The sequence below is a fragment of the Alcaligenes sp. GCM10023179 genome (genome assembly GCF_042653705.1).
Taxonomy (GTDB): Bacteria; Pseudomonadota; Gammaproteobacteria; order Burkholderiales; family Burkholderiaceae_B; genus Alcaligenes; species Alcaligenes phenolicus.
The window spans coordinates 458,250-512,403 of sequence record NZ_JBHSIQ010000003.1; the positions used below are offsets into that span (position 1 = coordinate 458,250).

At 56.7% G+C, this 54,154-nt stretch carries 59 protein-coding genes (2 of these 59 only partly in view); 36 read left to right on the forward strand and 23 right to left on the reverse strand.

All coding sequences use genetic code 11. From position 1 onward, the window contains the following. From ACFPDR_RS15980 to ACFPDR_RS16000, 5 genes are all read left to right on the forward strand, one after another. Nucleotides 1–58, forward strand: the end of a protein-coding gene (locus tag ACFPDR_RS15980) for a LysR family transcriptional regulator (RefSeq protein ID WP_268378346.1). The gene continues 875 nt to the left of window position 1, outside the view; 58 of the gene's 933 nt are visible here — the last part of the coding sequence; its start codon lies off the left edge, out of view; the stop codon is at nt 56–58. Nucleotides 59–174: 116 nt separating this feature from the next. Next, nucleotides 175–2,280 (forward strand): FUSC family protein, encoded by a 2,106-nt coding sequence (locus ACFPDR_RS15985; RefSeq protein ID WP_376911468.1) that lies wholly within the window; start codon nt 175–177, stop codon nt 2,278–2,280. Beyond that, nucleotides 2,273–2,467 carry a DUF1656 domain-containing protein gene (locus tag ACFPDR_RS15990; RefSeq protein ID WP_035268004.1) on the forward strand — a complete coding sequence of 65 codons (195 nt, stop codon included), beginning with the start codon at nt 2,273–2,275 and terminating at the stop codon, nt 2,465–2,467. Before ACFPDR_RS15985 ends, ACFPDR_RS15990 begins: the two co-directional genes overlap by 8 nt. Continuing rightward, the gene (locus ACFPDR_RS15995) at nt 2,460–3,389 is read left to right on the forward strand and encodes a biotin/lipoyl-binding protein (protein WP_376911469.1); all 930 of its coding nucleotides are present in this window, start codon (nt 2,460–2,462) and stop codon (nt 3,387–3,389) included. The genes ACFPDR_RS15990 and ACFPDR_RS15995 overlap by 8 nt, the downstream gene beginning before the upstream one ends. Nucleotides 3,390–3,398: 9 nt before the next feature. Next, on the forward strand, nt 3,399–4,832 hold the full coding sequence (locus ACFPDR_RS16000) for an efflux transporter outer membrane subunit (RefSeq protein WP_376911470.1): 1,434 nt from the start codon (nt 3,399–3,401) through the stop codon (nt 4,830–4,832). Nucleotides 4,833–4,847: 15 nt separating this feature from the next. Here ACFPDR_RS16000 and ACFPDR_RS16005 read toward each other — a convergent pair whose 3' ends face one another. Both ACFPDR_RS16005 and ACFPDR_RS16010 read right to left on the reverse strand, forming a co-directional pair. After that, nucleotides 4,848–5,237 carry a tautomerase family protein gene (locus ACFPDR_RS16005; protein ID WP_376911471.1) on the reverse strand — a complete coding sequence of 130 codons (390 nt, stop codon included), beginning with the start codon at nt 5,235–5,237 and terminating at the stop codon, nt 4,848–4,850. Nucleotides 5,238–5,243: 6 nt separating this feature from the next. Next, the gene (locus ACFPDR_RS16010) at nt 5,244–5,621 is read right to left on the reverse strand and encodes a hypothetical protein (RefSeq protein ID WP_376911472.1); all 378 of its coding nucleotides are present in this window, start codon (nt 5,619–5,621) and stop codon (nt 5,244–5,246) included. A gap of 590 nt (nt 5,622–6,211) precedes the next feature. Between ACFPDR_RS16010 and ACFPDR_RS16015 the strand changes: the two genes are divergently transcribed. Both ACFPDR_RS16015 and ACFPDR_RS16020 read left to right on the forward strand, forming a co-directional pair. Beyond that, nucleotides 6,212–6,757 (forward strand): cytochrome b, encoded by a 546-nt coding sequence (locus tag ACFPDR_RS16015; protein ID WP_376911473.1) that lies wholly within the window; start codon nt 6,212–6,214, stop codon nt 6,755–6,757. A 3-nt stretch (nt 6,758–6,760) separates the two neighbouring features. Then, nucleotides 6,761–7,693 carry an NAD(P)H-dependent flavin oxidoreductase gene (locus ACFPDR_RS16020; RefSeq protein ID WP_060185919.1) on the forward strand — a complete coding sequence of 311 codons (933 nt, stop codon included), beginning with the start codon at nt 6,761–6,763 and terminating at the stop codon, nt 7,691–7,693. A gap of 57 nt (nt 7,694–7,750) precedes the next feature. Here the strand turns inward: ACFPDR_RS16020 and ACFPDR_RS16025 are convergent, their stop codons facing one another. Next, nucleotides 7,751–8,659: a LysR family transcriptional regulator gene (locus ACFPDR_RS16025; RefSeq protein ID WP_257113316.1), complete on the reverse strand. Its 909-nt coding sequence runs from the start codon at nt 8,657–8,659 to the stop codon at nt 7,751–7,753. 96 nt (nt 8,660–8,755) lie between these two features. Next, the gene (locus tag ACFPDR_RS16030; RefSeq protein WP_035267993.1) at nt 8,756–9,544 is read right to left on the reverse strand and encodes an AraC family transcriptional regulator; all 789 of its coding nucleotides are present in this window, start codon (nt 9,542–9,544) and stop codon (nt 8,756–8,758) included. Nucleotides 9,545–9,637: 93 nt separating this feature from the next. Between ACFPDR_RS16030 and ACFPDR_RS16035 the strand changes: the two genes are divergently transcribed. The 4 genes from ACFPDR_RS16035 (at nt 9,638) to ACFPDR_RS16050 (ending at nt 11,700) form a co-directional block, all read left to right on the forward strand. Beyond that, nucleotides 9,638–9,892 carry a hypothetical protein gene (locus ACFPDR_RS16035; RefSeq protein ID WP_257113317.1) on the forward strand — a complete coding sequence of 85 codons (255 nt, stop codon included), beginning with the start codon at nt 9,638–9,640 and terminating at the stop codon, nt 9,890–9,892. A gap of 156 nt (nt 9,893–10,048) precedes the next feature. Continuing rightward, a complete protein-coding gene (locus ACFPDR_RS16040; protein WP_031232143.1) occupies nt 10,049–10,435 on the forward strand; it encodes a hypothetical protein in 387 nt (128 codons plus the stop codon). 189 nt (nt 10,436–10,624) lie between these two features. Continuing rightward, a complete protein-coding gene (locus ACFPDR_RS16045; protein WP_376911474.1) occupies nt 10,625–11,161 on the forward strand; it encodes a dihydrofolate reductase family protein in 537 nt (178 codons plus the stop codon). After that, entirely contained in the window at nt 11,158–11,700 is a 543-nt protein-coding gene (locus ACFPDR_RS16050) for a TetR/AcrR family transcriptional regulator (protein WP_083053697.1), read from the forward strand. The genes ACFPDR_RS16045 and ACFPDR_RS16050 overlap by 4 nt, the downstream gene beginning before the upstream one ends. 165 nt (nt 11,701–11,865) lie before the next feature. Here the strand turns inward: ACFPDR_RS16050 and ACFPDR_RS16055 are convergent, their stop codons facing one another. Continuing rightward, entirely contained in the window at nt 11,866–12,471 is a 606-nt protein-coding gene (locus ACFPDR_RS16055) for a TetR/AcrR family transcriptional regulator (protein WP_376911475.1), read from the reverse strand. A gap of 87 nt (nt 12,472–12,558) precedes the next feature. On the opposite strand from ACFPDR_RS16055, the gene ACFPDR_RS16060 reads away from it, so the two are divergent. Then, nucleotides 12,559–13,788 (forward strand): glycosyltransferase, encoded by a 1,230-nt coding sequence (locus ACFPDR_RS16060; RefSeq protein ID WP_376911476.1) that lies wholly within the window; start codon nt 12,559–12,561, stop codon nt 13,786–13,788. Nucleotides 13,789–13,881: 93 nt separating this feature from the next. Here ACFPDR_RS16060 and ACFPDR_RS16065 read toward each other — a convergent pair whose 3' ends face one another. Together ACFPDR_RS16065 and ACFPDR_RS16070 are read right to left on the reverse strand one after the other, a co-directional pair. Then, nucleotides 13,882–14,292 carry a VOC family protein gene (locus tag ACFPDR_RS16065; RefSeq protein ID WP_060185914.1) on the reverse strand — a complete coding sequence of 137 codons (411 nt, stop codon included), beginning with the start codon at nt 14,290–14,292 and terminating at the stop codon, nt 13,882–13,884. 27 nt (nt 14,293–14,319) lie between these two features. Next, nucleotides 14,320–14,934 carry a glutathione S-transferase family protein gene (locus tag ACFPDR_RS16070; RefSeq protein WP_060185913.1) on the reverse strand — a complete coding sequence of 205 codons (615 nt, stop codon included), beginning with the start codon at nt 14,932–14,934 and terminating at the stop codon, nt 14,320–14,322. Nucleotides 14,935–15,055: 121 nt separating this feature from the next. On the opposite strand from ACFPDR_RS16070, the gene ACFPDR_RS16075 reads away from it, so the two are divergent. Beyond that, nucleotides 15,056–15,937, forward strand: a complete 882-nt coding sequence (locus ACFPDR_RS16075; protein ID WP_115635206.1) for a LysR family transcriptional regulator — start codon at nt 15,056–15,058, stop codon at nt 15,935–15,937. A gap of 16 nt (nt 15,938–15,953) precedes the next feature. On the opposite strand, the gene ACFPDR_RS16080 is transcribed toward ACFPDR_RS16075, so the two are convergent. From ACFPDR_RS16080 to ACFPDR_RS16125, 10 genes are all read right to left on the reverse strand, one after another. Continuing rightward, nucleotides 15,954–17,576, reverse strand: a complete 1,623-nt coding sequence (locus ACFPDR_RS16080; RefSeq protein WP_376911477.1) for a copper resistance CopC/CopD family protein — start codon at nt 17,574–17,576, stop codon at nt 15,954–15,956. 47 nt (nt 17,577–17,623) lie between these two features. Next, nucleotides 17,624–18,160 (reverse strand): YcnI family protein, encoded by a 537-nt coding sequence (locus ACFPDR_RS16085; RefSeq protein ID WP_083053694.1) that lies wholly within the window; start codon nt 18,158–18,160, stop codon nt 17,624–17,626. 51 nt (nt 18,161–18,211) lie between these two features. After that, a complete protein-coding gene (locus ACFPDR_RS16090; RefSeq protein WP_336972337.1) occupies nt 18,212–18,637 on the reverse strand; it encodes a DUF2946 family protein in 426 nt (141 codons plus the stop codon). 167 nt (nt 18,638–18,804) lie between these two features. Beyond that, nucleotides 18,805–19,212: an NUDIX hydrolase gene (locus ACFPDR_RS16095; protein WP_137430946.1), complete on the reverse strand. Its 408-nt coding sequence runs from the start codon at nt 19,210–19,212 to the stop codon at nt 18,805–18,807. Nucleotides 19,213–19,323: 111 nt separating this feature from the next. Beyond that, nucleotides 19,324–19,944 carry a glutathione S-transferase family protein gene (locus tag ACFPDR_RS16100; protein ID WP_226348860.1) on the reverse strand — a complete coding sequence of 207 codons (621 nt, stop codon included), beginning with the start codon at nt 19,942–19,944 and terminating at the stop codon, nt 19,324–19,326. Between the two features lie 21 nt (nt 19,945–19,965). Then, complete coding sequence (locus ACFPDR_RS16105; protein WP_009454612.1) at nt 19,966–20,568, reverse strand: ATP-dependent Clp protease proteolytic subunit; 603 nt, start codon at nt 20,566–20,568, stop codon at nt 19,966–19,968. A gap of 455 nt (nt 20,569–21,023) precedes the next feature. Continuing rightward, complete coding sequence (locus ACFPDR_RS16110) at nt 21,024–22,511, reverse strand: surface lipoprotein assembly modifier (protein WP_376911478.1); 1,488 nt, start codon at nt 22,509–22,511, stop codon at nt 21,024–21,026. Nucleotides 22,512–22,626: 115 nt separating this feature from the next. After that, nucleotides 22,627–23,502: a Slam-dependent surface lipoprotein gene (locus ACFPDR_RS16115; RefSeq protein WP_376911479.1), complete on the reverse strand. Its 876-nt coding sequence runs from the start codon at nt 23,500–23,502 to the stop codon at nt 22,627–22,629. A gap of 64 nt (nt 23,503–23,566) precedes the next feature. Further along, nucleotides 23,567–26,752 carry a TonB-dependent receptor domain-containing protein gene (locus ACFPDR_RS16120; RefSeq protein ID WP_376911480.1) on the reverse strand — a complete coding sequence of 1,062 codons (3,186 nt, stop codon included), beginning with the start codon at nt 26,750–26,752 and terminating at the stop codon, nt 23,567–23,569. A gap of 315 nt (nt 26,753–27,067) precedes the next feature. Next, nucleotides 27,068–28,045, reverse strand: coding sequence for a helix-turn-helix domain-containing protein (locus tag ACFPDR_RS16125; RefSeq protein WP_021446683.1), 978 nt, complete (start codon nt 28,043–28,045; stop codon nt 27,068–27,070). 175 nt (nt 28,046–28,220) lie between these two features. On the opposite strand from ACFPDR_RS16125, the gene ACFPDR_RS16130 reads away from it, so the two are divergent. The 11 genes from ACFPDR_RS16130 to ACFPDR_RS16180 all read left to right on the forward strand — a co-directional run bounded on the left by ACFPDR_RS16130 (nt 28,221) and on the right by ACFPDR_RS16180 (nt 40,183). Beyond that, entirely contained in the window at nt 28,221–29,255 is a 1,035-nt protein-coding gene (locus ACFPDR_RS16130) for a class I SAM-dependent methyltransferase (RefSeq protein WP_376911481.1), read from the forward strand. 5 nt (nt 29,256–29,260) lie between these two features. Further along, a complete protein-coding gene (locus tag ACFPDR_RS16135) occupies nt 29,261–30,496 on the forward strand; it encodes an MFS transporter (RefSeq protein ID WP_009454604.1) in 1,236 nt (411 codons plus the stop codon). A 160-nt stretch (nt 30,497–30,656) separates the two neighbouring features. Continuing rightward, nucleotides 30,657–31,829, forward strand: a complete 1,173-nt coding sequence (gene moeB, locus ACFPDR_RS16140; protein ID WP_115635215.1) for a molybdopterin-synthase adenylyltransferase MoeB — start codon at nt 30,657–30,659, stop codon at nt 31,827–31,829. Nucleotides 31,830–31,848: 19 nt separating this feature from the next. Further along, a complete protein-coding gene (locus tag ACFPDR_RS16145) occupies nt 31,849–32,256 on the forward strand; it encodes a Mov34/MPN/PAD-1 family protein (protein WP_003801262.1) in 408 nt (135 codons plus the stop codon). Between the two features lie 74 nt (nt 32,257–32,330). Then, nucleotides 32,331–32,603, forward strand: a complete 273-nt coding sequence (locus tag ACFPDR_RS16150; protein ID WP_009454599.1) for a MoaD/ThiS family protein — start codon at nt 32,331–32,333, stop codon at nt 32,601–32,603. A gap of 83 nt (nt 32,604–32,686) precedes the next feature. Next, on the forward strand, nt 32,687–34,504 hold the full coding sequence (locus tag ACFPDR_RS16155; protein ID WP_376911484.1) for a CoA transferase: 1,818 nt from the start codon (nt 32,687–32,689) through the stop codon (nt 34,502–34,504). Continuing rightward, nucleotides 34,501–36,162, forward strand: coding sequence for an AMP-binding protein (locus ACFPDR_RS16160; protein WP_376911485.1), 1,662 nt, complete (start codon nt 34,501–34,503; stop codon nt 36,160–36,162). Before ACFPDR_RS16155 ends, ACFPDR_RS16160 begins: the two co-directional genes overlap by 4 nt. Next, nucleotides 36,159–37,352, forward strand: coding sequence for an acyl-CoA dehydrogenase family protein (locus ACFPDR_RS16165; protein ID WP_035267961.1), 1,194 nt, complete (start codon nt 36,159–36,161; stop codon nt 37,350–37,352). Before ACFPDR_RS16160 ends, ACFPDR_RS16165 begins: the two co-directional genes overlap by 4 nt. Next, nucleotides 37,349–38,539 (forward strand): CynX/NimT family MFS transporter, encoded by a 1,191-nt coding sequence (locus ACFPDR_RS16170; RefSeq protein ID WP_376911487.1) that lies wholly within the window; start codon nt 37,349–37,351, stop codon nt 38,537–38,539. The genes ACFPDR_RS16165 and ACFPDR_RS16170 overlap by 4 nt, the downstream gene beginning before the upstream one ends. A 4-nt stretch (nt 38,540–38,543) precedes the next feature. Further along, nucleotides 38,544–39,584, forward strand: a complete 1,041-nt coding sequence (locus ACFPDR_RS16175) for a hypothetical protein (RefSeq protein ID WP_060185897.1) — start codon at nt 38,544–38,546, stop codon at nt 39,582–39,584. Nucleotides 39,585–39,721: 137 nt separating this feature from the next. Then, nucleotides 39,722–40,183, forward strand: coding sequence for a GNAT family N-acetyltransferase (locus tag ACFPDR_RS16180; RefSeq protein WP_321291223.1), 462 nt, complete (start codon nt 39,722–39,724; stop codon nt 40,181–40,183). Between the two features lie 105 nt (nt 40,184–40,288). Here the strand turns inward: ACFPDR_RS16180 and ACFPDR_RS16185 are convergent, their stop codons facing one another. Together ACFPDR_RS16185 and ACFPDR_RS16190 are read right to left on the reverse strand one after the other, a co-directional pair. Beyond that, entirely contained in the window at nt 40,289–40,663 is a 375-nt protein-coding gene (locus ACFPDR_RS16185; RefSeq protein WP_009454590.1) for a DsrE family protein, read from the reverse strand. A gap of 21 nt (nt 40,664–40,684) precedes the next feature. Further along, entirely contained in the window at nt 40,685–41,029 is a 345-nt protein-coding gene (locus tag ACFPDR_RS16190) for a carboxymuconolactone decarboxylase family protein (protein WP_376911488.1), read from the reverse strand. 119 nt (nt 41,030–41,148) lie between these two features. Here ACFPDR_RS16190 and ACFPDR_RS16195 point away from each other — a divergent pair, with 119 nt between their 5' ends. From ACFPDR_RS16195 to ACFPDR_RS16210, 4 genes are all read left to right on the forward strand, one after another. Beyond that, nucleotides 41,149–41,460 (forward strand): ArsR/SmtB family transcription factor, encoded by a 312-nt coding sequence (locus ACFPDR_RS16195; RefSeq protein WP_321291222.1) that lies wholly within the window; start codon nt 41,149–41,151, stop codon nt 41,458–41,460. Between the two features lie 87 nt (nt 41,461–41,547). Next, entirely contained in the window at nt 41,548–41,745 is a 198-nt protein-coding gene (locus ACFPDR_RS16200; RefSeq protein ID WP_009454584.1) for a YgaP family membrane protein, read from the forward strand. A 197-nt stretch (nt 41,746–41,942) separates the two neighbouring features. Further along, complete coding sequence (locus tag ACFPDR_RS16205) at nt 41,943–42,491, forward strand: zeta toxin family protein (RefSeq protein ID WP_009454582.1); 549 nt, start codon at nt 41,943–41,945, stop codon at nt 42,489–42,491. Beyond that, complete coding sequence (locus tag ACFPDR_RS16210; protein WP_009454580.1) at nt 42,484–42,672, forward strand: hypothetical protein; 189 nt, start codon at nt 42,484–42,486, stop codon at nt 42,670–42,672. Before ACFPDR_RS16205 ends, ACFPDR_RS16210 begins: the two co-directional genes overlap by 8 nt. 221 nt (nt 42,673–42,893) lie before the next feature. On the opposite strand, the gene ACFPDR_RS16215 is transcribed toward ACFPDR_RS16210, so the two are convergent. After that, on the reverse strand, nt 42,894–43,730 hold the full coding sequence (locus ACFPDR_RS16215) for an AraC family transcriptional regulator (protein ID WP_060185896.1): 837 nt from the start codon (nt 43,728–43,730) through the stop codon (nt 42,894–42,896). Between the two features lie 285 nt (nt 43,731–44,015). Between ACFPDR_RS16215 and ACFPDR_RS16220 the strand changes: the two genes are divergently transcribed. After that, nucleotides 44,016–45,686, forward strand: coding sequence for a 2-isopropylmalate synthase (locus ACFPDR_RS16220; RefSeq protein ID WP_376911546.1), 1,671 nt, complete (start codon nt 44,016–44,018; stop codon nt 45,684–45,686). 194 nt (nt 45,687–45,880) lie between these two features. On the opposite strand, the gene ACFPDR_RS16225 is transcribed toward ACFPDR_RS16220, so the two are convergent. From ACFPDR_RS16225 to ACFPDR_RS16235, 3 genes are all read right to left on the reverse strand, one after another. Then, complete coding sequence (locus ACFPDR_RS16225) at nt 45,881–46,351, reverse strand: MarR family winged helix-turn-helix transcriptional regulator (RefSeq protein ID WP_009454574.1); 471 nt, start codon at nt 46,349–46,351, stop codon at nt 45,881–45,883. A gap of 33 nt (nt 46,352–46,384) precedes the next feature. After that, a complete protein-coding gene (locus ACFPDR_RS16230) occupies nt 46,385–47,260 on the reverse strand; it encodes an alpha/beta fold hydrolase (protein WP_374698034.1) in 876 nt (291 codons plus the stop codon). 107 nt (nt 47,261–47,367) lie between these two features. Further along, complete coding sequence (locus tag ACFPDR_RS16235; protein WP_374698035.1) at nt 47,368–48,240, reverse strand: LysR substrate-binding domain-containing protein; 873 nt, start codon at nt 48,238–48,240, stop codon at nt 47,368–47,370. Between the two features lie 143 nt (nt 48,241–48,383). On the opposite strand from ACFPDR_RS16235, the gene ACFPDR_RS16240 reads away from it, so the two are divergent. From ACFPDR_RS16240 to ACFPDR_RS16270, 7 genes are all read left to right on the forward strand, one after another. Next, on the forward strand, nt 48,384–49,559 hold the full coding sequence (locus tag ACFPDR_RS16240) for a muconate/chloromuconate family cycloisomerase (RefSeq protein ID WP_374698036.1): 1,176 nt from the start codon (nt 48,384–48,386) through the stop codon (nt 49,557–49,559). A 68-nt stretch (nt 49,560–49,627) separates the two neighbouring features. Then, nucleotides 49,628–50,563 (forward strand): catechol 1,2-dioxygenase, encoded by a 936-nt coding sequence (gene catA / locus ACFPDR_RS16245; protein ID WP_009454566.1) that lies wholly within the window; start codon nt 49,628–49,630, stop codon nt 50,561–50,563. A 125-nt stretch (nt 50,564–50,688) separates the two neighbouring features. Then, nucleotides 50,689–51,384 (forward strand): 3-oxoacid CoA-transferase subunit A, encoded by a 696-nt coding sequence (locus ACFPDR_RS16250; protein ID WP_009454565.1) that lies wholly within the window; start codon nt 50,689–50,691, stop codon nt 51,382–51,384. A gap of 26 nt (nt 51,385–51,410) precedes the next feature. Continuing rightward, nucleotides 51,411–52,079, forward strand: a complete 669-nt coding sequence (locus ACFPDR_RS16255) for a 3-oxoacid CoA-transferase subunit B (protein WP_035268747.1) — start codon at nt 51,411–51,413, stop codon at nt 52,077–52,079. Then, nucleotides 52,076–52,879: a 3-oxoadipate enol-lactonase gene (gene pcaD / locus ACFPDR_RS16260; protein ID WP_376911489.1), complete on the forward strand. Its 804-nt coding sequence runs from the start codon at nt 52,076–52,078 to the stop codon at nt 52,877–52,879. Before ACFPDR_RS16255 ends, pcaD begins: the two co-directional genes overlap by 4 nt. Nucleotides 52,880–52,912: 33 nt before the next feature. Next, entirely contained in the window at nt 52,913–53,188 is a 276-nt protein-coding gene (gene catC / locus ACFPDR_RS16265) for a muconolactone Delta-isomerase (RefSeq protein ID WP_009454559.1), read from the forward strand. A gap of 267 nt (nt 53,189–53,455) precedes the next feature. Further along, nucleotides 53,456–54,154: the 5' portion of a benzoate/H(+) symporter BenE family transporter gene (locus ACFPDR_RS16270; protein WP_376911491.1), read on the forward strand. 465 nt of this gene lie beyond the right edge of the window; the window shows 699 of its 1,164 coding nt (coding positions 1–699); its start codon is at nt 53,456–53,458; its stop codon lies off the right edge, out of view.

Consider the following 54,154-nt stretch of genomic DNA (forward strand, 5'->3'; position numbering starts at 1 on the left):
CATCCATCGCTTGTGTACCGAGGACGATGCGCAGACGGCCAAACGCAGCAAGCTGTAATTTAAATTGGTTTTCAAGTGCGTTTCACGCACTTGAGTGATTGCAATAAATTCACTTTTCGGACGCATTGGGGACTTTTATAGTGATTTTCATTCATCACTGTAAAGAGTCCTCTTGTGTCGTCTGCCAGTCCCTCACCGCAGTCTGCCTCCGGGCTGAAAGCCTTTCTTGGTCGGATGGGTCTGGCCCTCAGTTCCGTGGATATCACCAGCCCTCGTGCAGGCTACATCCTGCGTTCCATTCTGGCCGCGTGGCTGGCCTTGTCAGTAGCCTATTTGCTGGATCTGCATGCGCCTTTTTCCGCCGCATCCAGCGTGCTACTGGTGATCAATCCGGTGCAAGGCGCGGTGATAGGCAAGGGAACCTGGCGGGTGCTGGGCACGCTGGTCGGAATGCTGGCCGCCTTTGTGTTGATGAGTGCCTTCGGGCAGCAACCTTGGCTGTTCTTGCTGGGCTTTGCGTTCTGGCTGGGCCTGTGTGTGATGGCCATGGGTTTGCTGCGCCACTACAAGTCTTACGGGGCGGCCTTGGCAGGTTATACGGTTGGCCTGGCGGTATACGGCGCCATGGGGCAAGCGCAACTGAGCTTTGATCATGTTGTTGGGCGGGGTTCCTCGGTGCTGGTGGGCGTGCTGTGCCTGGGCGTGGTGTCTGCCTTGTTCAGTACCCGCAGCGTACGCAGTCGCTTGCAGGCCCAGTTATTGCGCCTGGCCTCGGAAACAGCCCGTGTTCTGGCGGGCAGACAAGCGGCCCTTCATGCGTGCAGGACGGCAGAGAGTGACCAGGAGCGTGTACGGCATCAATTGATGATGGATGTGTACGGGGCGGATGATTTGTTGTCGGTTGGCAAGGCGGAGTCTGCCGATTTGGCCGCCCGGGCGACCGCTTTGCGGCATGCCATTGCCTGCCTGTTTTCCGCCATGTTGGGAGGTGCGGGCCCGCTTCCGCAAACCTTGACTCCCATGCCCGTACTGGCGGCTTTGCGGCAAGAATGGGAGCAGGCCTGGAAGCAGGCTGCCCAACTGGTTTCACAGGGCCCGGACGGTTTGGAGCGAGCCCGTGCAGTGTTGATGCCGCTGCGTGCCCGCTTGCAGGAAATCTTGAATACCGGCCCTCTGGAGCGCCTGGCAGAACCGGCCCCGTTTCTGATTGCCGGAGATCGTCTGATTGAGCAGTTGGATGATTATCTGGCGGCCCTGGATAGTCTGCGTGCTCTATATCGTTTGCCCACGAAAAGCACATATCCCGCCATTCCTTTTTATCGGGATATTTCGCTGGCACTGGAAAACGGGGTTCGCGCCATGCTGACGGTGCTCTTGGGGGGCACATTCTGGATTCTGACGGGCTGGACGGACGGCAATATGATGCTAGCCGGTCTGGCGGCAGCCTGCGCCTTGTTGTCCCCGGCACCTAACCCACCTGCGGCGGCGATGGCATTTATCAAGGGCATTGCGCTTTCGATTGTGGCGGCCTTTTTATGCACCTTTGTGGTCCTGCCTTTGATCGAAGGCTTGCCACTGCTGCTGATTGTGCTGGCGCTGTTCTGGTTACCCGCCATTTATGCCACCACGGTGCCCAAATACGCCATGGTCGGTGTGGCCTATCTGGTGTCGTTTACGACCTTGGCAGCGCCATCCAACCCCATGCACTACGACTTCGAACTGTTCGTGAATGGTTCTGTGGCCTGGTTGCTGTGCACTTTCTTTACCTTGCTGGGTTTTCAGCTGTTTTGGCCTCGCAAACTGAGTCGGGATCTAAGCCGTCTGCAAATGCGTATTCGCGCCAACAGTCTGGCGGTTCTGCGGGGCAAACGTTTCCAACCGCAGATCTGGCGCTGGCGACAGCAACATCGCCTTGCGCAATTGGGAGCCGGATTAAAGGCGCAGCCTGCGCAAATGCAGCAAGCCTTGTCGCAGGCTCTGGACAGCGTGCATCTGGGTTGGGAACTGCTGCGCTTGCAGTCGTATGTACGACAAACCCAGGTGCCTGCCCATGTGTCCCAGCCCCTGAAAACTACCTTGCGTCATATGGCTCGCCGGGCTGATCGACCCCGTTTGGCAGCGCGCCATGCCCGGCGTCTTGCTCAGGCCGTGCAGTGTCGGGACGCTGAGCCGCAACATGATGGCCTGCGTCTGGCTGCTGTGCTGCTGGATATTGCGATGCTGCTGGAGCGCCACCCGGTGTCTGTTTCCCTTCAATCAGGAAGTGCTGTTCATGCTTAGTGAAGTTGCCCTGGCGGGCATGTATGTCCCGCCTTTTTTTGTCTACGTCTGCCTGGCGGTGCCTATTTATCTAGGGTTGCGTTACGTGCTGGTGCACACAGGCGTGTTGCGCCATGTTTGGCACCCGGCCTTGTTTGAGTTTGCCTTGTCCTTGTCCCTTGTCTCGGCCTTGATTCTGTATGTCTAAATTTTCTGCTTTGATCAAGCCAGTCAGCCGGTTTGTGCTGACGGCCTTCTTGCTATTGATAACAGCCTATTTGCTGATGGCTTTGTGGAACGCCTATGTGCGGGCGCCCTGGACGCGGGATGGCCGGGTCAGCGCACAAATTGTGCGTATCGCGCCCGAAGTCTCGGGGACGGTGAGGGAGATGGCGGTTACTGATAATCAGCGGGTTCACAAGGGGGATGTCTTGTATCGCCTGGACCCGGCGCGTTTTCAGCTGGCGCTGGAGCAGGCGCAGTCCGAACTGGCGGCGGCAACAGCCATCCTGAACCAGAGGGCGGCAGAGGCCAAGCGCCGTCGCGGTATGGAAAGCCTGCTGCCTGCTGAAGAAATCCAGCAAGCCCAGCACGCAGTGCGTATTGCCCAGGCCGAGCAGCGCAGTCGGCAATTGGCTGTGGACGCAGCCAAGCTGGACCTGGAGCGTTCGGTACTGTACGCGCCTGTTGATGGCTATGTGACTCGCCTGCGTTTGAACGCGGGTGATTATGCGGTGGCGGGGCAGGCCAATATGGCTTTGCTGGATGCCCATAGTTTCTGGATGACGGGCTATTTTGAGGAAACCAAGCTGCAGGGTATTGAGCCGGGAGCTGAGGCTCGTATTCGTTTGATGGGCTATGAAGGCTTGATAGCCGGCCATGTCAGCAGCATCGGGCGCGGTATTACTGATGCCAATCAGCAAGCGGATGCGCAGGGCTTGCCCAGCGTGGAGCCCAACTTCAGCTGGATTCGTTTAGCGCAACGGATTCCGGTACGGGTGGAGTTTGATGATTTGCCGGCGGATGTGCTGCTGGCGGCCGGGATGACAGGCAGTGTGGCTGTCGGCCCCGCGCTGGATGCGGGCAGTGCACAAGGCCGCATCAGTTCCTTTTTGCAGCGCTGGCTTTAAGAGGCAGGTATGGATAATTTTTTGATGCCTGAACGTCACCGCGCACGCCGCTTTTTACCTTATGTGCTGCTGCTCCTGAGTTTGTCAGCTTGCACGACGGTAGGCCCGGATTATGTGGAGCCCAAACAGCCGCTTCCTGCGACGTGGCTACATGAACAAACAGGCTTTGCCAGGCAGGATCAGGACAGCTTGCGTCGCTGGTGGCAGCAATTCCAGGACCCGACGCTGGATGCGCTGGTGGAAAGAGCGTTGAGCCGTAATCAGGATCTGGATATTGCGGTGGCTCGTTTGAAGCAGGCCAAGGCGGAACGCGGCCAGATTGCAGCCGATCTTGGCCCCCAGGTATCAGCCGGGGCGTCGGGGCAGGCGCGCCGCAATAGTAAAGCTCTGGACTCGCCACCTGGAGGGGAGTTACGAAACTGGCAGTTGGGGCTGGATGTCAGTTGGGAGCTGGATTTGTTTGGTGGCACTCGCCGGGCGATAGAGGCCGCCGATGCCGGTATTGAAGCGTTGGCGCAGGACCACGGTGCTTTGCAGGTCAGCTTGATTGCCGAGTTGGTCAGCCATTACGCCGGTTTGCGGGCGACGCAAAGACGGCTGGATATTGCCAGGGACAATGTGCGCAATCTGCGCGATACCGAACAGTTGGTGGAGCAATCCCGACGTCGCGGGTTGGCTCGTCAGTCTGAACTTTTGCAGGCCAGAGCCGAGCGTGAAATGGCACAGGCGCAGCTCCCGATACTGGAAGCCAACATTGCCCGTTTCAGTCATGGCATTGGTGTGTTGGCGGGCGGCTTTCCGGGCGACTGGCATGCGGTTCTGACGCAACCCGCGCCTGCCTTGCCCGTGCCGCCGCAATTGCCCGCGTTCCTGCCCTCGGATCTGATTCGCTCCCGGCCAGACTTGCGAGCAGATGAACGGCGTTTGGCTGCGGCCACGGCGCATATAGGTCAAGCCCAGGCACAACGCTTTCCGACGTTCCGGATTCCCTTGGGAATAGGGACTGCCGTCAGCGTGATTCACGACATCTTTTCCAGTGCCAGTCTGTTGTGGGCGGCAGGGCTGCAAGCGGAGCACAGCTTGCACGATGGTGGCCTTGCGCAATCGGGCATCGAAGCGGCACAAGCGAAGGCGCAAGCCGCTGAACTGATTTATGAGCGTGATGTGCATCTGGCTTTGCGGGAGGTGGAAGATGCCTTGACCTCTCTGCATAGCCAGGTACAACGTCAGAAGTCCTTGCAGGCCGCACTGCTCGATAGCGAACAGGCTTTGGAGCACGCGACGCAACTGTATAAAGCAGGCTTAAGCGCCTACTTGCCGATCCTGGTGGCACAGCGTAGCGCCAATCAGGCACGAGATGCCTTGACGCTTAGCCAGTGGGACGAGGTATGGGCTGCCATTGCTCTGTATAAATCCCTGGGAGCAGGCTGGCAGGAAAGCTGAGACGCAGCAATCGGATTACAGCTCCCCCGTCAAAAACTGCGCTCGTCCATGCCCGAAGGACCAGTCTGCATCGCTGTTCTCGACCAGAGCGATGATCAGATCATTGGGCGAGACGCCACAGTTCTGCTCCAGCCGCTCTGCCAGCAAACGGTAGAACTGAATTTTTTGATTCTCGCTGCGCGGGCGGGACACGATGTGCAGCAGTACCACCTTGTCGCTACGCGGATAGCCCAGGCCGGTGTCTTCCAGTATCAGCTCGCCGGGACGGTGCTGGGTCACGCACTGGTAGCGGTCGGTGGCGGGAACATCAAAGGCTTGCACCATGGCTTGATGCGCGGTGTCCAGCAGCAGGCGCAGTTCCTCGTCGTTGCGGCCTTGGATCAGATCAAATTTCAGTAGTGGCATGATGGTTCATTCTTGATTGAGACTGCGGTCTGCAAGGCCGCCGGAAGTGATAGCCATATCGTCGTAAATCAGACGTTCGGCTTCGATTAGCAAATTCGACAACTGTTGATAGGCGGCGACCCATCCATCTATGAGCTTGTTGCCTGTCATCCTCACGATCAGCTCTTCGCGTACGGCTTGCAGCTGGCAAGTGCCCAACATTGGGTCATGCTCGGGCTGGATCTGTAGAGCGAGGTGATTGTTGGCGATCTGGCTGGCCAAGGGGCTCATCGGTGGGGAGTCGCGCAGTATCAATTCATAAAAATAGGTGGTCAGGGCTTGGTCGCCGCTTGCCAGCAGCGGGGCAGCGGTCTTGATGATGTCGCGTTGAGCGTCCGTCACCATAAGCTTCAAAAGCCGGGCAAGACGTGGCTTTTTTTGCAGTGTTCAAGATAGGCAGCGGGGCGAGTCATGGTTTCAGTCTCCAGGTTTGAGGGCGGGATAGCAGGGCTATCGATAGGGAAGATAGAAGACTGAATGAATCAAGTAAAATGATGAATAATGATTCTATGAATCACTAATAATGATCAAAAAGAGATTCATGTAGGCGAGGCCTGGATGAGCCTGCGGTTTCTTGCGAACTACAGCGGGTGTTACTTGTTGCCCTTGGATGGTTTGATGATGAAGGTTGCACGCCTGCTGCGTGGCGTTCTGAGAAGAAATTTCTGTTTATAAATCACTAAAAAAGATTTTATTAATCATTATTCATCATTTTACTTGATCGGTTGCTGCGCCTATCGTCAGGGCTTCTAAACGACGGTTCTTGGCACAGCCAAGGCTCTGAGGCCACTGTGACACAGGCCCAGGCCTGCAGGCGACAAGCTGACTGCCGAAACTGGCCGCTTGTACCTGTTGGGCAGGTGGCTCACGACGTATCACCCTCGGTATTGCACTGTAGAGGACTTGCCCCCGGTGAGCTTTTCAAGGAGCTAATCATGCAATTGCGAGACAACGGACTCAGGTTCTCGCCCATCACTATTGTGCTGCACTGGCTTGTAGCGGCCTTGCTGTTTTCCATTCTGGGCTTGGGGGTGGCCATGGCCCAAAGCCCCGGTGAGGTGCGGCTGGTGCAGCTGCAAAATCTGCTGGGGACGCTGCTGTTTCTGATCTCCATCTACCGCTTCTGGGCACGTGTGACCTCTTTTCATCCCTTGCCGGTGGGCTCGCCCAACCCGGTGGAAGTAATAGTGGCCCGTTCCGTGGCGACAGCCTTGACCTTGGCGATGGTGCTGCTGCCCGTCGCCGTCTGGCTGTCCCGTGCGGCGGCTGGCGTGGCGGTGGAGCTTCCTGGTGGTCTGGCTTTGCCTACCTTGATCAGCCCGAATGAGCAGGTCAAGGCCGTGGTTGATGTGCTGTTCAATATTGGCGCCACGGCTTTTTTGGCGGGGCTGGTCTTGCACCTTTTCGGGGCATTCAAAAACCATTTTGTACTGAAGAATCTGGCCTTGCGTCGCATCTTGGGCAAACAGGTGGAGTTGTAAATCATGAGCGAAGCAAATCGAGACTATGCGGGCAATGTCATTACGGATATGTGCGGAGTGCAGTACCCGATTTTTCTGGCGGGCATGGCTGCGATTTCCGGGCCGCAATTAGTGGCGGCGGTAGCGAACGCGGGTGGGATGGGTGTGCTGGGTGGCTTGCGTCTGGCTCCCTTGATGCTGCGTAAGTGGCTGCGGGAAACCAGGGCACTGACGGACCAGCCTTTCGGGGTGAATGTGGTGCCGCAGTTTGGTGGCCCGGAGGTGTTCGAGGCCCAGTTTCAAGTGATCCTGCAGGAGCGGCCTCGCATCCTGTCGCTGTTCTATGCCGAGGACTATTCCGCCGACATGATTCCCCGCGCCAAAGACGCCGGCATGATTGTGATGGTGCAAACCGGCACGGTGGCTCTGGCTCGTAAAGCGATTGCGCATGGGGCCGACATTATCGTCGCCCAAGGCAGTGAGGGTGGTGGCCATCTGAATCGCGGCACCATTGGCCTGATGTCTTTACTACCCGCGATTCTGGACTGTGCGCAAGGTCGTCCCGTACTGGCGGCAGGCGGGATTACGACCCGCCAGGATGTCAGGGCGGCCATGAGCCTGGGGGCTTCCGGCGTATTGGTGGGCACGGCCTTTCTGGCCAGCGAGGAGTCCAACGCGCATCCGCTCTACAAGCAAAAGATTCTGGAAGCCAGCACGGACGATACGGAATATCGCACCGGCTATTCGTTTGGCTGGACCTATGGCACGCCGCATCGCGTGATTCCCAACCGTGACAAGTGGAATGTGCTGCGTCTGGTCGGGGGTGGGGCGCGGGCAATTGATAAGGACAGAATGGCCAGGAAACTGTCTTTGTATGCCGGTCAGGGCGTGGGCAAGATCCACAGCATTGTGCCTGCGGCAAAGCGGGTCGAGGAGCTGGTTTTGGGCTTGTCCTGACGCTTTACAGCTGCATAGCCTGTGCGGAGCGGCTGGACAGACCCACAGGCTGACCGGTCAACTCAACAGTGCGGCTTCGCCTTGATCCAGTTTCGGTAATTGGGCGAACTGCGCTTGAGCCAGGGCCACAAAGCTGCGCAGGGCCGAGCCAGGATTGGCATCAGCACGACGGATAAACACGGTTTTTACCCGCGCAACGTCAGGTGGCAGTTCGTGGCATTGCACGGGCAGGCGCAAGCTGCTGTTCTGGGCGACCGCTTTGGGCAGCAAGGTAATGCCCATGCCCGAGGCTACGCAGGACAGAATGCCGTCCAGTGTGCCCATTTCCATGATCTGGTTGGGCACCAGCCCAGCCTGATAAAACCAGTGTTCCAGCGTAGAGCGGTAAAAGCAGCCGGTTCTAAAGACCAGTACGGTTTGTTGGGGAATTTTTTCAATCAGGGCAGGCAGGGATTCCACCGCCTTGCTGCTGACCAGCACCAGTTCTTCTTCAAACACTTCTTCTTGAGTCAGGGCGGCGTTTTGATGAAAGCCACCGACAAACGCACCATCGAGCTGGTGGGTCTCAATGGCCTTGATCAGCTCGGCCGTGGTGCCGGTTTGCAAGGACAACTGAACCTGGGGATAGCGTTCGCGGTATTGGGTCAAAACCTGGGGCAGACGGATGGCGGCCGTGGTCTCCATGGAGCCCAGACGCAGCAGACCGCTGGGAGTGCCGGTGTCTTGCAGGGCGGCACGGCTTTCTTCGGTCAGTTGCAAGATACGGCGGGCGTAGGCCAGAAAGGTATGGCCAGCCGGAGTCAGTAACACACCACTTTTCTGGCGTATGAACAATGGCTGTTCCAGTTCGGCCTCCAGTTCTTTGATGCGCATGGTGACGTTCGATTGCACGGTGTGCACCATCTGGGCAGCGGCAGTAAAGCTGCCGTGCTCTGCAACCGCACAAAAAATCTGTAATTGGCGCATTTCCATCTCGGCCATCCCATGTCTGAAAGTGATGCGTGGATTATTAATCAATCACTTTATGGCATTCCTGATGAGTCGTAAAGCGGTTTGAGGGGCTTACAGTTGATTGCGGTAGTTCGCCGGGGTGTGACCAAAGCTGCGTCGGAACAGGCTGATAAAGGCACTGGGGCTGGAATACCCCAGATCGTAGGCAATGGTGGCGACAGGGGCACCGGCTGCCAGCATTTCCAGGGAGCGCATCAGGCGGGCGCGTTGACGCCAGGCGGTGAAGTTAAAGCCGGTTTCTGTCACGAAACGGCGGCTTAAAGTGCGCAGGCTGACCGCCGCCCAGTCGGCCCAATGTTCCATGCCTTGATTGTTGCTGGGGTCGGCAATCAGGGCGCGGGCAATGCGTTGCAAACGCGGGTCCTGGGGAAGCGGGAGCCCAAAAGGTTCGATGGGCAGACTGCGGATTTCGTCCAGAATGACGGAGGCAATATGAGCCTGGGCTTGGGGCAAGGGCGCGGCGGGAATCAAATCCCAGGAGCAGGCGCGCAGCACGGCTTCACGCAGCAGGCCGGAGGTGCGCAAGGTGCAGGCCTGGGAAGGCAGATCGGCGCAGGCCGCTTCGTCTATATAGACGCTCCAGCCATGAAAAGGGCCATGCGATTGGCCCGAGTGCAGGACGTGCGGCGGCAGCCAGACGGCATGGATGGCGGGTACTACCCAAACGGCGTCCTCCACTCCAACGGAAAGCAGGCCGCGCAGGGAGCCGAACAACTGCCCGCGAGCGTGTTGATGGGGGCGCGAGGACAGCTCCGAGTCATGGTTGCCGGTGACGGCGAACAGGACGGGGTGCTCGGGAAAGTTCAGAAAATCATGCAAACCAATCTTGCGTTCAGGCATGGCGTAATTTTGTTATCTATTGACCGATATAGTGTACAGCTGCCAAAACCTTTCTGCTTACACTGAAAACCTTGATGAATAAAGGAGTGACACATGCAAGCCCATGACATTCTTCCCGATCACGCCAGTGAAGTTCAGATTGATGGCACCACCATTCGTAAAGGCACGGTAGGCGCGTTTCTGGCTAATGCTGCCGCCTTGCGCCAGCCTGATGTCAGTGACGCTGAACGCCAGCGCGCCTTGAACGATATTGTGGCGGCCTTGCCGGCTCTGAAAGCACTAGGCTTGTTTGATGCCTTGGAGATTCGAGATCCCCAACTGCGCGATTTTGTGGAGTCCAGACTGTGATGAGAGGTGAAGGCGCAACGGTTCGACCGTATTTGTTGCGCGATACCGCTTGGCTGTATTTACCTAGCGGCTTGATGCATGCTTTCGGAAGCCCTCCGCATCTGGGCGTGCGCCGCTTCGATGTTGGCTGTCTTTATTGATGGCAAGGAGCCGCTTATGCAAGTTGATGACACGCAGTTTCCATTGGTGTTTCTAAGAGAACACAGCTCGCAGCAAACGCCGCAACAGGCGCAGGATCAATTGGAGGCCTTGTTGAATCGGGGCCAACGTTTTGTCTTGCTGACCGACAGGTTGGGCGGTGGGGACCATGCCCATGAGGAAAGCCACGAGGATCGCAAGCAACGCGCCTTGTTCTTCAAGCAGAACAAGCAGCGCTTGAAGGATTTGTGCGCTGGCATGGTAGTGATCAGCAAGGGGCGGGCCATTCCTGCTGCAGCACGCCTGGCACAGCAGACCTTGGGCCGGGTGCTGGGCCTGCAATTCAGCTTTGTCGTTGATGAAGGCGAAGCCAGGCTTGAGGCCAGCCGTTTGCTGGCCCGTTAAATTGCGGGCGGCATGGCTGCCAGAAAGAGGGTATCCGATCAACAGAGGGACCACAGGCCGTGTGATGCGGCCTGTTTTTGTGTGCGCAAGGCAGACAGCGCTGGAGCGGGAGAGAGCTGAGCGCAGATTTTTTTTTCCAGTTGCAGATTTATCTATAAAATATACGCCGTATATATAAAAGGGTAGATCATGAGCACTGCACACGTTTTCATCGGAACCAGCCTGGACGGATTCATCGCCAAACCGGACGGCGACATTGCCTGGTTACTGGAGCGCAGCGATCCTGCGGAAGATCACGGCTATATGGCTTTTATTGCGGACAAGGACGCGGTGGTCATGGGACGTGGGACGTACGAGAAAGTCCTGACTTTTGACGTCTGGCCTTACCAGCTGCCTGTGGTGGTCTTGTCCCGACAACTGGCCGATACGCCGGTTCCTGAGCATCTGCAAGGCAAAGTCCGTTTCTCCCGCCAGACTCCCGAGCAACTGATGGAGCAATTGGCAGCAGAAAATCTGCAACGTATTTATGTAGACGGCGGCCAGCTTATCCAGTCCTTCTTGCGGGCTGGTCTGGTGCACGAGATGATTCTTTCCACCATGCCGGTTCTTATTGGTGAAGGCCGCCGACTGTTTGGCGATGTGAATCAGGATATGGATTGGCGTTTGCTCTCCAGCCAGAGCTTTCCTTCCGGCTTGGTACAGTCTCGTTATCAGTTCGAGTCATGAGCCGGGGGCGAGGACGTCCGGCTGGAGGCGCCGGCCTGACATTGGACGATATTCTGAACGCTGGGCTGGCGCTTCTGGACGAGGGCGGCGAGCAAGGTTTGAGTATGCGTGCTTTGGCCGCCCGTCTGGGCGTGACCCCCATGAGTCTGTACAACCACGTGCCGGATCGGGCAGGCTTGCTGCGCGTCTTGTCCGACCGGGTGTATGCCCAGGTGCTGCAAGGTCTGGATGAGCAGGAAGGCTCGGAACTGCGCCGGATTTTGCTGCGCTATCACCAGGCGGTTAGCCGTCATCCGCATTTGACCGTGGCCATCTTCAGTGATCCAGCTGCCTTTGCCGGGGTGACGCAGGAGATTACCCAGCGCTTGCGTAGCTTGCTGGCGGACTGCACCGAGGAGCCGGAACTATGGCTGGGCATCTTGATCGACCATGCCCATGGTAGCGGTCTGCCTGCTTCTATTACGAACGATGAAGCGGCGCAGCGTGTTTATGAGCAGGCTTTGGATCGCTTGTTGATGGCGCTGAATGGTACGGCTTGAACCTGATTCGCCTGGATAGTCACGATGGTATGGCTTGATTCAGATTTGCCTGCTTAGCCATGATAGTGCGGCTTGATTCTGATTTGCCGCGCTATTTACGATGACGCGACTTGATTCTGATTCGTCAGGTCAGTCACGAAAAAGCAGGGGCCCTTCCTGCCTTTTTTATCCCGTGCCTTTTACTGCCGCACCCTGCAAGAACAACTGGGTCATGTCCTCGAATTCCTGATGCAAGGACAGCTCGGGCTGATTCAGCCAGCGCAGCATGGCTCCGAAGTACAGGTGATGAAACCAGTGGGCCAATTGCTCGGGGCTTAGTGATGGATTCAACTCCCCCGAGTCTTGGGCTAAGGCAATCAATGCCTGCCAGGTTTGAGTGATGTCACTGTCTTTGCTGGCTGTGCCTGTATTCAGCAATTGATGGCGCAGATAGGCTCTCAAGAACTCTGGGTGTTCGGTGCACCAGTCTGCCGAGGCACGCAGAATGCACAAAGCCTGCGTCTGAAACGTAGAGCACTGAGCCACCTCATGTTGCAGATAGGCCAGATCCTGCTTTAGCTGCGCATCCACATGAAATGCCAGCACCGCCTCTTTGCTGGGGAAGTGTTTGTACAAGGTGCGCTTGGCGATATCGGCCCGGTCTGCAATCTGCTCCATGGTCACAGCCTCGTAGCCGTGCTGCTCAAACAGAGTGGCCGCTGTCTGGCGTATCTGTTCCAGCATGAGCAGGCGTTTGCGTTCCCGGCGGCCCGGATCATGGTCTGTAGTCATGTCAGTTTTAAAAAGTATACGAATTGCATAAGTATACGACGTGCAATATTATGATGCCATTGCTGTTATCGCTATCAAGGCCAGATCATGAAATTTGCGCTTGTGACTTATGGTACCGAGGGGGATGTACGTCCGCTTGCCACCTTGGCGGCGGGTTTGATGGCATCGGGGCACGAAGTCTGCCTGCTGGCGGACGGTGGTACTTTAAGCTCTGCTCGAACCTTGGGTGTGCCATGTCTGCCTCTGGCCGGTGATATACGGCAGGCCCTGATGCCTGGGCAGATTCTGTCCAGTGCGGTGCAGGAAAAGGGCGGTTTTCAACAAACGGCCAAGGCGCTGTCGGCGATTGCCAATGTCAACACACCCGCTTGGATGCAAACCGTGCTGGATGCCAGCGAGGGTTGTGACGCGATTATCGTTTCGGGTCTGGCCGCTTTTGTGGGGCTGTCCGTGGCAGAGCGCCGCGGCATTAAGGCCATTGGTACCGGGCTGATACCCATCACGCCCACCGCCGCCTTTCCCTCTCCCTTTCTGCCACCGACCAAGGTGCCGCGCTTTTTGAACAAACGCAGTCATGAGTGGGTAAATGCGCTACTGTGGCGGGCATTTAAGCGAGTTACCAATCAGGCTCGGCAACAAATCTGCGGGCTGCCCGCCCAGAACAAGGTCTGGTCCGACCATCCCATGTTGTACGGAGTCTCTCCCCGCTTGCTGGCTCCGCCCAGGGACTGGCCAGACAATGCGCGCTTGTGTGGTCAGTGGATCATGCCGTCTGGGGACTGGACGATGGATGCGGAGCTGGAAGCTTTTCTGGCAGCGGGGGAGGCACCGATTTATATAGGTTTTGGCAGCATGGCCGGGTTTGATCGCGCGCACTTTATCCAGATGATGATTGAAGCCATGCAAGGCCGCCGCGTGGTGTTCAGCCCCGGTTGGAGTGGTATGCAAGAGGCGGTCTTGCCAGACAATTTCTTCAAGGTAGGCGAGGTGCCGCATCAGCATTTATTCCCCCGCATGTCCCTTGTTATCCACCATGGCGGCTCGGGAACCACGCATTCAGCCGCCAGAGCGGGTGTGCCGTCCATTGTTTTGCCCTTTGCCGGTGATCAGTTTTTTTGGGCGCACAGGCTGGCGATCTTGGGTGTCGCGCCGGAGCCTTTATCGGGCAAACGGGTCAATAGCGCTCAACTGCAAGCGGCTTTGGCCTTTGTTCAGCAAGACGATGTGCGGGCACGTGCTCAACACATCGCGCAGGATATGGAGCAGGAAGATGGGGTGGCGGTGGCTGTTGCGACGATCGAAGCCTTGATGCGCTAGTCTGCGATAGGTTTGTCAGAAAAAGCTGGGGTAAAGCCCCAGCAAGTTTTGGATATTTGCCGGGGCTGGAATGGATCTACGTTGTGGACCAAGCTAGGCCGCCAGAATCTCGTTAAATTCCAGCACATTCAAATCCGGGTCGCGGATAAAGCAGACCATGCGACGGCCATGCCCCATCATTACCGGGCCTTCACTGACGCGAATATTCTCCCGCGCCAGCCAACTCAGCAACTCGTCCATGCTGTCGATAATGAAGGCGGCATGGGTGTAGCCGGGCCGCTTCACAGGTGCATCCAGCAATACATTGCCTTCCTCTGCGGCCAAGCCGTTATAGATCAAGTGAATACGCATTCCGTTGGCATGAACCAGGCCGCAAGCTTTGGCTTGAGGCGCAAACTCGTCGGGGTCGCGCAGAAAACCCAGCTTGGCGTAAAAGGCCTCTGCAATGTCCAGGTCCGTTACCCGTATGCCTATATGGTCCAGTTCCAGTTTGTTGAAGTTCATGATGTATTTCTGCTCCAAGGGCGTCCGTCAGGCTTGTAGCCCGGCGCGGGTTTTCTGAAAGGGAATAAAGCCGGGCAAGGCCTCGATCTGGCGTAGCCAACTTTGAACGCAGGGGTAGCTGGACAAATCCACATTGCCTTCGGGGGCGCGTTCTACATAGCTGTACAGGGCAATGTCCGCAATCGTGGGCTCTTCTGTTCCGGTAATCCAGCGCTGGTCTTTCAGGCTGTGTTCCAGGGTCGCCAAGGTGGCATGGGCGCGAGTAATCACTTCTTCAGGGTTGAAGTTGGCGCCAAACACAGTCACCAATCGAGCTGCACAAGCGCCGTAGGCAATCTTGCCTGCGGCCACAGACAGCCAGCGTTGTACTTGCGCTTCCTGATAGGGATCGCTGGGCAGCCAGTGCGAGGGTCCGATCTTGCGGGCGATATAGACCAGAATTGCCAGCGAGTCGGCAATGATCCGGCCATCGTCATCCAGCACGGGAATTTCCCCAAAAGCATTCAAGGCTAGAAATTCTGCTCGCTTGTGCGCTTTGGCCGCCATGTCGACCTCGATCAACTCATGGGGCAAGCCGCTTAAAGACAGAAACAGGGCGGCGCGATGGGCGTGCCCGGACAGGGCGTAGTGATAGAGCTTCATGGCAGTTCACCAGTCATAAACAAGAGGTATTCATTCTGCTTTCTATGGCAGTACGAAACAATCGCCTAGAATTGCACTTCATTATTGCTATTCTTGAGCATAGTCTTTAAAGGCGGGGCGCATGGACAGGCTGAAAACACTACGTACTTTTATCTGTGTGGCAGAGCAGGCCAGCTTTGCTGAAGCCGGGCGGCGCATGAATATGTCGCCCACTACGGTGTCGCGCACCATCGCGGCGCTGGAGGCCAGCTTGGGCGTGCAATTGCTGATGCGCACCACGCGCAGCGTGCGGCTGACGGAAGAGGGCAGCCTGTTTCTGGAGCGTTGTCGGGCGGGAATCGCCCAGATCGATCAGGCCGTGGAAAGCGTGCAGGGGAGTCGTTCTGAGCCCAGCGGTACCCTGACGGTAACGGCCCCGGTCATGTTCGGAAAAATGTATGTGATGCCGGTGGTTTTGGAGTTGTTGCGCCTGTATCCGCAATTGCAAATCCGCCTGATCCTGCGCGACAGCTTGGTGCGATTGGTGGAGGAAGGGATTGACATAGCGGTCCGCATTGCCGACTTGCCGGACAGCTCCTTGCATGTGGTGCCGGTCGGAGAAGTTCGACGTGTTTTCAGCGCCAGTCCCGAGTATCTGGTGCGTAAAGGCCGACCGGCTTCATTGGTAGATTTACGGCATCACGATTTGATTTGGGTCGAGGATGAAGGCGGGCCGCATCGCGGTTGGGGGCTGGACGAAGTGCGCCGTGTGGGTGGTGTACCGCGCCTGTCTGTCAGCCATGTAGATGCGGCAATTGCCGCAGCGGTGGATGGTCTGGGTGTGTTGCGCACCTTGTCTTACCAGGTAGCGGGCGAGATAGAGGCAGGGCGGCTGGTGCCTTTGCTGCGCGATGATGAGGCGCCTGCCTTGCCGGTGTCTTTACTGTTTGAAGGCGGGCGCAAACATCATCCCAATGTTCGCGCCTTTATTGAGGCCACCAAACGTTTTATGAAGCCGTTCTGATTCCGGGACGCCGGGTTTAGTTGGCTTGCAAATCCAGCGTGCTATCCAGGTGTATGCGTTCAAAGTCTGAAATCAGCACCTGAATACGAATATTCCAGCTGGCCAGATGCGGCAGCTCGACATTACTCACTTCCCATTGATCCTGTCGCGTGAGTTCCGCCGGAAAGGTAATGGACTCCACCCCGGCTTGCGGGTTGCTGAAAATCACCTCCACTTCTTGAGCCTTCAGGGGACTGAAATCCGGCTCGTATAAAGAGACGGTCAGAATGGCTGGGTGCTGGGTGGAGGCCGGGATGTACAACAGATCCGCCATACCGGCTTCGGTATGAATATGGCTGGAAACGCTGGGTGGAACTAGTTGGGCCAGGGCGCGCGGGGGCGGGGTGAAGCGCCATAATGCGGCCACGGCCAGGATCAGCACCGCCAACACATATTCCAGACGAACCACACGTCGCAGAGCCTGTCGGGCATCGCTACGCTGTTGCAAGACGGCTTGAGTCAGACGATAGCGGTTGTAGGCTCCCAAACCCAGCAAGAGCAGGACCAGAATCAGCTTGGCACTGAGCACTTGTCCATATCGGCTTTCCCAGAGCGAAGCGAGTTGATCGAATTGCACGTAGATCAGCGCGGCTCCGCTCAGGACCAGAACCAGCAGGACAGCGGGAATCCAGCGCGAGAACAGCGTCAGCAAGCGGGATTCTTGAGCATGCTGAAGTGCATAAACCAAAGGCAGGAAGGAACCAATCCACAGTGTCAGCGCCACGACATGCAGCCAGACACTGGGCCGAGATAGCCAGACGGGATCTGCTGTGCTGGCATGTCCGCTGGACGCCAGGGAAGCTCCCAGAAGAATCAGCGCCAAAGCAGCCAGCCATTTCTGGCTAGCGGAGTGTGTCGCTTTCCAGGATAAGGCGGCACAGGCCAGAGCTAGCCAGCCCAGCAGCACCGCCAGGCCCATGGAGGTCGATGCAGCCGTTTGCCAGGCGGCCGTGCCGAACAGGGCGGACAGAGGCAAGTCCAGGGCATCGACACCCACCAAGCCCAGGTTCAGCAATAAGGCGACGGCCCCTAAAGTCAGCATGCGTGGCGCGATATGAGCTTGACTCGCTGATGTGTTGTTTGATGCTGGAGCCAGGGCGCGGTAGACCACCCAAGCTATCCCCGTAAACAGGCCCACATAGCCCAGAAGTCGGGCAAGCCAGATCAGTCCATTTCTGAGGGGATTGCTGTGGGTGCTGTCCACCAGATTTGAGCTGGGCGCCCCAATGGAAAACGTCAGCGTTCCGCCTACGGGATGACCGTCAGCAGAAATAACCCGCCAGCTCAGCCCATACGTGCCTTCGGTTTCCATGGGCGGCAAGGCCAGTTCCAGTCGCTGGTCTTGTGTCAGAACGTCCTCCAGCTCCATGGAGGAACCATCGGGACGAATCAACTTCATCAGCAAGGGCGATACGGTCTCATTGAAGCTCAGGCTGGCTGTACTGGGAGCCTGGGCCAGCACCGTGCCGCTATCGGGTTTGCTGGCGACCAAGGAGGCATGGGCATACAGCACCGGCGCCCAGGCCAGCAACGGCAAGGCAAGCAGTAGCACGAGCAGTGGGTGGCAAGCTGCCTGCCTACGCAGGGTCTGCGTTTGCATAAGATCTCCTTCAGGCTGATGCCCAAGGGCACCAGCCGCCTGGGTGTTTAAGGCTTGGGCAAGAGTTGCAGCGCAGGAGCAGGGGCGTCGGAATGGTCAGCCGCTTCCTTGGTGCCCGGAGCTGCCTGATCAATCCAGCGCTCCACGCCTTGTTCGCATTCCTGAACAACCGGGAAGTAGAGCGTGCTATTGGGCTTGAGCTCATCGGCCAGGTAGCTGATGAACACGAACTCGTCATAGTGCTCGTCCTGCAAAGGGCCGCCAGCCCACACCACTTCCTGAACGCCGGAGCTGACTTTGGCACCCCAACGCGTGTAGGCCTGCTTGTAGTCACCTTTTACTGTTTCCAGCGTCCAGCCTGCTTTGGGTTGTGGTTTGACACCGACCACACCTTCAGGAATACGGACACGGATTTTGGTGGTGGCAGAGCCTTTGCAGCCATGCGGTACGGACAGAACCGCCTTGTAGCTGCTGCCCACCGGGGCTTGCTTGGTTTGCAGGGAAACGTGTGCCACAGCGGAAGACGCGAACAGCACGGCAGCCATGCCCAGAGTGGCACGGAAAGACGTAGAAGAAATCGACATTGAAAACCTCGGCTAGATAAAAAAGAGAAACCGTCAAAGGACGGGAACACATCAAGCGAGGAATAAAGGCGGGGCGCGTGAACCTAAAGGAGGGCCTTGTGCAGGCAGCGGTGGCAGGGTTTGATTGCTCTGGGCTAACAAAACCGGCCGGTACCTGATCAGGCTGATCAGAACAGGCGCATCCAGGGTCGGCAACAAGGCGGGGGAGGCCGCGATACCAAAGGGGCAGTCCTGTTGATTGTGATGCGTATCGGAATCCGCCTGGCCATCCTGGCCGACCAGATCAATCCAGAGCGTATTGGCAGCATTGCCAGCCGTACAGAAGGTAATGGCAAAGCCATTGTCTTGTCCTGAGCGGGTAGGCATGTAGCCTGCCGGGACGATGGCGCGACAGACGTAGGCCAGCAGAGCCAGGCAAAACAGAAGTTGCCAAACTCGGATTTCGCGGGAAACGAAACGGGGACCCAGGGCGCGCATGCGGAAAAGTATATTACAAAAGTGGGGGCCGACTGATGAGGCATTCGCCAGTTATCTGGCACCAAGCTACACGTGGATCTTGATCTTGATCTGGCTGGTTTATCTTTGTCTTTGTTCCTGATCCTGCCGCCCACCTTGGTATTAGTGCTGCTTCTGACTTGGCAGTTTCACTCCCTACGTTTCTTGATTGCAGCCACCGCCACCTGGGTCGCCACCGTCAAGGGTTCTGGCAGTTGATCCAATGTAAACCAGTCCATGCCGCTGTGCTTCTCAGGCTCCTGCACCACGGCCTGGCCGGTGAAGGATTTGACCAAATAAACTGGCGCCACCCAGTGCTCGCCCTTGTCGGCATCAATCTGGTTCACATTGACCAGTAGCTCCAGAGTCTCCAGACGCAAACCCACTTCTTCCATAATCTCCCGTGTAACGGCTTGCTCCAGGGTTTCCAGCCAGTCCACTTTGCCGCCCGGTATCCCCCAGTGCTCAGCTTCTGGTGCACGCACACGCTTGAGCAGCAGGATTTTGTCGTTTTGCATAATGACTGCACCGCAGCCAACTCGTATGGTTTCGTCCATGTCTACATCTCTAGTTTTTAAACGGGCGTCAAGTGGCCCCGAGCGTCAATGACACATAAAAAAAGCCGCGAACATAGTGGGCGGCTTTGGTCAGCTAAGGCAAAGTACCGCTTAGGGGAAACCGGCACATTGCTTTATAAAGGCAGGCCGCGCGGCCAGGCGGTGGTAGTAGTCTTCGACTGCCTTGAGTAGCGGGCGATCAAACGGCGTATTCAGCCAGCGGTGAATGGACAGGCCCAGAATGATATCGGCCAGGGTGAATTCCGTTCCGGCGGCATAGGCCTGGGTCTGCGCCAAGTGTTTTTCCAAAATTCCCATTACCTGGGTCCAGGCAGCCAAGGATGCCTGAACCTGTGCGGCGTCCTGATGCTTGGGCGATTGACGCACCAAACTCCAGAACGCATATGTCCAGGTCGGGTTCAGCTCGGAGGCCTGCCAGTCCAGCCACTGATCCACCTTGGCTCTTTGCCAGGCATCTTGCGGATACAAGGCCGTCGGTGCCTGGCGGTTGGCCAGATAACGCACAATGGTATGGGATTCCCACAGCACACGTTCCCCATCCAGCAGGACGGGGATTTTTGCGTTGGGGTTCAGCGCACGGAATTCGTCCGTGTTGACGTCCTTGAAGCCTATGCCCCAATCCTGCCGCTCAAATTCCAGATTCAGCTCCGCGCAGGTCCACATGACTTTGCGCACATTGATGGAGGATTCTCTGCCAAGAATAGTCAGCATGATGGGGCCCTCAAATGGTCATTATTTGCTGGCAGGCAGCAGTTCGTCACGGCGTTCGATAATGCGTGAGATCAGGCCATATTCAATGGCTTCCTCGGCACTCATCCATTTGTCGCGCTCGATATCGTCACGCACACGCTCGATAGGCTGGCCGGTTTCACGGGCAATTACCTGGGCGATACGTTCACGCGCTTTCATGATTTCCTGGGCTTGAATGGCCATATCGCTGGCCTGACCACCGGCGCCACCGCTGGGTTGGTGAATCAGAAAACGGGTTTGAGGCAGGCACACACGACGCTCGCGGGCGGCACCCAGGAACAGGTGGGTAGCAGCACTGCCCACCCAGCCGGTACCCACCATGGTGACGGGCGAGGAAATGAAGCGCACCACATCATGGATGGCGTCGCCGGACTCCAGGTGACCACCGGGCGAGGACACGATCATGGTGATAGGGGCGGTGGATTCGGCATCCAGCGCCAGCAGCTTGCGCACGGTTTCCGAGGCGAGCTTATCCGTGATGGTGCCAAAGACCAGCACAGTACGGGCGCGGAAGGCTTTTTCTTCCAGAAAGGCGCTGTCTTGAGGGCTGGTATCAGAGCGAGTTTCTTTTTCTTGGCCAAGCATGGGGAAAGACTCCAAGGGATAAGTATTCTGTCTGCTAAGGAAAATCGATTGCTCGACTATATCCCGACTGATGGTCAACCGGGCTTTCACTTGGCAATTTTTGTGGTTTTTTTTGTCCGCGCTGGGGGCGCAATAGGGCGCAACGCAAGCAGACAAAGCAAATGCAGGGCGGTCTGCCCCGCAAGTTCATCATAGTCTCATGCTTGTTAAGTGTTTGATCCAGGGAATAAGACCTTATCGTCCGGTCTCCTGGAGCAGCATCACGGGAAGGGCTGATCTACACGCTGCCGCTGGGCCTTGAGACCTGCCACAGAACCCCGATACCTCATTGAAAACGCTTCTTTCAACAGTGGCACGACGCTCCCTGTCACTAAAAAAGATACCTGTCGCTTCAGGCGCTTGATGCTAAAAAGGGACGGCACCCGATCAGCCGCCGAGGTCGAAGAAGTCCTTGCTTAAAAACGCTTTTCCAGCTTCAGCGCGACTTCGGTTTGCTTGTATTTGAAAGCCCAGTCGATATTGCTGTTGTTGAAAGTGTGTTTCACATACAAATTGGGCGTAATGCCTTTGAACGCAAAGCGCGGCATGCCTACGTTCAGGATATAAATCTGCTGACGGTCCTTGCGCAGCCCGCCCAGGAACAAGTCCTCGGCATCGTGTCGGGTCTGCCGGTACAGGGCCGTGGCGTTGATATTGAAACCCGCATCAAAGGCCCTGTAAATTCCCAGGTTTGCCATATAGCTGCGGCTTTGCGCGGTTTGCTGAGACTGCAGATTACGGGTGTAATTCAGGCCCCCGTAGACCACGGTTTTGGCGTCAATCAGATACGAGCCGTACAGGCCTATCTGGTTCTCTTTGACGCCTTCAAAGTACTGCCGTAAATCGCCTTTGTAGGACAGGCTCTTGTGCTGGGCATTCACGCCTACTTGCAGCCTGTCGCTAAGATTGTGCTTCCAGTCCACGCGCCCGCCCCAGGACTGATAGCTGGTGCGACGGTTGGTGTAATTGTTCTCGAACAAGGGCGTAATGGACAGATCGTTTTTAGCGTCCTGATAGTTGTAGCCCGCGTAAATAATGCTGGTGTTGTCGCTGTAATAAATATTCTTGGGCTCGGCTTCCTTGTGCTTGTCGTACAGATTGCCGTAGCTCAGACTGCGCAGCAGCAGATTGTGGTTGCCGCTTAGCTGGAAGCGCCGGTTCAAGGTCAGGTCGTAGACCATGGCGGTGGATTTGACCGGGTCCGGCATCTTGCGCACTGACGGAAAGCACCCAAAGAAATAGCAGGTAAAGAAGGTGTCTTGCTGGCCGTTTTCTTTGTTGATATTGCTGTTGTAGCCCAAGCCAATCGAGGCGGAACCGTGCCAGGCATTGCGGTCCTGCAAGGCACCCTGGAAGCCTTCAATTACGGGCCGTACTTCATCAGGAATACCGGCAGAGGAAATCTGGCTGAACAGTTCTTTCGCTTCGCTGGATTGATAGTCCTCGAACAGTACGCGGGCCAGCTCCAGCTTGGCGCGCATCATAGTGGGATCGCTTTCCTGAGCTTGGCGCAGCTTGCTGATCGCCAGGCTGTGATTGTCCTTGCTACGGGCCACCATTCCTTGAGCCATCAGCACCAGGGCAGGGTTGTGGGCGGGCAGCTCCTGATATTTTTCTACAAACTGATCCACCTTGGCCCACTGTTGCAGATTGATGGCGACATAAATGGCCGGTTCCAGATCGGTCAGTGTGGCATCGACGCTATAGGTTGTGCCGTTGATGGTGATCAGGGCCGATGGGTCCACATCAGGCGGGGTTTCTTCCACTAAATGGGAGCGTTCGCGTTCGTTCAGATTGCGGTCGATTTGATTCAGAAGTCGGCGCGTATCGTCGTCATTGGCTTGCACCGCGCTGGATGCCATGGCCAGCAACAGGCACAAAAGGGGAAGGGCTCGCCCATGCATGAATGAAAACCTTGCAAGAAAAAGGGGAGATGGACGTGGAGTCCAGAGAGAAAGGGGATCGAGCTTGTCGATCCCTTTTTTCTTATGGCAACACTAGCGTGTTGTCAGAGGCGGATTACTGTTTTGCACCGCCGAAGGCCATGTCTTTAGTGCCACCAGGGGTGTTGTAGTAAATACCAGCCAGCGCATCAGCGGCAGCGCCGTAGAACTGACCGCGGATTTTGGAAGAATCGGCAAGATCTTGGGCGAAGGTACCGTTGGAGCTAATGGTTGTGCCATTGAAGAGTACGGTGCCGACCAAGCCTGTCAACGTACCTGAGCCGCCAGCGTAGTTAGCGGTCAGGGTACCTTTGGAGATACCAGCCTGGGTGCCGGGGTTGTATTGGTTGACACCTACAACGTCGTACTTGGCATTGACCAGGTTAGGCATGGCTGTGGTTGGGTTTTCGCCGGTGTAGAACACCGTGCGGTCAGCATGGCTCAGGTTCAGATCCGTGCTGCTTGCTGGGGGTGTGCCGGCTATGCGGGGAGCCCACTCACCAAAATACACTTCCTGGCCGGAAACCTTGGCAACTACTTCGCCACCGAAGTGGGGGTAGCCTGGCAGAGGATTGTTCAGTTGGCGATAGGCGTAAATTTGAGTGCCTGCTCCTACACCGCTGGTGATGGTATGGCGCCATGTTTCAGCAATGTTTGTTCCTAACGGCATTTGAATATATCCATTGCCATCAGAACCACCCAGCACTTGATTGGTTTGCCAAAGAGGACCGCTTTTGAAGCTCACCACTCCTGATTGTTTGGTGGCGTCATAAGGGTCAGTACCTGGCATGGAGATACCAGCTTCGCCCTGAGCCATCATCGTGGACGGCTTATCCGCCACTACAAATGCTTTCGAGGAGCCACCCGCGACGGGGGCGGCGAAGCTGCTGGCGGAGGCCAGCAGGAAAGCCGAAACAATAGCCAGTTTTTGTACCTTCAGACTTGCTTTCATTACGAACTCCATTAAGTGAAGAAAAAGGGCGTTTTTACGAAAACGACCAAAAAAACCGATTAACTTAAAAACGTGCTGTCATACCGACGCGTACCGTTCGTCCGGGGGCCGGCATGGAGGTGCGGGCCATAGGGTCCAGGTAGTACTGATTAGTTAGATTGCTGATCGCCACGTCCACATTCAGGTTTTTCTGTACCTGATAGCTGGCGTAGGCATCGAAGATCAAAATGGGGTTCCAGTAGTTCGTTCTGTTAAATGCCCAGCCAAGGCCACCAAAATGCCCTTCATCTTTGTTTTTCGCAGCGCTGTGATACACCGCACGTGCTCCGAGCAGTAGTTTCTTTTCCAGCAGGCGTGCACCGACATCCAGATTCAGGGAGTACTGCGGTTGCAGGCTGGTTCTGGCAAAGGTGCGAGGGAAGCCGCCATCAACGCAGGCAGGTATGCGGTCGCTTCCTGCGGCTCCAGGGATGGGCATAAACGTCTGGGCGTAATCGGCGTCGCATAGCTGCTGCTTCAAGCGGTATGTGCCGCCAAAGTTGGCAAAGTATTTACCGCTATCCACGCGAGCTTGCAGTTCAATACCGGACATCTTTTTCTCGTCAAACTGCACGGTATTGAAGTCCCAGTCTCGGTCTATATAGTCTTTGATCCGGTTGTTGAAGTAATTGATTTTGATGTCTGCATATTCCAGACTTGGAAAGTAGCTGCTTAGATTGTGGACATAGCCGATTTCCCAGTTGTAGGCATGCTCAGGACGATTAGCGGTTCCGGTCGAGCGCTTGCTGCCGCCAGCCAAGGCCATGGAGGACTCGAACAGGCTTGGAAAACGTACAAATTCGTTGTATCGGGCATAAAGACGAATATCGTCTGTAATGAAGGCTGTCAGCCCGATGTGGGGAACCCATGCATGGTCTTTTTGTTTTTTAGGTTCTTCCCATTTATTGGATATTTCAGATTCGTCTTGGTAAACAGGTTTGCGATTGCTTATCGAGGCAATGTATTTGTCTACTGTGCCCTTTTGTCCCTGCGCATCGGTGACTTGCTCTGTTGAGTCAATTTCTCCATTGGTAAAGGGGTTATTGGCAGTAAAACCTTTGTGACTTTCTCCAGAGGGAACAAAAACCGTTTCTTCGATATAGCGATAGCCGTTGATTTTTCCTTCATGGAATGTATTACCTAATATTTCTTCAAATGTTTTTTTGCTTGTATGCCCGAAGACGGCCTCTAGTAGACTTGGATCTAAGTCAGAAATGAACTGCCAGTTTTCTTCATATTGCTTGTAAATGGGCAATGTTTTTTCAATGATTTGGCCTTCGTAATCAGCAACTTCTTGATTGCTCATTAAGCGCTGAACCTGGTAGTTATAGCCTTTCAGGGCAGGCTGAATAGCCCAGTCCTTATGCTGCTGACTACGCATCTCGGCCAGCTTGTCGTCGTACGACCAGTAGTCGCTATAGCGTGCGCCAGCATTCACTTGCAGCCAGTCCACAGGCCGCCAGTCGAAGTTAAAACCAAAATTCCATTGCTGGCGGGTGCCTGAACGAGGCCCCATGTGGTTCACGCCCCAGGTCAATTCATTCAGGTTCTCGAGCTTCTCCGAAGCATCATGCTGCTTGAGTTTTTCTCGGGTGAAATCAGCGAACAAGCCCAGGTCCAGAGTTGGGTGCAATGTCATGGCGTTGCTGATGTTCAGCCCGCTACGCCTATGGTCAGTAATTTGCAAAGCTCTGGGGACGATGTTGAAGCGCCCATCTGTATTGGGGAGCTTTTCTGGGGCGGTAGGAGGTACCCAAGCGCATTCAGAGCCGTTTGTGCCCAGGACATGGCAATTTGTGTAGTTGTCCCAGTCACCATCGCGTCCGTTGTTCAAGCCCTGGCCTTGAATCCCATAAATGATGTCGCCATTCTGATGACGCTCACTATCGCTTTGGGTAACCCAGGCTCCCGCTTTCAAGTTGATGAAACGGTTGCCCTCGGGATTCCAGGAGTAGTTCAGGTTCCAGGTGTCTTGTTTGACCTTGCTATAGGGGTTTTCGGTTTGAAGGATATTTTTTTCGCCATAGCCATCCAGGGCGTGGATGGCCCAGACCACGTTCCAGGGCACGTTTTCGCCAAAGGTATGGTTGCTGCGCATGTAGCTCATATCAATGGCTTGATCGTGAGGCAGGCGCAACGTGCCTTTCAGCAGCGTGGTTTCCAGTTCGCTGGATGTGTTCAGAACCTCTTCACCAGGACGGTAGTACTTGGCGATGTAGCTCACTCTGGGGAAGGAGTACGAGGGGTTGTAGTCGCTATTTGCGTCCTCTTGCCAGGTGTCGTTCTCGTACTTGTCACTACCTTTCTTACCGCTGTAATAGTTGCCGCGACTGCGGTAGCTGTATGCGGCTAGCAGATCAAAATTTTCTTGTTGTGTGGCGATGGCTAGGCGGTAGGAGTGGTCTTCAAAATTGAAGTTCTTGCCGCTATTTCCGACTTTCGGCATACGGTCTGGCGAGATGTTGTCAGGTAGAACAACACCATTCGTGCCACCTTTATGAAAGGTTGCTCCCGGAATATCGCGATAGTCCTTTCCGAATATCCCAAATGCCCGCTCATTCGGCTTGGTCGAATTCGTCGCCGTTTCCGCCTTCAGCTCAATCCCGAAGGTCTCGCCCGGTTTGACAATATCTTCAACCTGCAGCGTGCGGATCTGCACCGATCCGCCAATCCCGCTGGCTCCTGACGTTGCCGACACGCCTTTTTCCACCAGAATGCTGCTGATCATATTGGGATCAACATAGTTACGGTTGGCGACCCCCGCCGGTCCCAGCCAGACTGATGTTGCCTGTTCCGTGCCGTCAATCGTCAGGGGAATACGGCCTTCACCCTGGATACCGCGAATGTTCGGGTCCAGCGCGCCGCTATTGCGCGAGTCCCCCGCATACACACCGTTCAGGCCCTTGAACAAATCCCCCACGGAGCTGCCCTTGTACAGCTCGATCTCTTCCTTGCCGGCGTACACATTGGAGACGTCTTTCTCGAATACATCGGTTTTACCCGCCTCATCGCGGGTTTCACGTACGACGGTAATAGTGTCCAGACGAGTGGCTCTGTCCGTGTCTTCCTGGCTCTCGTCCTGACGGGAGAAGGGTGGGGCGCTGCCCACGCTTTGGGCCTGTGTCTGCCCGGCCCAGGAGGCCAGAATCAAGGCATACACCAGCGGCTTGAGCGCGTGTTTTTTTGTGTAGGGTGAAAGGGTAGCGGACATAAAACGAACCAGGGCTCCGTGCGAAAAATAACAATCTGTCGTGGGGAAGTACTTCCCGTTTGCTGGCCAGGCTCACCACTTGTCTCAAAAGGTGAGGAAAGGCACGGGGATATTATTCACATTAATGAGAATAATTATCACTTAGATTGATATGCAGGACGGAGCAATTCCTATGCAGGACCGGAAATCCGCGGCAACTGCAGGAATTTGTCAAAGCAGAAGGGGAACTTTTCAGAGAGAGGGCCGCAGGGGGCGGCCCGAAAGAAGGGGGGCCTCTATGAATGCAGAGGCCGAAAACAGCAGAATTACAAGGGTTTAGGCGCGCTTGTTGCCAAAAATGGATTTGGGTGAGCGGCCAAAGTAGCGCGTAAAGGCGACGGAAAAATTATTGGGGTATTTGTAGCCGACTTGCCAGGCGGCCTGGGCCACTTGTTGGCCGGACTCCAGCAAGGTATAGGCTTTGCGCATACGTAGTTCCAGCAGCAGGCCGATAGGCGTGTTGTCGTACAGATAGCGAAAACCTTCTTTAAGTTTGTGCTCGTTAATGCCCACCGTCGTCGCCAGATACTCCACCGTGATTTGCTGGTCCAGTTGCGAGCTGAGCAAATCGCGTGCTCGCTCGACCCGCTGAATATCATCCACCGACAGCGGGGCGCTGTTGGGGGCGTCGGGCGGAGCCAGGCGGTTGAACTGCTCGGCCAGCAAGCTGAGTGCATGGATTTGCAGGTTCAGCCTGTGGTGATGAATGGGCTGCTCCGGGGTGCACGGCTGCATATAGCGTGCCAATGCCGCCGCATGGGCCATGGTGGCCTGGCTGCTGGCATGAAAGGACAGACGGTGCAGTCCCACGCAATCCATCAACTGGGTGGCGCGTTCCGGGCCCACGTATTTGTTCAAGGCCGCCTCGCTGATGACCAGCCGTAATTGCGATACGGACTGGTCCTCTTGATAGTGGCGTTCCCCCCGCAGGGATCGAAAAGCCGTCACCGTGGTATGGCCTGCCTTGAACAGCAGATCTGAGCTCTCCCGACCCTGATAGGCCGACTGTCCTTGCAGACCCACCGTCACCACAATGACACGGCCCGCGTGCGGGCCGTTGCTCTCTTCAACCAGCGACCGGCTGGGGTGATAGTGCAAGCGGCCCAACAAGAACCCTTGTTCCAGTTCCACGCATTCGGAATAGCAGTGGCCCAGTTCTTCGGGTAGTTGCAGCCGGACTCGGCCATCGCTCAGAGCGCGGCATGACCTGGGTTCATCCGTGGTTAAGCGATAGCCAAATTTGCGCGTGTTCATCATTTCTCCTGCTAAAAGCGCCTCGCATATGAATTGCTCCGTTCAGCATAGATCTTAATGCAAATAATTCTCATTAAATATATATCATTTCTAGCTGTGATGGCAGAGGGAAGGGCCATTGTGAAATTCACGGAGGTAAAAAACAGTGCTGGATCGATCGCTAGGAGAAGTCGTTTTGTTGGAGCAATTGCTGGAGTCGCATGCTCTGCAAGCCTGTTGGGACGCGCAATTGGCGGGTTTAAGTGCAGATGCCTTGAATCTGGCTTTGGGGTATGGCGTGTTTGCGCATCTGGATCAGTTTATCGCTGCGGAGGAACTTGCGCTTGTGCTCAAGTGGGACGCCGACAACACCGCCTACCTGCTGGAGTTGTTGTGGAGTCTGGAGCTGTTGGAGTGTCAGTGGACCTGTCCGCGACGCTATCGCAGCCTGCCGCAAACGGCGCGTTATCTGAATCCGGGTTCGGCGCAATATTGTGGCGATGCCTTGCTGTTTCGGCATGGCGTCTTGCGTCAGGTGGGCAATCAGCTCGATGAGCTGCTGCGTAATGGCAAATCGCCTCCAGCGGATCCGGCATTGATTCAGCAAGGCTGGGCAGCGGCGGCACGTTCGCAAATTGCCCAGGAACAAACGGCGGTGACGGCCGAGGTGGCCTGTGAGATTTTTGGAGCCGTGCCGGAGTTCTGGCAGGCGCAACGTCTGCTGGATTTGGGCGGTGGGCCAGGACTGGTAGCCATCGCCTTGGCGCAACAGCAGCAGGACTTGAATGCCGTGGTGTTCGAGTACGAAGCGGCGGCGGCTGTCGCCCAGCAAAAAATTCTTGATGCGGGTCTGGAAGCGCGTGTCAGCACCTTGGCCGGTGATCTGCTGGTGGATGATTTCGGGGCGGATTATGACCTGATCTGGTGCTCTTCCGTGCTGCATTTTGTACCGGATATTCCTGCTTTGCTGGCCCGTCTGTATCGCGCGCTTCGTCCCGGTGGGGTGCTGGTGTGCTGTCACGCCGAAGTGCATACCGAGGTCAGCAAGGCCAAACGGATTTTGCATTACTACCTGCATATGCGCATGCAAGGCCGCCATGTGCTGCCGGAAGGGCAGTTGGCCCAGTTGCTGGAACAAGCCGGATTTGATGATGTTCAGCAGTTTGATGAGGTGCGCTTTCCGGTTGCGCCCGTCACTGCATTGATTGCGCGCAAGGCGTGCAAAGGGTGATGAGAATGAAGACGTGGAAAGCATGGGGGGCGCAGTTGCTGTTTGGCTGGATGAATCTGGTGCTGGCCGTCCCCAGTATTTACCTGATGCTGGGTATGCCCCTGGTGATGCGACAGCATGGCTGGTCCGGCACCGAGATAGGCTTGTTCCAGCTGGCGGCCTTGCCCGCCATTTTCAAGCTGGTGCTGGCCATGCCGGTGCAGCGTGTCCGCCTGGGTGGCGGACATTTTGTGCATTGGCTGTGGTTGATGGCGGTCTTGTTGTTGGCTTTGTATGTAGGCATAGGCCGCGAGAATCTGATTGATCAGCGGACCCTGCTGTTTGCCCTGACCTTTGCCATCAGCATTGTGGCGACCTGGATGGACATCCCCTTGAATGCCTTGGCGGTGCAATACCTGCCGCGTGACGAGCAGTTGCGTGCAGGTAGTATTCGTTCTGCCGCCTTGTTTCTGGGCGCGATCGTCGGGGCGGGCGTGATGGTGCTGGTGCAGGCCCGTTGGGGTTGGCAGGCACCGTTTGCCTTGATGGGCCTGGGGCTGGTGATTGGTTGTTTGCCCTTTGTCTTCTTGCGTTCCAAAGCCGGTTTGCAAGCGGCTGAGACCGAGCAGGCACCACCCGGTTTCGTCGCCGATTGGGTCAGTTTTTTCGGGCAGGAAGGGGCCAGGCAATGGACCAGCCTGCTACTGACCAGCTTCCCCTTTATTGGCGCTGTCTGGTTCTACTTGAAACCCTTGATGCTGGACCAGGGCATGCCTTTGGAAGAGGTGGCCTGGACGGTCGGGATTGCCGGTGGCATTACCGGTGCCGTGTTCAGCCTGATTGGCGGACGTTTGGCGTCATTTCTGGGTGCCGCGCGTGCCATTCCGATTTATCTGCTGGCGGCCTTGCTGTCTCTGATTCTGTTGATGGTTTCCGTCTGGGCCAAGCTGGGGCCGGTGTGGCTGATCAGCAGCGCCCTGTTGATTGCGGCCAGCATGGGGGCTGTGTCGGCATTGCTTTTTGGGCTGACCATGTTCTTTACCCGTAGACAGCGCAATGCATCGGACTACGGTTTGCAGTCGACCATCTTCACCTTGGCCCGTATGGCCGTTCCCATTGTCGCCGGCATCGTGCTGGACCGTTTCGGTCAGGTTGTCATGCTGGGCGTGCTCACCCTGGGTGTTCTGTTCGCCTTTGTACTGGCTTGGCGCGTTCGCCACAGCGTCGGTGCCAGCACCGAAGTTTTGCTGCGTAGCCAGTAAGTCAGGGTCTGAAAACGCCAGCGTGTGCAGGTTGCGCTGGCGTTCATCGTTTTTGCTCCGTTTCGCATAGAAATTAGAACCCAAAGGCTATTGTGTCATTTTCGGTCATATTTGAGAATAAGTCTTGTTCGTATTCATATGTATTTAACCAGGAGTCATTATGACCTTGCCCCCATTAGTTGAGCCCGGTGAGCCTTTAAGCCGCGAAGAGGTTAACCGTTATAGCCGTCACCTCTTGATTCCCAATGTGGGCATGGAAGGCCAGCGCCGCATCAAAAATGCCAAAGTGCTGGTTATCGGGGCAGGGGGGCTGGGTTCGCCCACCTTGCTGTACTTGGCCGCAGCCGGGGTGGGCACACTGGGCATCATCGACTTTGACCGGGTGGATGAGTCCAATCTGCAGCGCCAGATCATTCACACCGTAGACAGCATTGACGAGCTGAAAGTGGAAAGCGCCAAGCGTGCGATTCACAAGCTCAACCCCCATATCAAGGTAGAAACGTATACCGACAGATTGGAACCTGACATGGCGGTCGAGCTGTTTTCGCGCTACGACCTGATTCTGGATGGCACCGACAACTTTGCGACCCGCTATCTGGTCAATGATGCGTGCATGCTGGCCGATAAACCCTATGTCTGGGGTTCGATCTTCCGCTTTGAAGGCCAGGTCTCGGTGTTCTGGGAAAACGCGCCCGGTGGCATAGGTTTGAACTACCGCGACCTGTACCCCGAGCCCCCACCGCCCGAGCTGGCTCCGTCTTGCGCGCAGGGCGGTGTGTTTGGTGTCTTGTGCGCCTCGATTGCCTCCATCATGTCCACCGAAGCCATCAAGCTGATTACCGGCATTGGCGATCCTTTGATCGGCCGCCTGATCGCTTATGACGCACTGGATATGTGCTACCGCGAACTGCCCATCCGCCGCCTGCCCAATCGCAAGCCCGTGACCGAGCTGGGCGATTACCAAACCTTCTGCGGCCTGAATCCACCGGCTGATGCCATGGCCATCCCCGTGCCTGTTATGACTGTGCTGGAGCTGAAAGAACGGCTGGACCAAGAGCAGGCCCCTGTCCTGGTGGACGTGCGCGATCCCAATGAATGGGAAATCGTGAATATTCCTGGCGCGATTCTGATGCCCAAATCGCCCACCGTCGCCGCCGAGATTCTGGCTGCCTTTGGTCCGAATGCGGATCTGGTGATTTCGTGCCGCTCCGGTGCGCGCTCCAGGACCGTGTGCGAAGAGCTGATCAAGTTGAAGGCCCCCAAGGTGCGCAATCTGGAAGGCGGCGTGCTGGCTTGGGTGGAGCAGGTCGCTCCCGAATTGGCGTCTTACTAAGTTCGGGAGGAAGCACATTATGGCCTTGCAGATTCGTCGTTCTGCTCTGGAGCAAGTTCTGAATCATGCCAAGCAGGATCACCCCATCGAGGCATGCGGACTGATCGCCGCCCAGGAGGGTTCGCTGGTGGCCGAGCGTGTGCTGCCCATGCAAAACCGGGCGGCCTCGGAGGTGTTTTATCAGTTCGATTCGCGCGAGCAATTTCAGGTCTACCGCCGTCTGGATGAGGACGATCAGGAGTGCTGCGTGATCTATCACTCTCATACCGCCAGCCAGGCTTTCCCGAGCAAGGATGACATTGATTTTGCGGGCCATCCCGAACTGCATTACCTGATCGTGTCCACCTGGGATCAGGCCACCGTGCCGGTTCGATCCTTCCGGATTATCGACGGCGGTGTGACCGAAGAAACCATCGTGATTGTCTAGGGAACAGCGTCGCTCCCCCAAGGGGGGCGTGCGTCCCGGCTGTTGGAAACCACTATTTCAAAGGAGTTTTAAGCATGTCCATTTCAGTCTCTATCCCGACCTTGCTGCGTCCACTGACGAACGGCGAGAAGAAAGTCCAGGCCCAGGGCGCTTCGGTAGGCGAAGTGATCGAGCATCTTGAAGGCCAGTTTCCCGGCATCAAGGCGCGCCTGATGAGCGGCGAAGACCTGCACCGTTTCGTGAATATTTACGTGAACGAAGAGGACATCCGTTTCAGTGATGGCCTGAAAACCACTACTCGTGCTGGCGACAGCCTGACCGTACTGCCTGCCGTAGCAGGGGGCTAAGACCATCTGGTCTGGATTTTCATGGTGCAAGCGCTGGTTTCTGCAATCAGCGCTTGGCGTGCGCATCACTCTGGTTTGGAACTATGTCTGAATTACTACATGGCTGCGGATTACGCTGGCAGATGGGCTCACAGCCCCCGTATTGGCCGGGCTTGCCTGCTGCCTTGAGCCGTCAGGCTCGATTGCTGGGTTTATCTGAACAAGGACAATCCGCAGGCCATCAAGACGAAGCAGCATTCAGCCTGTATTCGCCTGATTTTGGAACGATTAGCACGCATCTGGAAACCGAGGCGGGCGGCATGACGCAAGCCGCGATCAGCGAGCTGAGCATGCAGGCCGCCAGCGGTATCTTGTCCGTGCATGGACGCTCCAGTGGGCTTTCGGGCACGCTGGGCCTGGATTATCTGGCCGTGCTCAGTTCAGCCATGACCCTGCAAGCGACCTTGGCGGCGGCCTTGGGCCAATTGCGCGGCGGGCGTTTCTCTACGGTGTCGGTTTCGCCCTTGGGCTGCGGCCTGCTCAGTATCGGGCAGTATCTGGCCGGGGCAACGGCGGCTCAAGATCCCGAACAGTTATTGGCGGGTAGTTACGATCCCGGCTTGCGGCCCCCCTTTGTTTCGCAAGACGGCGTGGTCTTTGAACTGGAAACCTTGGACCCGCGACCCTGGCGCGCTTTTTGGGAAGCAGTGGGCGTACCGGCCGATCTGGCTGGTCAGGCCTGGAAAGCGTTTTTGCTGCGCTATGCCAAGGCGGTGTGCCCTATGCCAGCGGCATGTTTAAGCAGTCTGCAAGCCCTGAACTTTGCCCGTTTGCAGGAACTGGCCTTGCAGACCGGCATGGCCATCTTGCCGGTACGTACACCGGCTCAACGCCAGAGCGATAGTGATTACGCGGCCTTGGCCGGTCTGTGGCAGCATCAGATTCATGCCGCGCCCGGCTCACTGAGCACCTTGCCGTCCAAGGCCGATTTGCCCCTGCGTGGTTTGCGGGTGGTGGAGTCCTGCCGTCGGATTCAAGGGCCTATTGCCGGTCACTTGCTGGCGCTGCTGGGGGCGGAGGTGATTCGTCTGGAACCGCCCGGTGGCGATCCCTTGCGCGCCATGCCGCCGTGCGTGGAGGGCTGCTCGGTGCGCTTTGATGCGCTCAATCAATTCAAGACGGTGCAGGAAGTGGACATCAAGTCGGCTCAAGGCCGCCAGGCCATTTACGAGCTGGTGAGCGAGTCCGATGTGTTCCTGCATAACTGGGCGCCTGGCAAGGCGGCCGAGCTGCAACTGGATGCCCAGGACCTGCACGCAGTGCGCCCGGATCTGGTCTACGCCTATGCGGGCGGTTGGGGCCAGGAGCAAGTGGACGCGCCGGGTACGGACTTCACGGTGCAAGCCTGGTCGGGCATTGCTCACACCATTTCTCAAACCTCGGATGCACGGGGTGGGTCTTTGTTTACGGTGCTGGATGTGCTGGGCGGGGTGATGGCCGCGCTGGGTATCAGTGCCGCCTTGCTGCGCCGGGGCCTGAGCGGGTCGGGCTTGCGGGTCGACAGCTCCTTGTTGGCCACGGCCGATCATCTGGCCCAGGCCGTTTCTCCCATCAGTAAAACCGGCGTGTCGGCGGTGTTCCAGACGGGCGAGGGCTTCATGGTCATCGACTGTCAGGATCAAACGCATCTGCATGCCCTGGCCGGGTGGTTGAATGTGTCGCCCGATGCTGTCTGGACGGTCTTGCCGGATCGTCTTCTGTCCCAGTCTGCCCGTAGCCTGGAAACGCAACTGGATGTGCTGGGCATACCGGCCCGCCGCGTCCATAGCAATCTGGCGCAACTGCGTGCTGATCCACGCCTGGCGTCCCATTTCCATGACAAGGGCTATTCGTCTGTTAATTCTCCCTGGAGGTTTTTATGAATCACGCTGGCATCATCGATCTGGTCCCTGCGTCATTGCGCCAACGCTGGATAGAGGACGGTACCTACCCGAATAAGCCGGTCTTTACGCTGTTCGCGGAAAAAGCCCAGGCTCATCCGGACAAACTGGCGGTGCTCTCGCCGCAAGGCAATATCAGCTATAGCGCCTTGATGGACGCGGCTCTGCGTCTGGCAGGCAGCTTGCGTCGGGCAGGGATTATGGCGGGAGACGTGGTGGCGTATCAGCTCAGCAACCATTGGGTGTGCTGCGCCATTGACCTGGCCGCCGCTGCTTTGGGGGCGATTGTTGCGCCTTTCCCACCCGGACGGGGCAAGCTGGATATTCAGTCGCTGGTGCGTCGTTGCGATGCACGGGCGGTGATTGTGCCGCATGAATATGCAGGCATTGATTTGTGCGAAGTGATCGAGTCCTTGCGACCTACGCTGCTGTCCTTGCGTGTCCTGATTGTGCAAGGCCCATCGCGTCCGGGCTGGATGACTTTGGATTCCTTGTTCGAGGGCGAACCCCTGGCCTTGTCCGAATTGCCGGTGGTGTCCCCCAATTCGCCAGTGCGTTTGCTGGTGTCCTCGGGCACTGAGTCCGAGCCCAAGCTGGTGGCCTATTCGCATAATGCCCTGGTGGGCGGACGTGGCCGATTTCTGCAACGCATTTCCCCCAATGATGTGGAGTTCCGGGGCATGTATCTGGTGCCGCTGGGTTCTTCATTTGGCTCTACGGCCACCTTTGGCGTGCTGTGCTGGTTGGGTGGTTCTTTGGTGGTCTTGCCCAAGTTTGATGTGCCTAGCGCGATTGCCGCCATCAATGCCTTCAAACCCAGCTTTATTCTGGGCGTGCCCACCATGTTCCAGCGTATTGCGGCAGCGCCTGAGCTGGAGAAGGCCGATAAAGCCAGCTTACGTGGCTTGATTGTGGGCGGTTCAGTCATTGACGAAGCCACGGTACGCCGTTGCGTAGAAGCGTTTGAGTGCGGCTTTATCAGCCTGTACGGCTCGGCCGATGGGGTGAACTGCCACAACACGTTGGATGATCCCATCGACGTGGTCTTGAGCAGTGTGGGGACCCCCAATCCGCAAGTGTGCGAGATCCGTCTGATTGATGACGAGGGTGCCGAAGTGCCGCAAGGCGAGGTAGGCGAAATTACCGCTCGTGGTCCCTTGAGCCCCATGCAATATGTGAACGCCCCGGAACTGGATGCCCAGTATCGGGACGAACAGGGTTGGGTGAAAACGGGCGATCTGGGTTACATCAATGCCCAAGGGCAGTTGGTGCTGGCAGGTCGCAAGAAAGACATCATCATTCGTGGTGGCGCGAACATCAGCCCGGTGCAAATTGAAGGCCTGGTCATGGCTCACCCGGATGTAGTCACTGTGGCTTGCGTGCCGGTTCCCGACGCGGATCTGGGCCAGCGTATTTGCTTGTGCGTGACGGTGCGTGAAGGCGTGCCACGTTTCTCCCTGAAAGAGATTACCGACTTCTTGCGTGAGCAGGGTCTCGAAGTGAACAAGCTGCCGGAGTATCTGCGCTTTTACCGCAGCCTGCCGCTGACGCCTGCAGGCAAGATCGACAAGCGCGCCTTGGCTGCTGATGCTGCTGCATTGGGCTCTGGGGCCAAGACTGCAGCGGGGATAGCAGCATGAATCACCTTGCCATTTCCAGCGCGGCCTTGAGCCGCAAGCTGCGGCAGTTTGTGGATACCGAGATCATCCCTAACGAGGGCATTCTGGCCCAGGGGGATAATCTGGCCCGCGAGCTGACTCTGGACCTGACACGTCGGGCTCAACAGGCGGGTTTGTTCGGCAGTTTCTACCCCATGCATCGTGGTGGTCGGATCGCCAGTTTGGTTGAGTACCTGCCTGTGGCCGAACAGGAAGGACGCTCTGAATATGGCCCTGGCATTTTCGGGGCAGATGCCACGCTGGATGCGTATATGTTGAGCCATCATGGCTCGGCCAGCGTCAAACAGCGCTTTCTGACGCCCTTGCTCAAGGGGGATGCAGTGTCCAGCTATGCCATGTCCGAGCCGGACAGCATTGGTTCGATTCCGGCCACCATGCAATGTCAGGCTCGCCTGAAAGACGGGCAATGGCATGTGAATGGCCGCAAGTGGTTTATTTGTCGGGCGCAACAGGCCAGCTTCGCGACCGTGGTGGCGCGCAGCGCGGACGGTCCCGTGAATGAGTCCTTGTCCATGGTGATCGTGCCCACGGATGCGGCGGGATTTAAAGTCGTGCGTCCCTTGCCTTTGCTGGGGCGTTATCAAGGGCAGAACGAGCTGCTGTTCAACAATGTGACCGTGCCGGAGGACTATGTTCTCGGCAGCGCCGGGCAGGGCATTGCCCTGATGCAAAAGCGTCTGGCCCTGGGTCGTATTTTGCGATCCGTGCAATGGCTGGGTTTGGCGCAACGCAGCTTTGAAATCATGTGCGAGCGCATTCATTCGGAGCGCGGAGAACTGGCCCGTCTGGCGGACAAGCAACTGGTTCGGGCGCGGGTCTATCAGGTGTACCGGGCCATTACCTCGGCCCGTTGCTTGCTGCGTGAAGCGGCTGTCAAGTTCGACGCGGGTTTGCCCAATGCGGTGGAGGTGAATGTGGCCAAGCTGGCGTCGTCGGATGCGGTCAGCGCGGCAGCAGATTCCGCCATCCAGATCATGGGGGCCGAAGGCCTGGCCGATTGGAGCCCCTTGTCCGGCATCTATCGGGCAGCGCGTACCACGCATATTCTGGATGGGGCGGACGACGCCTTGATCAGTACCGTTGGCAAGCACTTGCTGCAAGCCCACTACGCCACACAAGAGATGGCAGATATGAACAAGGCAGTCGCATGATGCTATCGACACGGGCAGGTCGTTCACCCTGGGTGCTGGCCAGTTTGATGACTCTGGCGATGGGCATGCCCATGATGGTGTTTTACGCCATCGGCGTGCTGGGTCCGCAAATCATTCAGGATCTGGGCATTTCGCGCGAGCAACTGGGGTGGTTGACCACCAGCACCTTTGGGCTGGCGGCCTTGCTCTCGCCGTGGGCGGGGGCCTTGGTGCAGCGCATGGGCAATCGGCACGGTTTGTTTTTGCTGTTCCTGCTGGTGGCCATGTCCTTTAGCCTGATTGCGGTGTTGCCGGGTTTCTGGGGTGTGCTGACGGCCTTGCTCTTGTGCGGCTTGGCGCAGTCCTTGGCCAACCCGGTGACCAATCAGGCCATTGCCCAGTTGGTACCGGCAGAGCGCAAGGCGGGGCTGGTTGGTATCAAGCAGTCCGGCGTGCAGGCTTCGGCCTTGCTGGCCGGTCTGGTCCTGCCCACCCTGGCCTACAAACTGGGGTGGCGGGGGGCGTTTGTGGTGTGGGTACCTGCCATGCTGTGCCTGTCCTACTTTGCCCTGCAGCTTTTGCCAGCCAGAGCCAGCACCGCAGCCGGCAGCATGTCCTGGCGCTTGCCCTGGCCCAGCCAACAACTTTGGCTGTTAATGGCCATTCAGCTGTGCGCGGGTCTGGTGCTGTCGTCCTTCATCACTTTTCTGGGCGTATTTGCGCAGCAACTGGGCGTGTCGCCGTACTGGATAGGGATGCTGGTCAGTGGCTTTGGGGTGATGGGGATTGTGTCCCGAGTGCTCTTGACGCCTATCGCTGCCCGCTTTGGGGATGAAACCTTGTTGCTGGGCATCCTGTTTGTCATCCCGATTGTGGCCTTGTTGCTGATGATGATGGCTGCACCGGACAGGCTCTGGCCCCTGGGAGCCGGGGTGTTGGCCATTGGCTTGACCCTGGTTGCCACCAATGCCATTGCCATGAGCATGTTGCTGCGGGATGTTCGTTTTGGGGCGCCGGCTCGTACCGCAGGGCTGTTGTCCGTCGGGTTTTTTGGTGGCTTTGCCTTTGGTCCGCCACTGTTTGGTGTGCTGCTGCGCTCGCCCGAAGGCTTTGCTGCTGCCTGGCCTTTCCTGATGGGCATTCTGGTGTGCGCTAGCTTGTTGTGCCTGATTTTGTACCAGGTTCGTCGCATGGCGAAAGGGGAATGATGGAATGTCTGTAGAGGTATTGGGATCAGCCAGCATCGAGTCCATTTTTGCGAATATGGACCAGGTTGCAGAGCAATGTGGAGAGCAGTTTCCCTTGTTCAGACAGTCCTCGTCCGAGCAGTGGACCTTGTCGCGACGTGGCTCCTGGTTAGGGGGCTTCTGGGCGGGTTTGTGGTGGCGACGCGCCCTGATCAGCGGTCAGGAGCAGGATAGGGAGCAGGCGCTGAACTGGAGTCAGAAGCTGCAAGTCTGGCTGGAAGAGCCCAGCATCAATCGAAGCTTTGTGTTCTGGTATGGCTCCGGCCTGGGCAGCATCTGGCATGGGGATAGAGAGGCCGAAGCCCATGTCGATCAGGCTGCACAAGCTCTGCTGAACAGCTTTGATGCCTCCAGTGGCTTCTGGCCCTTGGGTTCCGGGATGGGGGGCGGGGAGGCGGGCAATCACATGTTGAATGTGGATGCTCTGGCTCCTACGCTTTTAGTGCTGGATGCGCAGGGTGGGCCGGTGGCGCGTCAGTTTGGGCAGTGGCATGTGGATGCCTGCCTGCGTTATCTGCAAAAACGCAGCGGAGCCTGGCGCGATACGGTCTTGCTACGCGGGAACGATGTGTTGGCCGAGCAGGGCGCTGAAACCTGGCAACGAGGGCAGGCCTGGGCCATGTTGGGAATGGCAACCGCAACGCGCTTGTATGACAGAAAGTCCTATGCTCAAGCAGCCCTGAATGCCTGCCGATATTGGCACGAGCGTTGGGGGAAGTTTGCGCATGGCTTTTTGACGCAGGAGTCCCCACTAAGTCCGGTCGACCGTTCAGCCTGGGCGATTGCTTCTTTGGCTATGTATGAGCTGTGGCAGATTCTGCCGGAACAACAATGGCTGCACGAGCAATCGCGCTTGTATCTGGATGCCTTGCTGACCCCTGAGTTAAGTGAAACAGGGCGTTTTGTGGGACATCTTTACAAAGTTGCGCCGGGGCAGTCTGAACTGGTGGAATCGGCCTGCGCCAGCTTCTTTTTGCTGGAGGCTTTGTTGGCGCATTCGGCTTGAAGATAGGCCATAGACAGCTTGCTTGCTCCCCTTGAATGCTCAAGGGGGCGGCTCTATCGGTATGATGTGCGCTTGAGTGTTCTTGATGGCCTTTCAATGCAGGAAAGCATCAAACACAAGGAGCGGGTTTTCATCCTATGGCAGCCGTAAAAGAACAAACTTCTATACAGATCCGATCCGCCATTCAGGCAGATTATGAAGGCTTGCTGGCCCTTGACACGGTAGCGTCGCAGGAGCCTGAGCGTGCCTTGCAGATTCAGGGCTGCATTCAGAAATCGCAGTGTTATGTGGCTGAGCGAGAAGGCATCTTGTTGGGCTATGGCGTCTTGAATTACCACTTCTTTGGCCACGGCTTTGTCGAGATGCTGATGGTGGGGGAGTCTGGTCGGGGGCAGGGCATTGGCTCGGCTTTGCTGCGATATTTCCGGCAGATTAGTCAGACAGAAAAGCTGTTTTCTTCTACCAACCAATCCAATCAGGCCATGCATGGCATGTTTCAGAAATTGGGCTTTCGACGTAGCGGCGTGATTGAAAATCTGGATGAAGGCGACCCGGAGATTGTGTACGTTTCTCTGGCTAATACAGAGCCAGAAGCATAGGGGCCAAGGCAGACTTGCTGAATTGAATGCCAGTATTTTGTATTGAAAAAGCAGGCCAAAACACAAAAATGGTTTGGCCTGTTTTGCATCTGAGGAAGCAGCGTATCAGGAAATCTGCAAAGAGCCTGTTGCGCCCATCAGCAGGTCGATCACATCCGGCGCGGAAATGATTTCAAAGCGTGGGTCCATCTGCTCGGCGCTCAGGCCGTTATGCAGCATGCAGGACTTGCACACGGCCACGCGTCCACCTTGCTCCAGGTACTTCTTCAACAGCTCTGCTGCCGGTTCAAAGGGGGCACCAATACTGATGGGGTCGGCGGCACCGGGTACACCCAGCGCGACTCCTTCAGCCATCAGAATCAGGCAGGCGCTATGTCCCTTCTGAACCGCATTGACAGCCATGGTCAGGGCCACGGTTACTTTGTCGGGATTGCCCTGGGCATGGAACAGCGTCGATACAAAAGCAGCGGGTTTAGGCATCACAATTCTCCTTGTTTCGGTTCAAGACTTGAATTCATTGAATGCGGCAACGGCATTGGCCGCGTACATCACGGATGGACCACCGCCCATATAGATCGCAACCCCCAAGGCTTCATGTACTTCTTCCAGACTGGCTCCCATCTGCGCCAAGGCCTTGCTATGAAAGCCTATGCAGCCCTCGCAATGAATGGCTACGCCAATTGCCAAGGCTATCAATTCTTTGGTTTTGGCATCGAGGGCGCCGCCTGTCATGGCGGCCTTGCCCAGATCTCCAAACCCTTTCATCACGTCGGCTTGGGTCTGACGTAGCTGCGCCAGATTGCTGGAAATGCCTTGGGTCAGTTGCTTGTAGCTAGTTTCACTCATGCATGACTCCTGTCGTATTAACAAAAGCAAAGGAATACTGAAATTGTTGACTGCATTAATTCAGTATATGCTAAATTAAGATTTATCTAAATTAATGCGCAAGAAAAGCTGGATAAACCATGATCCAAAGCAAATCCGACATCGAGCTGTTGCAAGAGAGCGCTGATCAGGCGGCCGCTTTGTTGCAGGCGGTGGGCAATCCCAAACGCCTGGTGATTCTGTGTCTCTTGATTCAGCAAGGCGAGATGAGTGTGGGAGCACTGAACGAGATGGTGGCGCTAAGCCCCTCGGCCCTGTCGCAGCATTTGGCGCGCATGCGCCAGGAAGGTTTGGTCAGCTACCGGCGCGAGGCGCAAACCCTGTATTACCGCATTGAGGACCCGAATGTCGCCACCTTGATTGGCATCTTGAAAGATATTTTCTGTCCCTGAGCCTGATGGCATCAGGGGCGGGGCGCATCGCCTGCAGGCCATCGCCCGACCCGTTTTCCCCTTGCTTCTTTGTTAAAAGGATTCGCCATGAAAAGCAATGTAGGTGGTTTGGATCGTATTGCTCGTATCGTTGTGGGTGTGGTGCTGATTGCGCTGGCAGTCACGAACGTCATCGGCTGGTGGGGGTGGCTGGGCCTGATTCCTCTGATCACGGGGCTGGTCGGTTTTTGCCCGCTGTACCCCATGCTGGGCCTGAGCACCTGCCCGCTGAAAAAACGTCAATAGATCACTCGCTATGGCCTGGTAGCGGGTCATTCCCGCCTGCTCCTTGAAAAGGCTCCTTGTGCTCAAGGAGCCTTTTTATCGCCTGAAAACTCGCCTTGGCCAACGGATGCGTGGCGGCCAAAGCAAGGCGCTTGGCTGGCCTTTTCGCCAATGTATGATACAAATCTGTTCAATGTGGACATTGTTTAGGTGTATTTATGTCTGGCAACAACGCTGACACGGGCAAGAGCAAAAAGATTCTGATCATTGCTGGCCCGAACGGGGCAGGCAAGACGACGTTTGCGCGCTCTTTCCTCCCGGCCGAGGCGGAGGTGCTGCGCTTTATCAATGCAGATCTGATTGCTGCAGGTTTGTCGCCTTTTGCGCCAGAAAGCGCAGCCATCAAAGCGGGTCGTTTGATGCTGGACGAATTGAAAGAAGCGGTTCGCCTGGGCGAGAGCTTCGCGCTGGAAACGACCTTGTCTGGCCAAGGCTATGTGCGCCATATTGAAAAATGGCAGGCGCAGGGCTATCGCGTCAGCTTGTATTTTTTAAGTCTGCCCGATGCGGATATGGCGATCGCGCGAGTGGCAGAACGGGTACGTCAGGGTGGACATAACATCCCTGAGCCCGTCATTCGTCGCCGCTTTGCGGCTGGCATGAAGAACTTCCTGCATCATTATCGGGATACCGTGGATGATTGGGTTTTGTACGATAACGCAGGCAGTGTGCCAGTCCTGTTGGAGTGGGGAGAGAAAGATGAATAAAGAAGATATTTCCAAAGCAAAAAACCCGGACTTGCGCGCTTCGTTGGCCGCCTTGGAGCGTGCAGCGCAGTCGGCACGTTTTGTGGCCATGCAAACCAATACCTCGGTGGTCTTGGTAGAGAACGGCAAGATGATCAAGCTCTCGGCAGAGCAACTGCGGCAGGAAGTCTGCAAGAGTTGATGACGCTGGGCTGCGATCGCGGTCCTGGCCTGCTCGCGTCGTACTTTTGTTGCTGCTGAATAGCTGGTGTTGTGAGGAACTCAAGAGGGCGATGGGTCTTGTAGACAGGCCTGAGATGGCCGCATGAATATCCGTATAGCGCATGGAATCAGCCAGAAAGCAGGCTGGCAGACTAAGTAGTTACTCCAATCTGCCAGACATCCTTGTCGTCGAGATTGGCTTCAGACCATGCCCGCATCATGCTCCCTATCAGGGTACTGGCTCAAAGTCGCCAGAAACTCCGAAGGCGGATACGCAAAGGTCTTTTTAAAGGCTACTGAATAAGCGCTCAAACTTTCATAGCCACTTTCCAGCGCCGCCTGCGTGATGGATCTGCCTTGCAGCAGAAACTGGATCGAGGCCATCAAGCGCATCTGTTGCCGCCATTTCCCCAGATTCATCCCCGTGCTTTTCAGAAAGCGCCGATGCAAGGTTTTCGGCGTCAAGGCGTATTGCTGCGCCACCTCATCCATCGTTTTTTGCTGGGCTGGCGAGCGCACCAGGTCTTCGCAAATCCGTCGCATCAATTCCTCTTGCGGCCAGGGCAAATGAAAAGGCAGGGGATGCAGCACGCGCAACTCTTCTATCAATAGCTGTCCCAGTAAGGCGTCTCGTAACGGTGGGTTCTCTTGCGGAATCACCCGCACCAGTGCTGCAATCAATTCACGCACCAGTGGTGTGACATGGATCACGCAATCGTGGTCCGGTAATTGTGCGGCCAGAATTTCATCAATAAATAAACCATGCACATTCACGGCGGTGGTGGCATTGAGCTGATGCGGCACGCCGGGTCGCAACCAGACGGCGGTGGTCGGGGGCACCAGCCACTGGCCGGTGTCGGCCTGTACCAGCAGCACCCCTTCCGTGGCATACAAAAGATGCCCCCGGTGGTGGCGATGGCGGGGCACTTCATGGCCGGCAGGGTAATGCTCGATCACCCCGCTGACCAGCAAGGGCGAGGTATCGGAGTGAGACAAGTCCAGTGCTCGCCCACCGCGTTCAGGGGATGCGTAGCCCATATTCAGGAATGTCCAAAAAAATAAAACAAATGACTATTTTTTGATAGAAGGCCAAGTGTCTTGCAGTCTAAAGTGCTTTTATCGTCTTCATCAAGCACTTTGGGATTGAACCTGTCGTGACTCATTTGCACTTGCTATCGCTAGGCCTACTAGCCCTGACATCCGGTCGGGGTCCGTACGCCTGTGTGTGCGAATGGTCCTATCCTGGTTTCCCCAGACCCCGACTGTAGCCAGCTCCTTGGAGTAGGGAAGCCAGGTATGTCATTCCCTATATTCGAGGTTCCCATGCTGACTGATCCTTCCCACAAATACCGTCCCTTTCCTGTCGTCAATTTGCCCGATCGCCAGTGGCCGCAGCGCACCCTGAGCCAAGCGCCCGTGTGGCTGTCTACCGATTTGCGCGACGGCAACCAGGCCTTGTTCGAACCCATGAATCGCGACCGTAAATTGCGTCTGTTTCAGGAGCTGGTCCGTATTGGCTTCAAGGAAATCGAGGTGGGTTTTCCGTCTGCCTCGCAAACCGATTTTGATATCGTCCGGCAACTGATTGACGAGGGCATGATCCCGAACGACGTCACGCCTATGGTCATTACCCAACTGCGTGAGGATTTGATCGAGACCACGGTACGCAGCGTGGCGGGCGCGCGTCGTGTGATTGTGCATTTCTACAATGCGATTGCTCCCGCTTTCCGGGAAATCGTCTTCAAGATGGAGGTGCCGCAAATCATCGAGATGGTGCGTCACCATGTGGAGGTGTTCAAGCGCCTGACGGCCAAGCACCCGGAAACGGAGTGGGTGCTGCAATACTCACCTGAAACGTTCTGCATGGCAGAGCTGGAGGTGTCGCTGGCTGTCTGCAATGCGGCTATTGATGCCTGGGGCGCGGGTCCAGCGCGGCCCATGATTATCAATCTGCCCACCACGGTGGAAGTGACGACAGCGAACGTCTTTGCTGATCAGATTGAATGGATGGATCGCCATTTGAATAGGCGCGAACATATCGTTCTGTCGGTACACCCGCATAATGATCGCGGAACGGGCGTTGCTTGCGCTGAACAAGCCATGCTGGCCGGCGCACAGCGTGTCGAGGGGTGTCTGTTTGGCAATGGCGAGCGCAGTGGCAATCTGGATGTGGTGACCTTGGCCCTGAATCTGTATACCCAGGGTATCTCTCCGAATCTGGATTTCTCTGACATCTCGGCAGTAGCGCGTATCGCGGAAGAGGCCACGTCCTTGCCCATTCACCCACGTCACCCGTATGTGGGCGATCTGGTCTTTACCGCCTTTTCCGGTTCCCATCAGGACGCGATTGCCAAGGGCTTTGCGGTGCAGAAAGAAGATGCCCCCTGGCGTGTACCTTATCTGCCAGTCGACCCCAAGGATTTGGGCCGCACCTACGACAGCATCGTGCGTGTCAACAGCCAGTCCGGCAAAGGAGGCATCGCTTTTCTGCTGCAACGCGACTACGGCATTGTGATGCCGCGCCGCATGCAGGTGGAGTTCAGTGCCATTGTTCAGCAGATTGCCGATTCCAGCGAAACGGAGCTGAACAGCCAGCAGATTTGGGAACTGTTTGAGACCACCTATTTGCAAGCCAATCAGCGCCAGGGGAACAACAGCTACCGAGCACATCGCCTGTTCGATGAGGCACAAGGGCTGCAGGGCATAGAGCTGCAATGCGTCAATGCCAATGGCGAGACTGAAATCTATACCGGAACGGGCAATGGCCCGATTGCGGCGACGGTGGCGGCCTTGAACCTGCCTTTGCGCATCGATAGTTACGAGGAACGCAGCCTGGGTTCAGGAGCGGACGCTTGCGCGATGGCGATGGTGGAAGCGGTCATGCCCGGTGTGCCTGGTTCGAAATTTGGTGTGGGCAAGCACGCGAATATCATTACGGCCAGTGTGATGGCGGTGATGAATGCGGCGGCACGTTTTGAGGAGGTCGAGGCATAAGCAGCCATCAAGCTGCGATGGGCCGCGCTAGCTTCTGTGTGTAACACAACGGCGCGGGCCCCTTTGAAGGCTAAGTGGCTCTGAGTCACGGGGCGACTCTGCTCGAAGAATGCTTCACATAGCGAGCGGATAAAACCGCATTCACGTCCCTGGCTTACGAAAAACGGACACTCTTTACATTCAAGTAAATGCGATCAAGCAGGCAATTCGTCTTTTTGATCAACATTCTTGTCTGTGGGCAGGTCTAGATTCACCACCTGGCTTAACCAGCGTGCCACCACCTTCAGTTCATCCTCCGTAAAGCCGTCGGATAGTTGCTGATTCAAGTCCTGCAAGGTTGATTTGGCCTTGATGCTGGCTTCTTCTCCGGCGGGAGTCAGCGTCAGGCAAATCTTGCGTGTATCCACATCGTCCGTCAGGCGTTGAATCAGGCCTGCTGCCTGCATGCGTTTGGACAGTCCGGTAATCGCAGCCGGTGCGACTTGCAAGGCGCTGGCTGCTTCTCCCACCGTGACCGAGCCTTGAGAGCGAATCAGGAACAGCATGCCAACTTGGGCCGCGCTGATATCTGTCCATGCCGAGGGCTGCTTCTGAATCCAGCGCTGCAAAGCCTTGTGGGCATGGTTCAACAAAAAGACAAAACGTGGCTGTGATTTCTGGCTCATTGTGGCGATGGCTGGATAGATATCGGTTAGACGTCAGGAATTCGATGCGGGGCCGGATTCGCTTTGTGCGATCAGCCAGTCGACCACTATAGGCCAAAGTGCCTCGGCGTTGCGTTTACGAAAGAAGCCCATGTGACCAATATGCGCCAAACCCAGCTGCTTGTGCTCCAGTTGATGCCTTTCTATACGGGCCTTGCCTAGTGGTTCCAACAGCCGGGAAATAGCTCGCGGATTGGCCCAGGGGTCATCATCAAAACCCAGAACCAGCAAGGGAATATCGACCTGGCTAGCGCGTTCTTTGGCATCCAGCTGTGGATCGTCATAAAAATAATGGGGCTTTTGCGTCCAGCGGCTCCATTGCTGCATGACGCCACGTGGAAGGTCCTCGCCAAAGCCCAAACGCCGGGTCGGCATATAGCTGTAAAGGCCGCACAGTACGGGAGTAAGTACCCGCATGATCAGCCCCACCCGAAAGCGCTCCATGGGCTTTTCAATTAAAGCGGTAACCCCCGCATGTGACGCAATCATCACGGCAGCTTTCACGGAGCGAGTCGCGGGGGAGATAGCAATCGCATGGCCGCCAACGCTATGACCAACAGCCAACATGGGCAAGCCGTTAAAACGATGGGCGACCCAGTCTGTGACGTAAACCGCATCCTCCAGCATCCAGTCGGACATGGAAACATCGCATTGGCGTATATCTTTCTGACGAGATCGGCCTATACCCCGGTAGTCGTAGCTCAGAACAATGAATCCCAGACTGTTCAGATGTTCTGCAAAAGGACGATAGAAATCCTGTGGGACGCCGGTGGCGGGGTGAATGATGATGGACGCTTTGGCATCAGGAGCTGGCCATAAGGTCGCGCTGATCGGGTCTTTTCCAGCCTGCTGAATCGTCACCTGTTGCATGCTTGTCTCTAATTTTAGTTAACGTGTTAATGATATTAGAGTGGCTTCAGAAGTGAGTCAATCCGGGCACAAAGGGGAAGGGGGGTGTTAGTGACGACAGTCAGACCTTACATTTCAGCGACCAACCCCTTGATCGCCTCGATATACCAAGCCTGATCGTTCATCCTGTGCGTCAAGATAATCGGTGAAGTCGCCTGCGGTTCTTCGATCAAGCGGTAGTGCAGATCGTTGCGCAGACGAGCCGAGGTTGGGATCAAGCACAAGCCAGAATCGGCAGCCACCAATCCCAAGGCCGCTTGAATTTCCCCGGCCTCATAAACTTCGGCCGGGCGCACGCTGTGATCGTGCAGCAGGTGCAGAACGTGGTCTGCGAAGCTGGGTCTGGGTTCTTTGGGATACACAATCAGCTTTTGGCCTTGCACTTTTTTCAGGCTCAATGGCTTGTCTGAATTGGCCAGATCCGAGCTGGGGGGAATGGCCAGGGCCAGTTGTTCTTCCCGCAATACTGTTCTTTGTACGGATGCATCATTCAGTCGTATTCGCCCAAAACCCACATCAATTCGCCCGGACTTCAAGGCCTCCAGCTGCTGCATGGAGGTCAGCTCCACCGTTTGCATATCCACTTCCGGATATTGATGGCGCAACTTGCGCATCAAAGCGGGCAGGCCACCGTAGAGGGTAGAAGCCACAAAACCTATCGACAGGGTTTGTCGTTGGTGCAGCCCGATTTGCCGTGTTGTATGCACCAGTTGATCGACCCGGCTCAGAATCTGCAGAGACTGTTCATAAAACACCCGTCCGGCTTCGGTCAGCCGCAAGGGCCGGTTATTGCGCAGCAGCAGTGTGACGCCCAGCTCCTCTTCCAGCAATTGGATCTGTCGGCTAAGCGGGGGCTGGGCCATGTGCAGGCGCTCCGAAGCCCGAGTGAAGTTGCGGGTTTCGGCAACGGCCACAAAATATTTGAGCTGACGTAGATCCATAAGGGAAAACCATACCTAGGCTGAATTGATGGTGTTTAGTTTCTTGATTTTTAATATTTATATCAGAAACTATACTCTAAAGGTATAGAACTAGACCTATTTAGTCTTGGAAATAACGGGCCTGCTTCGTGTTCAATCAAGGCATGGAACACACGCGATCTTCTCAACTATTAGCAGCTCCAGCCCTGATCGAAAGGGTGGAGACTTTGCTGCTGGATCTGCCTACGATCCGTCCTCATCAATTGGCGATGACGACCATGCAAGGCCAGACTTTGATGCTGGTGCGCTTGTACTGTTCGGACGGTACGGTGGGTGTAGGCGAGGGCACGACCATTGGTGGTCTGGCCTACGGTGCCGAGTCGCCCGAAGGTATGAAGCTGGCCATCGACACCTACTTCACTCCCTTGCTGCTGGGCGCCAATGCCAGCGCCGTGCCGGCTTTGATGGCTCGCTTGAACACGGCGATTCAGGATAACCGTTTTGCCAAGAGTGCGGTAGAAACCGCGCTGTTTGATGCCCTGGGCAAGCGCACCGGTCTGCCGGTTTCGCACCTGCTGGGTGGCCGCATGCGCGACAGCCTGCCTGTTGCCTGGACACTGGCCTCGGGTGACACCGCCAAGGATATTGATGAAGCCGAGCGCATGCTGGCGCAGGCTCGTCACCGTATTTTCAAACTCAAGATTGGTCGCCGCCCGGTAAAGGACGATGTGGCGCATGTAGCGGCTATCAAGAAAGCGATGGGTGATCGCGCCGATGTTCGCGTGGATGTGAACATGGCCTGGAGCCCCTTGCAGGCCCAGTACGGTATGGCTGGCCTGGTCGATGCCGGGTGCTCGCTGGTGGAGCAGCCAGTGCGTCGTGCTGATGCTCTGGCCGATCTGAAAGGTCGTTTCCCGATTGCCTTGATGGCCGATGAATCCCTGACCGGCCCGGCCTCTGCGTTTGCGCTGGCCCGTGATGGCGCCGCCGACGTGTTCGCGATCAAGATTGAACAGTCCGGTGGTTTGCGTGCAGGTTTGCAAGTAGCAGCGATTGCCGAAGCCGCCGGTATTGAGTTGTATGGTGGCACCATGCTGGAAGGCGCGATCGGCACGATTGCCGCTGCCCATGTGTTTGCCACAGTGAGCCAATTGCAGTGGGGCACGGAACTGTTCGGGCCCTTGCTCTTGACCGAGGAAATCCTGGCAGAGCCACTGAATTACAGCAATTTTGAATTACAGATACCTCAAGGGCCGGGTTTGGGTATCGTACTGGACGAGGATCGTGTCCAGTATTTCCGCCGCGACAGGACACAAGTCAGTGTTGGCTCGGCTGCCTAGGCGCAATAAGAAGCCAGTCGTAGCGGCTTTGCTTGGAACACTTTTTTCAGGATATTAGGAGACACAGAATGAGCGTTAAAATTTTTGACACCCCCGATGTACAAGACTTCCTGCGTTTGGCCTCTGGCCTGGATCAGCCCGGTGGCAATCCACGCGTCAAGCAAATCATGTACCGCATCATCAGCGATCTGTTCAAGACCATTGAAGATCTGGAAATCACCAACGACGAGTACTGGGCAGCCGTGGCTTACCTGAACCGTCTGGGTACGGCCAGCGAAGCCGGTTTGCTTTCTCCCGGTCTGGGCTTTGACCGTTTCCTGGACATGCGCATGGACGCCATGGACAAGGAACTGGGTCTGGACAACGGTACGCCACGCACCATTGAAGGTCCTTTGTACGTATCGGGCGCTCCTGTGGCGCAAGGTTTTGTTCGCCTGGATGACGGTTCCGATACCGCTGGCGAAACCCTGATCATGCACGGCGTCGTGGCTGGTGCGGACGGCAAGCCTATTGCGGGTGCTCAGGTTGAAGTCTGGCATGCCAATACCAAAGGCTTTTACTCGCACTTTGACCCCACCGGCGAGCAACAGCCCTTCAATATGCGCCGCACCATCATTACCGATGAAAACGGTCGCTACAAGTTCCAGAGCATTGTGCCCAAGGGCTACGGCTGTCCACCGGATGGTCCTACCCAAGGCCTGCTGAACGAGCTGGGCCGCCACGGTAACCGTCCTGCGCACATTCACTTCTTTGTGACGGCTCCTGGCCACCGCAAGTTGACCACGCAGATCAATATCGACGGCGATCCGCTGGTGTACGACGACTTCGCCTACGCTACTCGCGATGGTCTGGTGCCACCGCTGACCGAGCACACGGATCCTGCCCGCATCGCTGCCGAAAACCTGGATGGTCCTTTTGCAGAGATCGTGTTTGATATTTCCTTGACCCCCTTGGTCGATGGCAAGGACAACCAGATCGTGAATCGTCCACGTCTGGCTGCCTAAGTCTTGCTTCAGTCCAGGGCCTGTGTTTGCCAAGTCAAACCAGGCCCTGGGCTGACTTGTTTTTGCTGTGCCTGACGTAAGGGCTGAGCCCATCCGTAGCGTCAGTGCTTTATACGGAGAACGGAGTGATCGATAAACAGGTAAGCAGTGTTGCACAGGCTTTGCATGATGTGCAGGACGGCGCCACGATTCTGGTCGGTGGTTTTGGAACGGCTGGCATACCCACAGAGTTGATCGACGGTCTGATCGAGCAAGGTGCTCGCGACCTGACTATCGTCAACAACAATGCGGGTAATGGCGATGTGGGGCTGGCGGCTTTGCTTAAAACAGGCCGGGTTCGCAAAATTATTTGCAGCTTCCCCCGTCAGGCTGATTCCTGGGTATTTGATGACTTGTATCGCAGCGGCAAGATCGAGCTGGAGTTGGTGCCTCAAGGCAATCTGGCCGAACGATTGCGCGCCGCCGGTGCGGGTATCGGTGGCTTTTTCTGCCCGACAGGCTATGGCACAGAACTGGCCAAGGGCAAGGAAACACGTTTGATCAATGGTCGCTGGCATGTCTATGAAGAGCCCATTCATGGAGATGTCGCCCTGATCAAGGCCGAGCGGGGGGACCGTTGGGGGAATTTGACCTACCGCATGGCGGCGCGCAACTTTGGTCCGGTCATGGCGACCGCAGCTCGTACCACCATTGCCAGTGTGTTTGAGCTGGCCGAACTGGGTCAACTGGACCCCGAAACCATTGTGACGCCCGGCATTCATGTGCGTCGCGTCGTGGTGGTGCCACGCAGTCGCACAGAAGCAGGTGGGTTCAAGGCATGAACGGACAGAGCATGAAGGGGGACAGCATGACGCTCAATTATCAGCGCCGCAGTAAAGACGAATTGGCGCAGCGCGTCGCCCAGGACATCCATGACGGCGCCTATGTGAATCTGGGTATTGGCATGCCAACTCTGGTAGCCAACCATTTGCCCGCTGGTGTGGAAGTGGTACTGCACAGCGAGAACGGTATCCTGGGCATGGGCCCGGCACCGGCTGCCGGGCAGGAAGATTACGATTTGATCAATGCGGGCAAGCAAGCGGTGACGCTGCTGCCCGGTGGTGCGTTTTTCCATCATGCCGACAGCTTTGGCATGATGCGTGGCGGCCATCTGGATATTTGTGTGCTGGGTGCCTTTCAGGTGTCGGCAACCGGCGATCTGGCCAACTGGAGCACGGGTGAGCCCGGCGCGATTCCCGCCGTAGGCGGTGCCATGGATCTGGCCATTGGTGCCAAGCAAACCTGGGTCATGATGGATGTGCTGACCAAGCAAGGCGTCAGCAAGCTGGTTGAGCAATGCAGCTATCCCTTGACCGGCCTGGCTTGCGTGAAACGCGTATATACCGATTTGGCCACCCTGGCTTGCACGCCAGAAGGTTTGCAGCTGATTGATCTGGTGCCTGGTTTGACGCATGAAGCGCTGGAAGAAATGATTGGTTTGCCCATTGCCGCGGCAAAGCAGGGAGAGGGCCAATGACGGTCAGCCCCAGCGCCTTGAATACCGAGCGGGGCATGTTCCGCGTCAGCGTGGAAGGTGATCCGCTGGCCCCGGCCCTGATTCTGAGCAACTCCCTGGGCACCACGCAAGAGATGTGGGACCCGCAGGTGGCAGGTTTCGCCCAGTCCTATCGTCTGATCCGTTATGACACCCGTGGTCATGGCGGCAGTCCGGTCACGCCTGGCCCATACCGCTTCAAGGATTTGGGGCGTGATGTGCTGGCGATTCTGGATGCGCTGGATATTGAGCGCGCTGCGTTTTGTGGTCTGTCCATGGGCGGTCATACCGGCTTGTGGTTGGGGGTGAATGCCCCGGAGCGTTTGAATGCGCTGATCGTGTGTAATAGCGCCGCCAAGATTGCTACCGCTCAAGCCTGGCAGGAACGCGCCGAAGCCTTGCGTCAAGGCGGCGCCGCTCAGATGCGTACTTTGGCGGATTCGGCGCCTTCGCGCTGGTTTGGTGAAGTCTTTATCCAGCAATCGCCGGAGCTGGTAAAAGCGATGCAGGACAGTCTGGCCAAGCTGGACCCGCTGGGTTACGCCGCCTGCTGCGATGCCTTGGCCGAGTCGGATCTGCGTGATCAGATCAGCCGTATTTCGGCACCGACCCTGCTGGTCGCTGGCCAGTGGGACCCGGTCACCACGGTGGCCGATGCCCAGGCCATGCAAGCCAATATTCCTGGCTCCAAAGTGGCGGTCGTACCGGCCTCGCATCTGTCCAATCTGGAAGCGCCCGAAGCCTTCGAGCGCGCCGTATTGAATTTTTTAGCCCAGGCCTGAGTGCCCGAGCGCTTGTTTTTAGAAAGGAACACCATGCTTTATCTGGTTCACATGATTGTTGATATCCCTGACTCCCTGCCAGCCGAAGAGGCTGCCCGTATCAAGGCTGAAGAAAAAGCCTACTCGCAGGATCTGCAACGCTCGGGCAAGTGGCCGCATATCTGGCGCGTGGTGGGTCAGTACGCCAACTACAGCGTATTCGATGTCGAGAGCAATGAAGAGCTGCACAATCTGCTCAGCGCCTTGCCCTTGTTCCCTTACATGCAGATTTCCGTGACTCCCTTGGCGACGCACCCGTCGGCCATTTAAGTTTCAGGGGCAGTTAAAAGGGCCCCCACGCTCCGCCTTTGGCTTGCGCTCCGCCTCGCGGGCTGCATGCCGCTCGGATTCGCCAGGCACACAGCAGTCCGCAATGGACTACTGTGTGTCCCGGCTCATCCCCGAGGGAGCGCTTTTTACCGGGGGCGCCGAGCCTTAGGGCGGCCCGGCAGTAAAAAACTCAGGCTGCGATCCCAGCGCAGCCTGAGCACCGAGTAAAGTTGAGAATTCAAACAAAAAGACTGGGGAGACAAAACGATGGGATTGAAAAGTGGATCGGCGTCGGTCTGGGTGGCCGGATTTTTGTCGGTGTTGATCGCCTATGCCGGTCCTTTGCTGATCTTTATTCAGGCCGCACAAGTGGGCCGAATTGCAGACGCGGAGTTGATCTCCTGGATTTGGGCGATTTCCATAGGCGCTGGTTTGAGCGGTTTGTTCCTGAGCGCGTATTTGAAGCTGCCCATTATTACAGCCTGGTCCGCACCGGGAACGGCTTTGCTGCTGACTCTGTTTCCAGGCATCACCATGCCTGAAGTGGTGGGGGCGTATCTTAGCGCTGCCTTGATTATCGTCGTCATTGGTCTGACAGGCGGTTTTGAAAAGATTCTTTCCTTCATCCCCAAGGGCATTGCTGCGGGCATGATGGCCGGTATTTTGCTCCAGTTCGGTATGGCGGCGTTCAAGTCCAGCAGCGACATGCCCGCCATCGTATTGGTTATGTTGGCGGTGTACTTGCTGGGCAAGCGTTTTTTGCCGCGTTACGCGATTGTGCTGGTGGCCTTGTCCGGATTTGTGATGGCCATGGCCAGCGGGCAAGTGCATATGGAAGCGTTCCAGCTGGAGCTGGCCAGTCCGGTGTGGGTCAGCCCCGAATTCAATATTGCGACCTTGTTGAGCCTGACCTTGCCCTTGGTGCTGGTCAGTTTGACGGGGCAGTATCTGCCCGGCATGGCGGTC

Excerpts from the sequence above, each read along its gene's own strand:
- ACFPDR_RS15990 (WP_035268004.1), top strand. The coding sequence starts at position 2,273 with ATGCTTAGTGAAGTTGCCCTGGCGGGCATGTATGTCCCGCCTTTTTTT.
- ACFPDR_RS15995 (WP_376911469.1), top strand. The coding sequence starts at position 2,460 with ATGTCTAAATTTTCTGCTTTGATCAAGCCAGTCAGCCGGTTTGTGCTG.
- ACFPDR_RS16000 (WP_376911470.1), top strand. The coding sequence starts at position 3,399 with ATGGATAATTTTTTGATGCCTGAACGTCACCGCGCACGCCGCTTTTTA.
- ACFPDR_RS16005 (WP_376911471.1), bottom strand. The coding sequence starts at position 5,237 with ATGCCACTACTGAAATTTGATCTGATCCAAGGCCGCAACGACGAGGAA.
- ACFPDR_RS16010 (WP_376911472.1), bottom strand. The coding sequence starts at position 5,621 with ATGGTGACGGACGCTCAACGCGACATCATCAAGACCGCTGCCCCGCTG.
- ACFPDR_RS16015 (WP_376911473.1), top strand. The coding sequence starts at position 6,212 with ATGCAATTGCGAGACAACGGACTCAGGTTCTCGCCCATCACTATTGTG.
- ACFPDR_RS16020 (WP_060185919.1), top strand. The coding sequence starts at position 6,761 with ATGAGCGAAGCAAATCGAGACTATGCGGGCAATGTCATTACGGATATG.
- ACFPDR_RS16025 (WP_257113316.1), bottom strand. The coding sequence starts at position 8,659 with ATGCGCCAATTACAGATTTTTTGTGCGGTTGCAGAGCACGGCAGCTTT.
- ACFPDR_RS16030 (WP_035267993.1), bottom strand. The coding sequence starts at position 9,544 with ATGCCTGAACGCAAGATTGGTTTGCATGATTTTCTGAACTTTCCCGAG.
- ACFPDR_RS16035 (WP_257113317.1), top strand. The coding sequence starts at position 9,638 with ATGCAAGCCCATGACATTCTTCCCGATCACGCCAGTGAAGTTCAGATT.
- ACFPDR_RS16040 (WP_031232143.1), top strand. The coding sequence starts at position 10,049 with ATGCAAGTTGATGACACGCAGTTTCCATTGGTGTTTCTAAGAGAACAC.
- ACFPDR_RS16045 (WP_376911474.1), top strand. The coding sequence starts at position 10,625 with ATGAGCACTGCACACGTTTTCATCGGAACCAGCCTGGACGGATTCATC.
- ACFPDR_RS16050 (WP_083053697.1), top strand. The coding sequence starts at position 11,158 with ATGAGCCGGGGGCGAGGACGTCCGGCTGGAGGCGCCGGCCTGACATTG.
- ACFPDR_RS16055 (WP_376911475.1), bottom strand. The coding sequence starts at position 12,471 with ATGACTACAGACCATGATCCGGGCCGCCGGGAACGCAAACGCCTGCTC.
- ACFPDR_RS16060 (WP_376911476.1), top strand. The coding sequence starts at position 12,559 with ATGAAATTTGCGCTTGTGACTTATGGTACCGAGGGGGATGTACGTCCG.
- ACFPDR_RS16065 (WP_060185914.1), bottom strand. The coding sequence starts at position 14,292 with ATGAACTTCAACAAACTGGAACTGGACCATATAGGCATACGGGTAACG.
- ACFPDR_RS16070 (WP_060185913.1), bottom strand. The coding sequence starts at position 14,934 with ATGAAGCTCTATCACTACGCCCTGTCCGGGCACGCCCATCGCGCCGCC.
- ACFPDR_RS16075 (WP_115635206.1), top strand. The coding sequence starts at position 15,056 with ATGGACAGGCTGAAAACACTACGTACTTTTATCTGTGTGGCAGAGCAG.
- ACFPDR_RS16080 (WP_376911477.1), bottom strand. The coding sequence starts at position 17,576 with ATGCAAACGCAGACCCTGCGTAGGCAGGCAGCTTGCCACCCACTGCTC.
- ACFPDR_RS16085 (WP_083053694.1), bottom strand. The coding sequence starts at position 18,160 with ATGTCGATTTCTTCTACGTCTTTCCGTGCCACTCTGGGCATGGCTGCC.
- ACFPDR_RS16090 (WP_336972337.1), bottom strand. The coding sequence starts at position 18,637 with ATGCGCGCCCTGGGTCCCCGTTTCGTTTCCCGCGAAATCCGAGTTTGG.
- ACFPDR_RS16095 (WP_137430946.1), bottom strand. The coding sequence starts at position 19,212 with ATGGACGAAACCATACGAGTTGGCTGCGGTGCAGTCATTATGCAAAAC.
- ACFPDR_RS16100 (WP_226348860.1), bottom strand. The coding sequence starts at position 19,944 with ATGCTGACTATTCTTGGCAGAGAATCCTCCATCAATGTGCGCAAAGTC.
- ACFPDR_RS16105 (WP_009454612.1), bottom strand. The coding sequence starts at position 20,568 with ATGCTTGGCCAAGAAAAAGAAACTCGCTCTGATACCAGCCCTCAAGAC.
- ACFPDR_RS16110 (WP_376911478.1), bottom strand. The coding sequence starts at position 22,511 with ATGCATGGGCGAGCCCTTCCCCTTTTGTGCCTGTTGCTGGCCATGGCA.
- ACFPDR_RS16115 (WP_376911479.1), bottom strand. The coding sequence starts at position 23,502 with ATGAAAGCAAGTCTGAAGGTACAAAAACTGGCTATTGTTTCGGCTTTC.
- ACFPDR_RS16120 (WP_376911480.1), bottom strand. The coding sequence starts at position 26,752 with ATGTCCGCTACCCTTTCACCCTACACAAAAAAACACGCGCTCAAGCCG.
- ACFPDR_RS16125 (WP_021446683.1), bottom strand. The coding sequence starts at position 28,045 with ATGAACACGCGCAAATTTGGCTATCGCTTAACCACGGATGAACCCAGG.
- ACFPDR_RS16135 (WP_009454604.1), top strand. The coding sequence starts at position 29,261 with ATGAAGACGTGGAAAGCATGGGGGGCGCAGTTGCTGTTTGGCTGGATG.
- moeB (WP_115635215.1), top strand. The coding sequence starts at position 30,657 with ATGACCTTGCCCCCATTAGTTGAGCCCGGTGAGCCTTTAAGCCGCGAA.
- ACFPDR_RS16145 (WP_003801262.1), top strand. The coding sequence starts at position 31,849 with ATGGCCTTGCAGATTCGTCGTTCTGCTCTGGAGCAAGTTCTGAATCAT.
- ACFPDR_RS16150 (WP_009454599.1), top strand. The coding sequence starts at position 32,331 with ATGTCCATTTCAGTCTCTATCCCGACCTTGCTGCGTCCACTGACGAAC.
- ACFPDR_RS16155 (WP_376911484.1), top strand. The coding sequence starts at position 32,687 with ATGTCTGAATTACTACATGGCTGCGGATTACGCTGGCAGATGGGCTCA.
- ACFPDR_RS16160 (WP_376911485.1), top strand. The coding sequence starts at position 34,501 with ATGAATCACGCTGGCATCATCGATCTGGTCCCTGCGTCATTGCGCCAA.
- ACFPDR_RS16165 (WP_035267961.1), top strand. The coding sequence starts at position 36,159 with ATGAATCACCTTGCCATTTCCAGCGCGGCCTTGAGCCGCAAGCTGCGG.
- ACFPDR_RS16170 (WP_376911487.1), top strand. The coding sequence starts at position 37,349 with ATGATGCTATCGACACGGGCAGGTCGTTCACCCTGGGTGCTGGCCAGT.
- ACFPDR_RS16175 (WP_060185897.1), top strand. The coding sequence starts at position 38,544 with ATGTCTGTAGAGGTATTGGGATCAGCCAGCATCGAGTCCATTTTTGCG.
- ACFPDR_RS16180 (WP_321291223.1), top strand. The coding sequence starts at position 39,722 with ATGGCAGCCGTAAAAGAACAAACTTCTATACAGATCCGATCCGCCATT.
- ACFPDR_RS16185 (WP_009454590.1), bottom strand. The coding sequence starts at position 40,663 with ATGCCTAAACCCGCTGCTTTTGTATCGACGCTGTTCCATGCCCAGGGC.
- ACFPDR_RS16190 (WP_376911488.1), bottom strand. The coding sequence starts at position 41,029 with ATGAGTGAAACTAGCTACAAGCAACTGACCCAAGGCATTTCCAGCAAT.
- ACFPDR_RS16195 (WP_321291222.1), top strand. The coding sequence starts at position 41,149 with ATGATCCAAAGCAAATCCGACATCGAGCTGTTGCAAGAGAGCGCTGAT.
- ACFPDR_RS16200 (WP_009454584.1), top strand. The coding sequence starts at position 41,548 with ATGAAAAGCAATGTAGGTGGTTTGGATCGTATTGCTCGTATCGTTGTG.
- ACFPDR_RS16205 (WP_009454582.1), top strand. The coding sequence starts at position 41,943 with ATGTCTGGCAACAACGCTGACACGGGCAAGAGCAAAAAGATTCTGATC.
- ACFPDR_RS16210 (WP_009454580.1), top strand. The coding sequence starts at position 42,484 with ATGAATAAAGAAGATATTTCCAAAGCAAAAAACCCGGACTTGCGCGCT.
- ACFPDR_RS16215 (WP_060185896.1), bottom strand. The coding sequence starts at position 43,730 with ATGGGCTACGCATCCCCTGAACGCGGTGGGCGAGCACTGGACTTGTCT.
- ACFPDR_RS16220 (WP_376911546.1), top strand. The coding sequence starts at position 44,016 with ATGCTGACTGATCCTTCCCACAAATACCGTCCCTTTCCTGTCGTCAAT.
- ACFPDR_RS16225 (WP_009454574.1), bottom strand. The coding sequence starts at position 46,351 with ATGAGCCAGAAATCACAGCCACGTTTTGTCTTTTTGTTGAACCATGCC.
- ACFPDR_RS16230 (WP_374698034.1), bottom strand. The coding sequence starts at position 47,260 with ATGCAACAGGTGACGATTCAGCAGGCTGGAAAAGACCCGATCAGCGCG.
- ACFPDR_RS16235 (WP_374698035.1), bottom strand. The coding sequence starts at position 48,240 with ATGGATCTACGTCAGCTCAAATATTTTGTGGCCGTTGCCGAAACCCGC.
- ACFPDR_RS16240 (WP_374698036.1), top strand. The coding sequence starts at position 48,384 with ATGGAACACACGCGATCTTCTCAACTATTAGCAGCTCCAGCCCTGATC.
- catA (WP_009454566.1), top strand. The coding sequence starts at position 49,628 with ATGAGCGTTAAAATTTTTGACACCCCCGATGTACAAGACTTCCTGCGT.
- ACFPDR_RS16255 (WP_035268747.1), top strand. The coding sequence starts at position 51,411 with ATGACGCTCAATTATCAGCGCCGCAGTAAAGACGAATTGGCGCAGCGC.
- pcaD (WP_376911489.1), top strand. The coding sequence starts at position 52,076 with ATGACGGTCAGCCCCAGCGCCTTGAATACCGAGCGGGGCATGTTCCGC.
- catC (WP_009454559.1), top strand. The coding sequence starts at position 52,913 with ATGCTTTATCTGGTTCACATGATTGTTGATATCCCTGACTCCCTGCCA.